This is a genomic window from Lentzea sp. NPDC102401, from assembly GCF_044765805.1.
GTDB lineage: Bacteria > Actinomycetota > Actinomycetes > Mycobacteriales > Pseudonocardiaceae > Lentzea > Lentzea sokolovensis.
Window position 1 is genome coordinate 152,260 of sequence record NZ_JBIWKS010000017.1, and the last position, 54,108, is coordinate 206,367.

The 54,108-nt window shown below is 69.2% G+C and carries 61 protein-coding genes and 1 pseudogene (2 of these 62 cut by a window edge); 28 read left to right on the top strand and 34 right to left on the bottom strand.

The window, feature by feature from the left end:
• Positions 1–191, top strand: partial view of a class I SAM-dependent methyltransferase gene (locus ACIRG5_RS41895; RefSeq protein WP_402915892.1) — the 3' portion only. 535 nt of this gene lie to the left of the window's left edge; only the last 191 of its 726 coding nucleotides appear in the window; the start codon falls outside the window, past its left edge; it ends in the stop codon at positions 189–191.
• On the opposite strand, the gene ACIRG5_RS41900 is transcribed toward ACIRG5_RS41895, so the two are convergent.
• Positions 188–1,144, bottom strand: a complete 957-nt coding sequence (locus tag ACIRG5_RS41900; RefSeq protein ID WP_402915894.1) for a DUF3068 domain-containing protein — start codon at positions 1,142–1,144, stop codon at positions 188–190. The genes ACIRG5_RS41895 and ACIRG5_RS41900 overlap by 4 nt on opposite strands.
• A 249-nt stretch (positions 1,145–1,393) precedes the next feature.
• Here ACIRG5_RS41900 and ACIRG5_RS41905 point away from each other — a divergent pair, with 249 nt between their 5' ends.
• Complete coding sequence (locus ACIRG5_RS41905; RefSeq protein ID WP_402915896.1) at positions 1,394–2,521, top strand: hypothetical protein; 1,128 nt, start codon at positions 1,394–1,396, stop codon at positions 2,519–2,521.
• Here the strand turns inward: ACIRG5_RS41905 and ACIRG5_RS41910 are convergent.
• Positions 2,506–3,621 (bottom strand): DUF3068 domain-containing protein, encoded by a 1,116-nt coding sequence (locus tag ACIRG5_RS41910; RefSeq protein ID WP_402915898.1) that lies wholly within the window; start codon positions 3,619–3,621, stop codon positions 2,506–2,508. The genes ACIRG5_RS41905 and ACIRG5_RS41910 overlap by 16 nt on opposite strands.
• A 260-nt stretch (positions 3,622–3,881) precedes the next feature.
• Between ACIRG5_RS41910 and ACIRG5_RS41915 the strand changes: the two genes are divergently transcribed.
• On the top strand, positions 3,882–5,018 hold the full coding sequence (locus ACIRG5_RS41915; protein WP_402915900.1) for a hypothetical protein: 1,137 nt from the start codon (positions 3,882–3,884) through the stop codon (positions 5,016–5,018).
• A gap of 46 nt (positions 5,019–5,064) precedes the next feature.
• Here the strand turns inward: ACIRG5_RS41915 and ACIRG5_RS41920 are convergent, their stop codons facing one another.
• Both ACIRG5_RS41920 and ACIRG5_RS41925 read right to left on the bottom strand, forming a co-directional pair.
• A complete protein-coding gene (locus ACIRG5_RS41920) occupies positions 5,065–7,011 on the bottom strand; it encodes an ABC transporter ATP-binding protein (RefSeq protein ID WP_402915902.1) in 1,947 nt (648 codons plus the stop codon).
• 20 nt (positions 7,012–7,031) lie between these two features.
• On the bottom strand, positions 7,032–7,616 hold the full coding sequence (locus ACIRG5_RS41925; protein WP_402915904.1) for a TetR/AcrR family transcriptional regulator: 585 nt from the start codon (positions 7,614–7,616) through the stop codon (positions 7,032–7,034).
• A gap of 229 nt (positions 7,617–7,845) precedes the next feature.
• Here ACIRG5_RS41925 and ACIRG5_RS41930 point away from each other — a divergent pair, with 229 nt between their 5' ends.
• Positions 7,846–8,319 carry a hypothetical protein gene (locus tag ACIRG5_RS41930; protein WP_402915906.1) on the top strand — a complete coding sequence of 158 codons (474 nt, stop codon included), beginning with the start codon at positions 7,846–7,848 and terminating at the stop codon, positions 8,317–8,319.
• A gap of 194 nt (positions 8,320–8,513) precedes the next feature.
• Here ACIRG5_RS41930 and ACIRG5_RS41935 read toward each other — a convergent pair whose 3' ends face one another.
• Together ACIRG5_RS41935 and ACIRG5_RS41940 are read right to left on the bottom strand one after the other, a co-directional pair.
• Positions 8,514–10,619: a tetratricopeptide repeat protein gene (locus tag ACIRG5_RS41935; RefSeq protein ID WP_402915908.1), complete on the bottom strand. Its 2,106-nt coding sequence runs from the start codon at positions 10,617–10,619 to the stop codon at positions 8,514–8,516.
• Between the two features lie 455 nt (positions 10,620–11,074).
• Positions 11,075–11,413 carry a YdeI/OmpD-associated family protein gene (locus ACIRG5_RS41940; RefSeq protein ID WP_402915910.1) on the bottom strand — a complete coding sequence of 113 codons (339 nt, stop codon included), beginning with the start codon at positions 11,411–11,413 and terminating at the stop codon, positions 11,075–11,077.
• 484 nt (positions 11,414–11,897) lie between these two features.
• On the opposite strand from ACIRG5_RS41940, the gene ACIRG5_RS41945 reads away from it, so the two are divergent.
• Positions 11,898–13,349, top strand: coding sequence for an amidase (locus tag ACIRG5_RS41945; RefSeq protein WP_402915912.1), 1,452 nt, complete (start codon positions 11,898–11,900; stop codon positions 13,347–13,349).
• 54 nt (positions 13,350–13,403) lie between these two features.
• On the opposite strand, the gene ACIRG5_RS41950 is transcribed toward ACIRG5_RS41945, so the two are convergent.
• Entirely contained in the window at positions 13,404–13,739 is a 336-nt protein-coding gene (locus ACIRG5_RS41950) for a peptidase inhibitor family I36 protein (RefSeq protein ID WP_402915914.1), read from the bottom strand.
• Between the two features lie 57 nt (positions 13,740–13,796).
• On the opposite strand from ACIRG5_RS41950, the gene ACIRG5_RS41955 reads away from it, so the two are divergent.
• On the top strand, positions 13,797–14,144 hold the full coding sequence (locus ACIRG5_RS41955; RefSeq protein ID WP_402915916.1) for a hypothetical protein: 348 nt from the start codon (positions 13,797–13,799) through the stop codon (positions 14,142–14,144).
• Between the two features lie 70 nt (positions 14,145–14,214).
• Positions 14,215–14,496 (top strand): DUF3040 domain-containing protein, encoded by a 282-nt coding sequence (locus tag ACIRG5_RS41960; protein ID WP_402915918.1) that lies wholly within the window; start codon positions 14,215–14,217, stop codon positions 14,494–14,496.
• Positions 14,497–14,545: 49 nt separating this feature from the next.
• Here the strand turns inward: ACIRG5_RS41960 and ACIRG5_RS41965 are convergent, their stop codons facing one another.
• From ACIRG5_RS41965 to ACIRG5_RS41975, 3 genes are read right to left on the bottom strand one after another with little or no spacing between them, the layout of a single operon-like run.
• Positions 14,546–15,715: an NAD(P)/FAD-dependent oxidoreductase gene (locus ACIRG5_RS41965; protein WP_402915920.1), complete on the bottom strand. Its 1,170-nt coding sequence runs from the start codon at positions 15,713–15,715 to the stop codon at positions 14,546–14,548.
• Positions 15,715–15,909 (bottom strand): ferredoxin, encoded by a 195-nt coding sequence (locus tag ACIRG5_RS41970; protein WP_402915922.1) that lies wholly within the window; start codon positions 15,907–15,909, stop codon positions 15,715–15,717. The genes ACIRG5_RS41965 and ACIRG5_RS41970 overlap by 1 nt, the downstream gene beginning before the upstream one ends.
• A complete protein-coding gene (locus ACIRG5_RS41975; protein WP_402915924.1) occupies positions 15,906–17,132 on the bottom strand; it encodes a cytochrome P450 in 1,227 nt (408 codons plus the stop codon). The genes ACIRG5_RS41970 and ACIRG5_RS41975 overlap by 4 nt, the downstream gene beginning before the upstream one ends.
• 108 nt (positions 17,133–17,240) lie before the next feature.
• Here ACIRG5_RS41975 and ACIRG5_RS41980 point away from each other — a divergent pair, with 108 nt between their 5' ends.
• Positions 17,241–17,843, top strand: coding sequence for a TetR/AcrR family transcriptional regulator (locus ACIRG5_RS41980; RefSeq protein ID WP_402915926.1), 603 nt, complete (start codon positions 17,241–17,243; stop codon positions 17,841–17,843).
• Here ACIRG5_RS41980 and rph read toward each other — a convergent pair.
• Positions 17,840–20,362: a rifamycin-inactivating phosphotransferase gene (gene rph, locus ACIRG5_RS41985; protein WP_402915928.1), complete on the bottom strand. Its 2,523-nt coding sequence runs from the start codon at positions 20,360–20,362 to the stop codon at positions 17,840–17,842. The two genes, ACIRG5_RS41980 and rph, sit on opposite strands and share 4 nt — an antisense overlap.
• 271 nt (positions 20,363–20,633) lie before the next feature.
• On the opposite strand from rph, the gene ACIRG5_RS41990 reads away from it, so the two are divergent.
• Positions 20,634–21,644 carry a lysyl oxidase family protein gene (locus tag ACIRG5_RS41990; protein WP_402915930.1) on the top strand — a complete coding sequence of 337 codons (1,011 nt, stop codon included), beginning with the start codon at positions 20,634–20,636 and terminating at the stop codon, positions 21,642–21,644.
• Positions 21,645–21,656: 12 nt separating this feature from the next.
• Here ACIRG5_RS41990 and ACIRG5_RS41995 read toward each other — a convergent pair whose 3' ends face one another.
• Positions 21,657–22,229, bottom strand: coding sequence for a TetR/AcrR family transcriptional regulator (locus ACIRG5_RS41995; RefSeq protein WP_402915932.1), 573 nt, complete (start codon positions 22,227–22,229; stop codon positions 21,657–21,659).
• Positions 22,230–22,287: 58 nt separating this feature from the next.
• On the opposite strand from ACIRG5_RS41995, the gene ACIRG5_RS42000 reads away from it, so the two are divergent.
• The 3 genes from ACIRG5_RS42000 to ACIRG5_RS42010 are packed head-to-tail and all read left to right on the top strand — an operon-like array spanning position 22,288 to position 24,718.
• On the top strand, positions 22,288–22,920 hold the full coding sequence (locus tag ACIRG5_RS42000; RefSeq protein ID WP_402915934.1) for an NAD(P)-dependent oxidoreductase: 633 nt from the start codon (positions 22,288–22,290) through the stop codon (positions 22,918–22,920).
• Complete coding sequence (locus ACIRG5_RS42005) at positions 22,917–23,831, top strand: SDR family NAD(P)-dependent oxidoreductase (RefSeq protein ID WP_402915936.1); 915 nt, start codon at positions 22,917–22,919, stop codon at positions 23,829–23,831. Before ACIRG5_RS42000 ends, ACIRG5_RS42005 begins: the two co-directional genes overlap by 4 nt.
• 53 nt (positions 23,832–23,884) lie before the next feature.
• A complete protein-coding gene (locus ACIRG5_RS42010) occupies positions 23,885–24,718 on the top strand; it encodes a DUF1963 domain-containing protein (RefSeq protein WP_402915938.1) in 834 nt (277 codons plus the stop codon).
• A gap of 68 nt (positions 24,719–24,786) precedes the next feature.
• Here the strand turns inward: ACIRG5_RS42010 and ACIRG5_RS42015 are convergent, their stop codons facing one another.
• Complete coding sequence (locus ACIRG5_RS42015) at positions 24,787–25,209, bottom strand: PLAT/LH2 domain-containing protein (RefSeq protein WP_402915940.1); 423 nt, start codon at positions 25,207–25,209, stop codon at positions 24,787–24,789.
• Between the two features lie 97 nt (positions 25,210–25,306).
• On the opposite strand from ACIRG5_RS42015, the gene ACIRG5_RS42020 reads away from it, so the two are divergent.
• Positions 25,307–26,203, top strand: coding sequence for an oxidoreductase (locus ACIRG5_RS42020; protein ID WP_402915942.1), 897 nt, complete (start codon positions 25,307–25,309; stop codon positions 26,201–26,203).
• A gap of 201 nt (positions 26,204–26,404) precedes the next feature.
• Here the strand turns inward: ACIRG5_RS42020 and ACIRG5_RS42025 are convergent, their stop codons facing one another.
• Both ACIRG5_RS42025 and ACIRG5_RS42030 read right to left on the bottom strand, forming a co-directional pair.
• Positions 26,405–26,662, bottom strand: a complete 258-nt coding sequence (locus ACIRG5_RS42025) for a hypothetical protein (RefSeq protein WP_402915944.1) — start codon at positions 26,660–26,662, stop codon at positions 26,405–26,407.
• Positions 26,663–26,674: 12 nt separating this feature from the next.
• Positions 26,675–27,112, bottom strand: coding sequence for an Hsp20/alpha crystallin family protein (locus ACIRG5_RS42030; protein ID WP_319979382.1), 438 nt, complete (start codon positions 27,110–27,112; stop codon positions 26,675–26,677).
• A 101-nt stretch (positions 27,113–27,213) separates the two neighbouring features.
• Here ACIRG5_RS42030 and ACIRG5_RS42035 point away from each other — a divergent pair, with 101 nt between their 5' ends.
• Positions 27,214–27,774: a hypothetical protein gene (locus tag ACIRG5_RS42035; protein WP_402915947.1), complete on the top strand. Its 561-nt coding sequence runs from the start codon at positions 27,214–27,216 to the stop codon at positions 27,772–27,774.
• Positions 27,775–27,782: 8 nt separating this feature from the next.
• Here ACIRG5_RS42035 and ACIRG5_RS42040 read toward each other — a convergent pair whose 3' ends face one another.
• The 3 genes from ACIRG5_RS42040 to ACIRG5_RS42050 all read right to left on the bottom strand — a co-directional run bounded on the left by ACIRG5_RS42040 (position 27,783) and on the right by ACIRG5_RS42050 (position 30,268).
• On the bottom strand, positions 27,783–29,066 hold the full coding sequence (locus ACIRG5_RS42040) for a cation:proton antiporter (RefSeq protein WP_402915949.1): 1,284 nt from the start codon (positions 29,064–29,066) through the stop codon (positions 27,783–27,785).
• Between the two features lie 107 nt (positions 29,067–29,173).
• Positions 29,174–29,836: an endonuclease gene (locus ACIRG5_RS42045; protein ID WP_402915951.1), complete on the bottom strand. Its 663-nt coding sequence runs from the start codon at positions 29,834–29,836 to the stop codon at positions 29,174–29,176.
• A gap of 69 nt (positions 29,837–29,905) precedes the next feature.
• Positions 29,906–30,268 (bottom strand): STAS domain-containing protein, encoded by a 363-nt coding sequence (locus ACIRG5_RS42050; protein WP_402915952.1) that lies wholly within the window; start codon positions 30,266–30,268, stop codon positions 29,906–29,908.
• Positions 30,269–30,564: 296 nt separating this feature from the next.
• Between ACIRG5_RS42050 and ACIRG5_RS42055 the strand changes: the two genes are divergently transcribed.
• The 4 genes from ACIRG5_RS42055 (at position 30,565) to ACIRG5_RS42070 (ending at position 33,761) form a co-directional block, all read left to right on the top strand.
• The gene (locus ACIRG5_RS42055; protein WP_402915953.1) at positions 30,565–31,392 is read left to right on the top strand and encodes an ANTAR domain-containing protein; all 828 of its coding nucleotides are present in this window, start codon (positions 30,565–30,567) and stop codon (positions 31,390–31,392) included.
• A 119-nt stretch (positions 31,393–31,511) separates the two neighbouring features.
• On the top strand, positions 31,512–32,180 hold the full coding sequence (locus tag ACIRG5_RS42060) for a GAF and ANTAR domain-containing protein (protein WP_402916011.1): 669 nt from the start codon (positions 31,512–31,514) through the stop codon (positions 32,178–32,180).
• A gap of 105 nt (positions 32,181–32,285) precedes the next feature.
• Positions 32,286–32,987, top strand: a complete 702-nt coding sequence (locus tag ACIRG5_RS42065; protein WP_402915954.1) for a GAF and ANTAR domain-containing protein — start codon at positions 32,286–32,288, stop codon at positions 32,985–32,987.
• 45 nt (positions 32,988–33,032) lie between these two features.
• The gene (locus ACIRG5_RS42070) at positions 33,033–33,761 is read left to right on the top strand and encodes a GAF domain-containing protein (protein ID WP_402915956.1); all 729 of its coding nucleotides are present in this window, start codon (positions 33,033–33,035) and stop codon (positions 33,759–33,761) included.
• On the opposite strand, the gene ACIRG5_RS42075 is transcribed toward ACIRG5_RS42070, so the two are convergent.
• From ACIRG5_RS42075 to ACIRG5_RS42095, 5 genes are all read right to left on the bottom strand, one after another.
• The gene (locus ACIRG5_RS42075) at positions 33,758–33,988 is read right to left on the bottom strand and encodes a hypothetical protein (RefSeq protein WP_402915957.1); all 231 of its coding nucleotides are present in this window, start codon (positions 33,986–33,988) and stop codon (positions 33,758–33,760) included. The two genes, ACIRG5_RS42070 and ACIRG5_RS42075, sit on opposite strands and share 4 nt — an antisense overlap.
• A gap of 61 nt (positions 33,989–34,049) precedes the next feature.
• Positions 34,050–34,247 (bottom strand): hypothetical protein, encoded by a 198-nt coding sequence (locus ACIRG5_RS42080; protein WP_402915958.1) that lies wholly within the window; start codon positions 34,245–34,247, stop codon positions 34,050–34,052.
• Positions 34,248–34,264: 17 nt separating this feature from the next.
• Positions 34,265–34,402, bottom strand: coding sequence for a hypothetical protein (locus ACIRG5_RS42085; RefSeq protein WP_402915959.1), 138 nt, complete (start codon positions 34,400–34,402; stop codon positions 34,265–34,267).
• A gap of 25 nt (positions 34,403–34,427) precedes the next feature.
• On the bottom strand, positions 34,428–35,885 hold the full coding sequence (locus ACIRG5_RS42090) for an aminotransferase class I/II-fold pyridoxal phosphate-dependent enzyme (protein WP_402915961.1): 1,458 nt from the start codon (positions 35,883–35,885) through the stop codon (positions 34,428–34,430).
• Positions 35,886–35,960: 75 nt separating this feature from the next.
• Positions 35,961–36,449 (bottom strand): DUF6328 family protein, encoded by a 489-nt coding sequence (locus ACIRG5_RS42095; RefSeq protein ID WP_402915963.1) that lies wholly within the window; start codon positions 36,447–36,449, stop codon positions 35,961–35,963.
• A gap of 89 nt (positions 36,450–36,538) precedes the next feature.
• Between ACIRG5_RS42095 and ACIRG5_RS42100 the strand changes: the two genes are divergently transcribed.
• Genes ACIRG5_RS42100 through ACIRG5_RS42115 form a run of 4 tightly spaced genes read left to right on the top strand, consistent with a single transcriptional unit; the run spans position 36,539 to position 38,871 of the window.
• Positions 36,539–36,991 (top strand): hypothetical protein, encoded by a 453-nt coding sequence (locus ACIRG5_RS42100; RefSeq protein WP_402915965.1) that lies wholly within the window; start codon positions 36,539–36,541, stop codon positions 36,989–36,991.
• Positions 36,988–38,217, top strand: coding sequence for an NRAMP family divalent metal transporter (locus ACIRG5_RS42105; protein WP_402915967.1), 1,230 nt, complete (start codon positions 36,988–36,990; stop codon positions 38,215–38,217). Before ACIRG5_RS42100 ends, ACIRG5_RS42105 begins: the two co-directional genes overlap by 4 nt.
• Positions 38,214–38,612: a hypothetical protein gene (locus ACIRG5_RS42110; protein WP_402915969.1), complete on the top strand. Its 399-nt coding sequence runs from the start codon at positions 38,214–38,216 to the stop codon at positions 38,610–38,612. The genes ACIRG5_RS42105 and ACIRG5_RS42110 overlap by 4 nt, the downstream gene beginning before the upstream one ends.
• Entirely contained in the window at positions 38,599–38,871 is a 273-nt protein-coding gene (locus ACIRG5_RS42115; protein ID WP_402915971.1) for a PRC-barrel domain-containing protein, read from the top strand. Before ACIRG5_RS42110 ends, ACIRG5_RS42115 begins: the two co-directional genes overlap by 14 nt.
• 37 nt (positions 38,872–38,908) lie before the next feature.
• Here the strand turns inward: ACIRG5_RS42115 and ACIRG5_RS42120 are convergent, their stop codons facing one another.
• Entirely contained in the window at positions 38,909–39,898 is a 990-nt protein-coding gene (locus ACIRG5_RS42120) for an NAD-dependent epimerase/dehydratase family protein (RefSeq protein WP_402915973.1), read from the bottom strand.
• Positions 39,895–41,034, bottom strand: a complete 1,140-nt coding sequence (locus ACIRG5_RS42125) for a zinc-dependent alcohol dehydrogenase (RefSeq protein ID WP_402915975.1) — start codon at positions 41,032–41,034, stop codon at positions 39,895–39,897. Before ACIRG5_RS42125 ends, ACIRG5_RS42120 begins: the two co-directional genes overlap by 4 nt.
• A 100-nt stretch (positions 41,035–41,134) precedes the next feature.
• On the opposite strand from ACIRG5_RS42125, the gene ACIRG5_RS42130 reads away from it, so the two are divergent.
• Positions 41,135–41,332, top strand: coding sequence for a CDGSH iron-sulfur domain-containing protein (locus tag ACIRG5_RS42130; RefSeq protein WP_402916013.1), 198 nt, complete (start codon positions 41,135–41,137; stop codon positions 41,330–41,332).
• Here ACIRG5_RS42130 and ACIRG5_RS42135 read toward each other — a convergent pair.
• Together ACIRG5_RS42135 and ACIRG5_RS42140 are read right to left on the bottom strand one after the other, a co-directional pair.
• A complete protein-coding gene (locus ACIRG5_RS42135) occupies positions 41,254–42,276 on the bottom strand; it encodes an iron-containing redox enzyme family protein (RefSeq protein WP_402915977.1) in 1,023 nt (340 codons plus the stop codon). The two genes, ACIRG5_RS42130 and ACIRG5_RS42135, sit on opposite strands and share 79 nt — an antisense overlap.
• Positions 42,251–43,231, bottom strand: coding sequence for a YbdK family carboxylate-amine ligase (locus tag ACIRG5_RS42140; protein ID WP_402915979.1), 981 nt, complete (start codon positions 43,229–43,231; stop codon positions 42,251–42,253). Before ACIRG5_RS42140 ends, ACIRG5_RS42135 begins: the two co-directional genes overlap by 26 nt.
• 96 nt (positions 43,232–43,327) lie before the next feature.
• Between ACIRG5_RS42140 and ACIRG5_RS42145 the strand changes: the two genes are divergently transcribed.
• The 3 genes from ACIRG5_RS42145 to ACIRG5_RS42155 all read left to right on the top strand — a co-directional run bounded on the left by ACIRG5_RS42145 (position 43,328) and on the right by ACIRG5_RS42155 (position 44,988).
• Positions 43,328–43,714, top strand: coding sequence for a hypothetical protein (locus ACIRG5_RS42145; protein WP_402915981.1), 387 nt, complete (start codon positions 43,328–43,330; stop codon positions 43,712–43,714).
• A 50-nt stretch (positions 43,715–43,764) separates the two neighbouring features.
• Complete coding sequence (locus tag ACIRG5_RS42150; protein WP_402915983.1) at positions 43,765–44,202, top strand: SRPBCC family protein; 438 nt, start codon at positions 43,765–43,767, stop codon at positions 44,200–44,202.
• 318 nt (positions 44,203–44,520) lie between these two features.
• Entirely contained in the window at positions 44,521–44,988 is a 468-nt protein-coding gene (locus ACIRG5_RS42155) for a YybH family protein (RefSeq protein ID WP_402915985.1), read from the top strand.
• A gap of 14 nt (positions 44,989–45,002) precedes the next feature.
• Here the strand turns inward: ACIRG5_RS42155 and ACIRG5_RS42160 are convergent, their stop codons facing one another.
• Positions 45,003–46,208: a PP2C family protein-serine/threonine phosphatase gene (locus ACIRG5_RS42160; RefSeq protein ID WP_402915987.1), complete on the bottom strand. Its 1,206-nt coding sequence runs from the start codon at positions 46,206–46,208 to the stop codon at positions 45,003–45,005.
• On the bottom strand, positions 46,205–48,916 hold the full coding sequence (locus tag ACIRG5_RS42165) for a SpoIIE family protein phosphatase (RefSeq protein ID WP_402915989.1): 2,712 nt from the start codon (positions 48,914–48,916) through the stop codon (positions 46,205–46,207). The genes ACIRG5_RS42160 and ACIRG5_RS42165 overlap by 4 nt, the downstream gene beginning before the upstream one ends.
• A gap of 236 nt (positions 48,917–49,152) precedes the next feature.
• Between ACIRG5_RS42165 and ACIRG5_RS42170 the strand changes: the two genes are divergently transcribed.
• Positions 49,153–49,620, top strand: a complete 468-nt coding sequence (locus tag ACIRG5_RS42170; RefSeq protein WP_402915991.1) for a DUF6098 family protein — start codon at positions 49,153–49,155, stop codon at positions 49,618–49,620.
• Here the strand turns inward: ACIRG5_RS42170 and ACIRG5_RS42175 are convergent.
• The 5 genes and pseudogenes from ACIRG5_RS42175 to ACIRG5_RS42195 form a co-directional block, all read right to left on the bottom strand.
• Positions 49,617–50,402: an ANTAR domain-containing protein gene (locus ACIRG5_RS42175; protein ID WP_402915993.1), complete on the bottom strand. Its 786-nt coding sequence runs from the start codon at positions 50,400–50,402 to the stop codon at positions 49,617–49,619. The genes ACIRG5_RS42170 and ACIRG5_RS42175 overlap by 4 nt on opposite strands.
• Before the next feature lie 330 nt (positions 50,403–50,732).
• On the bottom strand, positions 50,733–50,876 hold the full coding sequence (locus tag ACIRG5_RS42180; RefSeq protein WP_402915995.1) for a DUF4383 domain-containing protein: 144 nt from the start codon (positions 50,874–50,876) through the stop codon (positions 50,733–50,735).
• Positions 50,877–51,003: 127 nt separating this feature from the next.
• Positions 51,004–51,405 (bottom strand): ankyrin repeat domain-containing protein, encoded by a 402-nt coding sequence (locus ACIRG5_RS42185; RefSeq protein WP_402915997.1) that lies wholly within the window; start codon positions 51,403–51,405, stop codon positions 51,004–51,006.
• A 196-nt stretch (positions 51,406–51,601) separates the two neighbouring features.
• Positions 51,602–52,426, bottom strand: coding sequence for an SDR family NAD(P)-dependent oxidoreductase (locus ACIRG5_RS42190; protein ID WP_402915999.1), 825 nt, complete (start codon positions 52,424–52,426; stop codon positions 51,602–51,604).
• Positions 52,423–53,618, bottom strand: a pseudogene (locus ACIRG5_RS42195) (zinc-dependent alcohol dehydrogenase). The gene ACIRG5_RS42190 and the pseudogene ACIRG5_RS42195 overlap by 4 nt, the downstream one beginning before the upstream one ends.
• 150 nt (positions 53,619–53,768) lie before the next feature.
• On the opposite strand from ACIRG5_RS42195, the gene ACIRG5_RS42200 reads away from it, so the two are divergent.
• Positions 53,769–54,108, top strand: partial view of an SRPBCC family protein gene (locus tag ACIRG5_RS42200; protein WP_402916001.1) — the 5' portion only. 137 nt of this gene lie beyond the right edge of the window; the window shows 340 of its 477 coding nt (coding positions 1–340); it begins with the start codon at positions 53,769–53,771; its stop codon lies beyond the right edge, outside the window.

Consider the following 54,108-nt stretch of genomic DNA (forward strand, 5'->3'; position numbering starts at 1 on the left):
CGTTCGGCACTTCCCTGTTCCCGGTGAGCGTCGGGGCGGTCCGGCGGTGGGCTCACCGCCAGACCGTCGCCGACGTGATCGAGACGTTCCCCCGGTACCACCCGTGGTGGGCGAAGTGGGTCACCCGTGTCCCGGGGATCCGGGAGATCGCCTCGTGGAACTTCGTGATCGTGCTCAGGCGCCGGGCCTAGGCGACGTGCCTGGCCCGCCGTCCGAGCACGCCGAGAAGAATTCCGGCGAGCAGGAGGACCAGGCCGACGGAAAGCAGGACGATCGGTCCGGTGCTGCTGATCAGAGTCAATTTTCCGCGTGCCTCTGAGGCGCGGGAAACCGATTCGTCGACGGTTTTCTCGTTGAAGGTCAGGGTGGCGTCGAGCAGCACCGTTCCTTCTTTTCCGTCCGGCCCGAACAGCGCTTGCCGCTGGTGTTCCGAGCCCTTGACGATGATGCCGGTCACCGGTTCGACCCACATGGTGCGGGTGTTCTCGTAGCGGCGCTCCGCCTTGACCGATGCCGCGGTGCTGTTCACCAGCGTGCCCGGCACGTCCTGGTCGCGGAACTTGGTCGACGGGATCTTCTGCACGAACTTGTAGACCTCGAGCCCGCCGACCTCGTCCGTGCCCTCGTAGCGCGCGGTCGTCGCCTTGCGCAGGGTGGTGTCGAAGTACTCGTAGTCCTGGGGCTGGGTGTCGAACGGGAACTTGTAGTTGAGTCCCTCCTGGTGCACCGCCTTGTCGGCGGCGGTGGGGTCGCCCTCGGCGTCGGTCACGTACTGCTGGGTGCACTCCTGGAGGGCCATGTTCGTCCGCCGGTCGAGGCACACCCGGTGCTTCACCGCGGAGACGAGCTGGTTCTCGGAGTCGGTGACGACCAGACCCTGGTCCCACACCATCACGTCACCGTTGACCTTGGCCTCCGGCACGGTCAGGTTGCTCTCGACCTTGCGGGTGGCCGTCAGCCGCGCGTCCTTGACTACGAGTTCCTTGGGGTAGAAGACCTTCGCCGCGCCTTCGGCGACGGATTCCGTCTTCTGGTCGAGCGGCACGACTGCGAGCTCGGGGTACACGTAGAAGCGCAGGACTGCTCCGAGCGCCAGCGAGAAGATGCCCAGTCCTACCAGCACGAGGCTCGCAACACGTCGCACTCGTCCTCCTTCTGGGTGTGTTCGGGTTATGAGAGGGACGTCACAGTGGCGTGGAACCTACCCGACAGTAACCTCTGCGCAACCCCTCGACCGGGGTGACTCAGGTCATCTTGATCGGTCCGCGTGGAGAAAGAAGCTACTCGGCCGCCGAACCGCAGAGCCGTTCGGCGGAACCCCTGCTGGCCAACGGGTAGCGACTGAAGGAAGCAGCTCCTTACTCATCGGCGACGATGCCGGAGGAAGAGACACGTGGAAGAAACCCCTGTGTGCTATCCGGGAGCAGTTGAGCAGGCCCGGCTGCTCGCCCGCGGTGCGACGACCGCAGCAGAACTCCTTGCTATGACCGAACATCGGCTGAACTCGTCGCGGCACGTTTTCACAGATGTCGAATTGGCCACCGCGCGGCGCAGTGCGGAAGAGGCCGATCGGCGGTTGGCGGACGGCGCGAGCGGCGGGCTGCTCGGACTGCCCATGGCTGTCGAGGACTCTCTGCCACGTTCGGCTTTCGACGCACTGGTGGCGGCCGGAGCCGTGGTGATCGGGAGAACGTCGGGAGCCGAGCTTCATCGCAACCCGTCGGCGGGCGTCCCCGCCACGGCGCTCGATCCCAAGGTCTCGGGCACGGCCGTCGCCGTCGCCACCGGTGTGGTGGCCGCGGTGCTGGCACGCCGTGCGCCCGGTGCCGGAGGAGTGCCCGCGGGAGGCGCGGGCGTGGTGGGCTTCGAGACGTCCGGCGGACGCGGTGTGGTGGCGAGGACCGTGGCCGACGTGGCGCACGTCGTGCGGGCGATCGGCTGGGCGGCCGAACCCGCGAACCGTCCCCTGAGGGTCGGTGTGTCGTTGCGCGGTCTCGCGATGTCGTCCCGCACCCGTCCGCCCATGCGCCGGGCCGTCGAGGACGTCGCCGCGCTGTTGTCGTTGCACGTCGGCGAGGTGGTCGACCACGACCCGCACCTCGCCAGCGAGTCCAGGCTCCTGCTGGCGCCGCACCTGGCCGCCGGCCCTCGTGAGCTGGACCTGCTCGACCGTTTCGTGCCCCGGCCGTTCCGGGGCATCTGCCGGTCGATGCGCGCGGCGGAGCGGGTGATGGTGAACCACATGTTCGCGGGCGTCGACGTGCTGGTGACGCCGGGGCACACCGGCCCGGCCGAGACGATGTCGCTGCCCGGCGGGGTGCTGGTGCGCAACGGCGCCACCTCTCCGTTCTCCCCGCTCTGGAGGGTCAGTGGCTATCCGGCCGTGTCCGTGTGCGCGGACACGGACGCCGACGGGAACCCGTTGCCGGTGACCCTGATCGCGGTGCCGAGAGCAGAGGGTCAACTGCTCGGGGTCGCCGAGATCGTCGAGGAGGGACGTGCTGCTCATCGGAGGCCGTAGTCGACGTTCGAGGACGACACCACGTTCTTGAGGTCGAGCGAGTCGTCCGGGTCGCTGGCGTCGGTGACGCCGTAGGTGATCGCGCCGGCCAGGCACGCACCGATCACCAGCGCCAGCGCCCCGGCGACGAGACCGCGCCGCCACACGAGCAACAGGACCAGCCCGATCGCGACCAGCGCGGCACCGGCGACCCACAGGACGGTGGGAAGGACGGTGATGACGAACAGCTTCGGCAGGTTCTGCCGGACCTGGTCCACGTTGGAGGTGACCGAGGCGTTCGTCAGCCGCAGTTCTCCTGCGAACACAGGGGTTCCCTCGCCCTCGCGCTGAGTGTCGGTGCGCAACTCCTGACGGATGTCCTCCCGGACCGAGAGCACCGCGCCGGTCGTGGGCTCGACCAGCAACGTGCGGCTGACGCCGTAGTACTGGGTGACGTCCACGGACGGCTCAGGGCTGCCGACCAGTGAACCGGGTACCGCGAACCGGTCGAGCGCCGTCTGCGGGATCGTGTGCGTGAACCGGTACACGTCGAGTCCCTGCAACAGCTGCTCTCCGGCGAAGTGGATGTCGACCGGGCGCTTGAGAACCGTGTCGTACCAACGGTGATCACGTTGCTCGGTGTCGAACGGGAACACGAAGTTCAGGCCCGGCTGGAGCAGTTGCGGGCCTTCGGCGGTGACCCGCTTGCCCTGCTCGGTCTCGTAGAACTCCCCGTAACAGGGTGCGACCGCCTCGCCGGTGCGGCGGTCGAGGCAGATCTTGCGCACCTCGGCGCTGAGCACGAGCTTGTCCGAGTCCTCCTTGACGATCGTCGCCCGCTTCCACACGGTGACGTCGCCGTCCTCCTTGACCTCCGGCGCGGCGAGATCACCCTCGACGTGCGTTGTCGCCGTGAGACGGAGGTTGTGGCGTACTTCCGGCAAGCCGCCGCCGGGCGGGTACACGACGGCGGTGACTCCCTCTCCTTCGGAGACCGTGACCGAGTCGATGTCGTGCTGAAGCTTGGCGAGCAGGGGATAGGTGTGCAACTGCAACACCAATCCGGCCGCTACCGCGAAGGCACCGAGTCCGAGCAGGGCGACGACGACTGCGGTTCGCACAGGTCCTCACAAGGGATCGGGTGGCAGGGAGGGCGTTCCGTGAGGCGCGATTTCCGGTAACCGTGCGTTCTGTTCTACCTGGTCCGTGAGCTAGATCACAAGGGCATACCTGAATCCCATTCGGGTTACCTGGTCGCGGCGGGTGGGTCACGATCACCGCTCAACCTGGTCAAGGCGCCGCGAACCCGTGGTGCGCGGCCGGACGTCGTGAAAGATCGGCCGCGCACGGTCCTGTTCAGGTCCAAGAGCTTGGGGGACTTATGAGTGTTCGAAGATGGCTGACCGCCGCCCTGTCGGTCGTGGTCGTGGCCGGTGCCGCCGCTCCGGCGTCGGCCGCGGAGCCGGCGTGGCGACTGGCCTCGATCCCGCAGAGCACGGCGACCAGCAACCTCTGGGACGTCGCCGCCGTCGACGCCAGGAACGCCTGGGCGGTGGGTTTCGAGGGCTACCACCCGGATCAGCAGGGCACGTCCGGTGATCCGATGATGCTGCGGTGGAACGGGATCAGGTGGTCCCGCACGTCACTGCCGGTCGTGCAGGGCCGGGTGTCGTTCCAGCGAGTCGCGGCCTCGTCCGCCACGGACGTCTGGGTCACGGGCTCGCCGTGGTCTTCGGACGGCAACGTCACGCTGGTGTGGCGCTACAACGGCAGGACGTGGACCGAGGTGCCGTACCCGCCGGGTGCCACTCCCGGCACGCTGTCGATCCGTGATCTGTCCGTCGTGGACGGACATGCGTGGCTGGTCGGTCACCACGGCAACACCCCGGTGTTCCACGAGTGGACCGGAAGCTCCTGGCGGGAACACCAGCCCCCCGCCGAATGCGTGACGGGAGGCGGCTTCCTGAACTTCTGCACCATCAACGCCGTCAAGGCCTTCGCGCCCGACGACGTGTGGGCCGCGGGCAACGGCATGTGGAACGGCTACTCGGGGCCGGTGCTGTTCCACTGGAACGGCACGGACTGGCAGGTCGTCCACACAGGACTGAACCAGCAGCCGCTCACCCTGCAGTCGCTGGACGGCACGTCCTCCCGTGACATCTGGGTCGTGGGCGACGGCGGAGGCATGGGATCGGGCAACGTGGTCCTGCGCGGAGACGGCACCACCTGGCAGACCGTCAGCGGGCTGAACACCCCGGCCACCCAGAGCGTCGCGGTGGGGGCGAACGGCGTCCCGTGGGTCGTCGGCCGGTTCCCGCAGGCGTCCTTCAACTCCCACGGCCCGGCCGGCTGGACCACCACTCCGGCGCCCGCTCCGCCCGGTTCGTTCGGCACGACCTACAACGCCATCGCCGCCGTGCCCGGCACGAACCGGTTGATCGCCGTGGGTTACGCGGACCTGCCGGGCACGACCCCGCTGCTGCTGCAGGCGGTGATCGCCGAGTACGCGACCCGCTGAGTCCGGTGTGCGGCCGTCCGCTTCGCCGGGCGGCCGCACGATCGGCTCAGCCGGGCACCTCGTCCAGGTACGCCTGCGCCTGCAGCGTGAACAGCTCGGCGTACCCGGCCTTGGCCGCCATCAGCTCCTCGTGCGTCCCGTACTCGGCGACCTTCCCGTGCTCCAGCAACAGGATCCGCTCCGCCTGCCGCACGGTCGAGAACCGGTGCGAGATGTAGAGCGTCGTCCGGCCCTCCGACAGCTCCCGCAGTCGCGAGAACAGGTCGTGCTCGGCCCGTGCGTCCAGCGCCGACGTCGGCTCGTCGAGCACCAGGATCGGCGCCTCCCGCTGGAAGGCTCTGGCCAGCGCGATCTTCTGCCACTCGCCGCCCGAGAGGCTGACCCCCTGGTCGAACCAGCGGCCGAGCGGACTGTCGTAGCCCTGCGGCAGTCGTTCGATCCGCTCGTCCGCACCGGCACGGCGGGCCGAGTCCTCGATGTGCGGCCGGTCCTCCAGCCGCGTCAGGTCGCCGAGGCCGATGTTCTCCGCGGCCGTGCCCTGGTACGTCACGTAGTCCTGGAACATCGCGCTGATCCGCGTGCGCAGTGCGACGGGGTCGTACTCGCGGATGTCGACGCCGTCGAGCAGGATGCGGCCGCCGGTCGGGTCGTAGAGCCGGCAGAGCAGCTTGAACAACGTCGACTTGCCCGCGCCGTTGCGGCCCACCACCGCCACCGTCTCGCCGGGCCGGATCTCGAAGCTGACGGCGTCCAGCGCGGGATCCTCGGCGCCCGGATAGCTGAAGGTCACCGAGTCGAACTCGATATGACCCTCCACTGTGGACGGCATCGGTCGCGGCGACGGCGGCGCCGTGATCTCCGGTTTCGTGTCGAGGAACCGGTACAGCGTGTCGAGGTAGAGGTTGTTCTCGTACATTCCCGAAAGCGCGGTGAACAGTCCGGACACCGACGTCTGCACGGACGCCGCGGCAGCCGTGTACAGCGCCAGGTCTCCCAGAGTGAGCCGTCCGCCGACCGCCTCCAGCGCGATGTACAACGTGATCGCCGAACCCGCCAACGTGCTCAGCAGCCCCCAGGACGTCGAGCTGATGTTGCGGTTGACCGTCAGCTTCCGCTGCCGTTCGTAGGAGACGGTGCCGAGCCGGCGGAACCGGTCGACGAAGTACGGGCCGAGCCCGAACAGCTTCGTCTCCTTGGCGTAGGTGTCCGTTGTGACCAAAGAGGACAGGTAGTCCATCCGCCGCTTGATCGGCGACATCATGAAGGTCAGCCAGAACGCGCGCGAGCCGTACTTCGACTGCGAGATGAACGCGGGGATCGGCGCCAGCAGCGCGACCAGTGCCAGCAGCGGGCTGATCGAGACGAGCAGCGCGATCATGCTGCCGAACGTGATCAGCGTCCGCAGGAGTCCCAGCGCGGAGTTCATCATCGACAGCGGGCGCGTCGGCGCTTCTTGAGCGGCCTGACGCAGCATGTCGTACGACGTCGATCCCTCGAAGTACGCGAGGTGCAGGTCGCTGGCGTGCGCCATCACCCGGTGGCGGATGGTCAGCGTCATGCGTTCCTGCAGCAGCGCCTGCGCGATCGACGTCAGCGCGCTGCTGATCGCGGTCGCGCCGAGCACGGCGAACTGGAACAGCGCGACTCTCGCGATGTCACCCGTGGTGCCGGTGTGCTGGATCGCCGCGACGACGGAGTCCAGCAGCAGCTTCGCGATGTACGCGGTCACGGTCGGCAGAAGTCCCGACAGGAGCGTGATCAGCGCCAGCAGGACGGTCAGGGTCGGACTGGCCTGCCACGTCAGCTTCGCGACCTTCGGCAGGCCGCGCACGGTGCCCGCCACGGACGTCCTCGCGCGCTTCAGCCGGGAGCGCAGATCCTTCGGTTCGTCGTCCGGCTTCGGTTCCGGAATGTCGACGGGTCCGGTGAGCCCGCTCTCCGGCACCGTCGTGGCGCGCCGCCGACGGCCGCGCCGGCCCAGCATGAACTCCATGCCGCCCCCACCGCCCGGGATCATTCAGCCTCCACGGCGCCGCGCAGGAAGAAGTCGACCACCTGGCGCGTGGTGGGCGGGTCGACGTCCGCCGCCAGCCGGCGGCCACCGAACAACAGGGTCATGAAGAGCGAGGCGAGCTGCTCCGGCGGCAGCCTCAGCCGATCCTTCTCCGGCGTGAACAGCTCGACCATCGCCTCTCGGATGGCGGCCATCGACTCGCGGCGGCCGCCCTTGCGGGTGCCGTCCTTGAGACGCTGTTCGGGGTCGCGGTGCTTGATGCGGCCGGACGCGTGCAGCGCGCCCATCAGCGCGCCCATTCGTTCGAGGTGCGCGCCGAGCGCTTCGGCGGCTTCGACGAGCCGATCCTCCAACGGCTGGTCGACGGGGATCTCGGCGATCGCGTCGAGCACGTGGTCGGGCCTGAGCGCCTCGGCCGTGCAGGCGTCGAACAGCTCGTCCTTGTCCTTGAACGCGCGGAAGATGGTGCCCTCGCCGATGCCGGCGGCACGGGCGATCTGGCTGCTCGTCACGTTCGCGCCGTGCTCGATCAGGAGCGGCAGCACGGCGTGCACGATCATGGCGCGCCGGTCCTCCGCGCTCATGCTCGGCGCTCTTCGCCGGGTTTCGGATGCTGGTGTCATGCATCCATCATGCGGAGTGAGTGCTCACTCCGTCAAACGAGTACGGGCTCCCGCGAGGCCGGAGTGCGCGCTCGGCGGCCCGCGAGCGCGGTGCCCGGCGAGCCGAATTCGGTGGTTCGAAGTCGGACGATGCTGTTCGATATCACTGTCGAGATCGGTTGCCTCGACGACGGTCTGGATCGGAGGCGTAGTGGACGTCACGGTGCAGTGGGTGCACATCTCCTGGACCAAGCGGTCCCGCGGTGGCATCGCGGCTACGCGCCGCAACGCTGTCCCGATCGGCTTCGTCGTCCCCGATGCGTCGACACCGTTCGCGCACTTGGTCACCATGAGCGAACAGCACGACTTCCAACCCAGCGACACCATCACCGACGTGACGAGTGTCGACGTCAGCCTGCGCGAAGCCGGCGGTCGGCTGCGAGTCCTGCCCCGCATCAGCCCGCTGTTCGCCCAGCCGCCACGGCCACGACGTCCCCCTGCCGTGTGGCTTGCTCCTGGGCAGTGGGTCCGCTGGCACCTGAACTACCGGTTCAGCAGCGCGTCGGGAATGCAGGACTGGTCCTACTGGCTGGACACGTTCAACATCGCCTACGGCTCAGTCGAGGACGACGTGTTCGTGGGAGCACCAAGCCGCCTTGTTGATGAACGAGGCCCGGTGCGGTAGGCCCTGTGTTGGGAGGGCAACCCGGTGACGACGCGGCAGGGAGGATCGAACCTCTTCAGGCAGCGAACATCCGCCACTCGGCGCGAGCGCTTGAGCACGCGATCAGCGGCATGAGAGTTGTGTCCGTTTCCTGCTGGAATGATCGACAAAAAAATATAGGCCTTGTGTGAAGCAGGGTGCAACTCGCTGATCGATCACTCGGACATGTTTTCGGGCATTTGCTGCCATTGAGCGAGCTTCCGCCGGGTGTTCAGTGTATGGGGGTGCTCCGGCCCCAGCACTCGCAGTTGATCGGCAAGCAGTTCGATGAACATGGTCACTGCACCGGCGGGATCACCTGCTTTTCCTCGACAGCGAGCGTAGTGGTACCGCGTGTTCAGGGTCTGGGGGTGATCGGGTCCCAGTAATCGTAGATAGTCGGTGAGCAGTTCGTCGAACGCCGTCACCGCCCTGGCTGAATCGCCACCTTCCGCTTGCCAGCGAGCACAGTTGTGACGCGTGTTCAGGGTTAGGGGATGATCCGACCCCAGCACTCTCACATAGTCGGCGAGCAGCTCACCGAATTCCGCCACTGCGCCAGCTGCGTCACCAGCCTTACCTCGCCAATAGGCGAAGTTGTTGCGGGTAAGCAGTGTGTCGGGATGGCCGGGTCCCAGTGTTCGCAACCGATCGGTCAGCAGTTCCTCGAACGCGGCTGCCGCACCATTCAGATCGCCAGCCACACCACGGCTGTAGGCGAGGGCATGGCGAGTGTTCAACGTGTCGGGGTGATCAGCTCCCAGTACCCGCAACCGATCAGCGAGCAGTTCCTCGAACGCTGCGACCGCACCTGCGGGATCGCCAGCTTCCCCTTGCCAACGGACACGGTCGTGGCGGGTGGTCAGCGTGTCGGGATGGTCAGGCCCCAGTACCCGCAGCTGATCGATAAGCAGGTCGTCGAACGCCGCAACCGCACCTGCGGGATCACCTGCTTCGCCACGCCAGTAGGCAGAGGCGTGGCGGCTGGTCAGCGTGGCAGGGTGGTCAGAGCCCAGACGCTGTTCAGCACTGATGTGGAGCTTGTCGAAGTGGTCCCTGGCCTCGGCGACCAGGCCTGCCTCACCGAGGCTTCGCGCCGAACGGAGCAGCACCTCGTGAGCATCGAGTTCCCACAGGTGTTCACCGCCTGCCGCATTGAGCGCAAGGGTGTTGGCACGCAGTAGCTGCCCCAGCGAAGCATCGTGTTCGACGTCAGGCCAGATCTGCAACACAGCGGCGGCAGTCGTGCGTGTCACTTCTGCGGCTCGCTCGTCGGGCCAGGTGTCGCGGGTGGCGCGCTGCACCAGCGCGTGGACCCGGACTGTCCGCGACGAGGAACCCGTATCGAGGGTGATCAGGTTCAGTCGCTGTAGACACCCGAGACCATCCAACGCGTCATGCCGATCGATCTTCCGTCCGGTGGTCGCTGTGAGCAGCGCCAGCACAGCAGGTGCGGCGAACACTCCGGCCGGAGCTCCATTGGCGTGCAACACGCTTGCGACTTCGAGCAACGGACGTGCGACACCGGCCGGTGTCAACCGGTCGGCCTGCTCTACCGACAACGCCCAGGTGGCCGCCACCGTGACCCGGTGCTCATCGGGCAGTTCCTCCGGGCCGGGCAACATGTTCGCGAGACGTCGTTCGGCCAGCCGAGCTCGATACGCGGCACACGACAGATGCCGGTCCGCCATGTATGCCGCCGCCTGGGCCAACGCCAGTGGCAGGTACCCCAGGTCACTCGCCAGCGCGGCGGCGCCGTCGAGCATCTCTGCCTTGCTGTCCAGAGCATCCCTGAGATAGGCCCGCGCGTCGTCCGCGCTGAAAACCCCGATCTCGACCACCACGCGACGATATCCACGCAGCGCCGCGTCGCGGCGTCGAGTCGTGACCACCACTCGACCGGTCCTGGTCGTGGGCGGCCACAATCCCGCGATGTCGCGCGGAGCCTGCAAATCGTCCAGCACAATCAGCCACGGCACGGCTGTCGCGGCGAGCCATTCCAACAGCGAGAGTGCGCCCCGCTCGGGGTCGGGTTCCTCCACGCCGGCAAGCCGTGCGCTCGCGCGGGCATAACTGGACACGATCGCTTCCCGCGATTCCGCCGTGACCCAGACCAGCAACTCGACTTCGACCGCTTCCCACATCCGCTCGGCATAGGCGGCGGCCAGCTGAGTCTTGCCCACTCCGCCCAATCCCGACAACACGATGGTGTGCACAGCGTCGCCGGAAGGCAGCATCGTCTTATCTCCGCCATCCAGCCCTTGCGCCCCCAGAACGCTCACAACTCGGCGCTGGAACGCCGCTGCCTGCGGTGGCACGGCTCCAATCCGGCACGGTAACCGAACAGCAGGGCGGACCAGCTGATGTTGATGGACATGCAGCCCGCCTGCGAGCAATCCCGCCTGTACTACGACTCCGGGCACATCACCGCCTACGGTATTCGCCACGCCGTGGAACGGCATACCGGGATCATGAGGCATCAAGCCAGTATTCCTGAGTAACGCACGGCATCACCATCCAGAGTGACCACCGCACCCGGAATGGTCGAGTCAATACCTGTCAGAGCTGCACTCATTCTGTTGACCTATGACAATACGGCTATCTCGTAGGGCGCCCGCTCAGCGGCACGGTCGGACGTTCGTTCAGCGCGTGTCTAGCTTGGATTGGTGAGCCGGAAGCTGGTGCCGCAGCGGATGTTCGATCGCGGCCGGGGCGGTTGGCTAGGCCAGTGGACGGGTCAGGCCTTGGGGCGTTGCTGGATTCCGCCGGTCAGGAGGTCGACCATGGCGGCGATCCGTGCCGCGCGCAGTTCCGGGCGGCATGTGATGTCGTCGATCCAGCGCAGGTAGGCGCGGCGGGAGCACTGGGCGAGGGAGTCGAAGAACGCGTCGGCCGCCGGCGCGGCGTCGAGTGCGGCCGCGATGTCCTCGGCGAGGTCGGCGCGTTGCGGGCTTTCCGGGGATAGTGCGACCTCGACACGGTCGCCGGGCGCCACGTTCTTGTCGCGCAGCCAGGCGGAGGTGAGGACGATCCGGCTGCTGGCACAGGAAGTCTCGATGGCGCCGCGGACGCGCACCTGGTTGACGGTGCCGATGACGTGGTGCCGGGACTTGACGCCTCAGACCTGGTCGAGTTCGAACGGAACGGGCACGACCACGCGGCAACGCCCCTCCACGCAGACCGTGCCGGTGAAACGGCGCGCCGTTGTGGGCAGCGATCGTAGTGGGCGCTGAGGTCCGTCGGTCCTGCCCGATGACCACGTAAGTCTCGATGCGGTCCGATCCGCCTCGCGGCATGAGCGTGCTGGTACAACGCGATCAGCGGCATTAGCGGACGTGGAGCAATGAAATAGATTGCGAGCGAGAGCAGTGGCGGTCGAACAAGAATTGAGGGCTTCATCCTGTTGCGTGATGGAAAACTTCATGGCTTGTGCGGGGGAGTTGATCCACTTTTGGTGCTGTGAACTGCGGTGATCCGCCTTCTGTGCTGGAAGCTTCGGTGTCCCTGTTTCGCGAATCGGAATTTCGTGCCCTCCGAGTCACGTCGTTAGCTTCGAATTCATGGAATGGAGCTTTCAGACGGCCGAACAGCTCGTCGCCGCGTTGCGCGCCGGTGCGGTGACATCGGTGGAACTGACCGGGGAGGCGATCGCCCGCATCGAGCGCGACGACGAGGTGATCAACGCGATCTGCGTGCCAGACTTCGACCGGGCGCTGGCCACGGCACACCGCGCTGACCAGGCACGGGCGCGGGGTGAGGACCGGCCGCTGCTCGGCGTTCCGGTGACGGTCAAGGAGTGCTACGACGTGGCCGGGCTGCCCACGACCTGGGGCATGCCGCAGCACCGCGGCCACCTGCCGGCCGAGGACGCGGTGCAGGTGTCGCGGCTCAAGGCGGCGGGCGCGGTGGTGCTCGGCAAGACCAACGTGCCGTTGGGGCTGCAAGACATCCAGAGCTTCAACGGCATCTACGGCACCACCACCAACCCGTGGGATCACAGTCGCACGCCGGGCGGCTCCTCCGGCGGGTCGGCGGCGGCCCTGGCGTCCGGGTTCGGCGCGCTGTCCATCGGTTCCGACCTCGCCGGCTCGCTGCGCACCCCCGCGCACTTCTGTGGCGTCTACGCGCACAAGCCGACTGTTGGACTGGCGGCGACCCGTGGCATGGTCGCGCCGTCCGAGCCTGTCCTGCCGACCGACCTCGACCTCGCCGTCGTCGGCCCGATGGCGCGCTCCGCCCGTGACCTCACGCTCCTGCTCGACGTCATGGCAGGACCGGACCCGCTGACGCTTGGCAAGGCGCACCGGGTGGCACTGCCGCCCGCCCGGCACGAGCGGCTCCGCGACTTCCGGGTCCTGGTCCTCGACGACCATCCGCTCATCCCGACCGGGTCGGCGGTGCGGGCGGGGGTGCACCGGGTGGCCGCCGCGCTCGTCGACGGCGGCGCCCGCGTCGAACGGCACAGCCCGTTGCTGCCGGACCTGACCGAAGCCGCGACGCTCTACATGCGGTTGCTGATCTCGGGCTCCGTTGCGCGCTTTCCCATCGAGTCGTACGAACAGCTGCAGATCCGTGCCGCCGGACTGAGCGCGGACGACCAGAGTCTCGACGCCGTGCGGCAGCGCGCCCTGGTGTGCAGCCACCGCGACTGGATCGAGGCGACCAACCGCCGCGAGATGCATCGCCACGGCTGGCGGCAGCTGTTCGCCGAGTTCGACGCCATGGTGTGCCCGATCACGCCCACGCCGGCGTTCCCGCACGACCACGACCCCAACCCGCTGGAACGGCGCATCGACATCGACGGCGTCGAGCGCCCGTACTTCGACCAGCTCGTCTGGGCGGGACTGGCCACCATGCCCGGCCTGCCCGCCACCGCCGTACCCGCGGGCCGTTCCCCCGAAGGCCTGCCGGTCGGCGTGCAGCTCGTCGGCCCGATGTTCGAGGACCGCACCCCGCTGCGGCTGGCCGAACTGATCGAGCGGACGATCGGCGGTTTCCAGGCGCCGAGGTAGCCGGGCAGGGGGCCTGCCCCGCGCCGGGCAGGCCCCCTGCTCACCGCGTCGGGCCTAGCAGCCGCCGGGGCGGATCGAGCTGATCTTGTCGCTCATGTCGTACTGGGTGACGTTCCCGGTCCAGATGGCCGCGATGGGCAGGCACCGCCCCTTGAAGTTGGCCTCGGTGTAGACGGACCAGACCTTCCCGGTCCGGTTCCTGATCGACGAGGTGATGTTGTCGAAGTCCAGCGGCAACGTGCTCTTCTGGGACTTGTGGCCCGTCACCCTTCCCTGTCCGTCGATGTGCTCGAACAGGCAGAAGTTGCCGTCCCCGCACCGGTCGAACCCGGATGCCGCGGGCGCGGCGGTCGCGGTCCCGCTGATCGAGATCAGGCCCGCGGCGACCACTGCCGCCGCGGCGACGAATCGGTTGTTCTTCGCGAACTTCCCCCTCTGTTGACGTGCATGTCAGGTGCGGCACCAACGCTGCCGGGACCCGTCCTCACCTACGGTGTCGCCGGGACCCTGATCGGCGGCCTGGTGATCACGAACGTGCCCGGCGTGGCCCAGGCGGTGGCGGCCGGCGCCCTGTTCGGGCTGGCCGTGGGGCTCAGCGTCTGCCTGTCCCGCGCGTGGGGCGCGTTCGGCTGCACCCGGTTGTGGCTGGCCGCTCGCGGCCACGTTCCGTTGCGACTCATGGCTTTTCTCGACGACGCGCACCGCCGCGGCGTGCTGCGACAGGTCGGCGCGGTGTACCAGTTCAGGCACGTCCGGCTGCAGGAGCGGCTCTCCGGCCACGAGTCCGCGCGATGATCGGGGAACCTTGAGCCGTCTCGTGCGTTGGCGTAGGTGACGCCTTGACCAGCCAGCGGGAGGACCGGGAATGAGACTGCCGGACCGCGAGCAGCAGGAACTGGACGAGATCGAGCGCCGCCTCGCCGAGGATGACCCGAAGCTGGCCGCCAAGCTCACCCGTCCGGCACCCAGGGTGCCGCGCAGGACCCTGGTCGTGGCCGTGATGCTGCTGGCCTACGCGGCCGGGCTGATCGTCGTGATGACCGGAGTGACGCTGTCCTCGGTGGTGCTCGTCGTGCTCGGCGCCTGCGTGGCCTTCGGGGTGTTCGCCTGGTTCGTCGTGCGGGTCTGGCGCGGGCACCGCGAGTAGCGGGCGGTCCTGCCGGCAACGCGTGCGCTGGGTTCTCGGTGTCAGGCGTTCAGACAGAGGTTGCCGGGGAGATCAGCTGCCGGTCCTGGCGCAGCTGCCTGGCCATGTTCCAGCCGAGCACGCCCACGACCCGGCCGCCCGCGAGGTAGTGCGCCGCGAACTTGCGTTCGGCGAGCTGACCGTGGGCGACCACCATCTCCGCACCGGCCGGAAACACGCCGTACGCCTGGATCTTCGCGTCGAACTGGTCGGTCCAGAAGTACGGCACCGGCGCGAACGGGGTCTGCGCGCCGAGCAGGTTGCGGGCCGCCGCCATGCCCTGCTCGGTGGCGTTCATCCGGTGCTCGACCCGCATCAGAGCACCGAAGTGCGGGTTGAACCAACGGGCCACGTCGCCGGCGGCGTACACGCCGTCGACGGCGCGGCAGGTGGCGTCGCACACCACGCCGTCGTCCACCGGTACCCCGGAGCCGTCGAGCCAGGCGGTGGCGGGCGCCGCGCCGATCGCGACCAGCACGACGTCCGCCCGCAGCACGGTTCCGTCGGTCAGTTCGACTCCCGACACCGCGATGTCGCCGTGCAACGCGGCCACGCCGGTTCCGGTGCGCAGCCGCACCCCGTGTTCCTCGTGGAGTTCGGCGATCACCGAAGCGACCTGGTCGCCGAACTGGCGGACCAGGGGCAGTGGCAGCGGGTCGACCAGTGTCACGTCCAGGCCCAGCAGCCGGGCCGACGCCGCTGCCTCGGTGCCGAGGAAGCCCGCTCCGACGACCACGACGGAGGATGAGCGCAGCAGGTCGCCGCGCAACGCCAGCGCGTCGTCGATGGTCCGCAGCACGTGGACCCCGGCGAGGTCGTGGCCGAACGGGAGCGTTCGCGGGGTCGTTCCGGTGGCGATCACCAGGCCGTCGTAAGCGATCTCCTCGCCGTTCGACAGCGCGACCGTGCGAGGGGCGAGGTCCAGTCCGCTCGCGGCACTTCCGAGTTTCAGCTCGATGTCGTGGTCCACGTACGCGGAATCGGGCCGCAGCAGCGTCCTCTCCGGCTCCCACGTGCCCGCCAGGACCTGTTTGGACAGTGGCGGCCGGTCGTAGGGGAGCGCCTTCTCGTCGCCGACCAGGGTGAGCCTGCCGGTGTAGCCCTCGCGGCGCAGCGTCTCGGCGGTGGTGACGCCGGCCGCCGAAGCGCCGACGACGACCACCTGGTGAAGAGGTCCCACTACTTGTCCACCACGATCGCCAGCGCCGGGCACAGCAGGGCGGCGTGTTCGGTGGCCGCCTCCAGTTCCGCGGGTGGGCTCTCCAGCAGCAGGACCACCATGCCGTCCTCGTCGCGCTGGTCGAACACGTCCGGCGCCGCGAGCACGCACTGGCCCGCGCCCACGCAGGCGTCCACGTCGATCCGGACCTTCATCGGTTGTCCTCGCGGTCCCAGGTCACGGGCAGCGAGCGCACGCCGTAGACCAGCGCGTCGTTCTTGAACTCGACGTCCTCGAACGGAACCGCGAGTCGCAGCGTCGGGATGCGCTGGTGCAGCCGGGCGAACACCTCCTGCAGCTCGACCCTGGCCAGCTGCTGGCCGAGGCACTGGTGGATGCCGTAGCCGAACGCCAGGTGCGCGGTCGCTTCACGCTTCAGGTCGATGCGGTCGGGGTCGGGGAACACCGACTCGTCCCGGTTGCCTGCCGACAACGCGGCCACGAGCCATTCCCCGGCCTTGATCGTCTCGTCGCCGATCGTCACGTCGCCGGTGGCCTGGCGCAGCACCCCGAACTGCACGATCGACAGGTACCGCAGCATCTCGTCCACGGCGGTGCCCGCGAGTCCGGGGTCGGCCCGCAGCGCGGCCAGCTGATCGGGCTGGCGCAGCAGGGCCAGCGTGCTCAGGCCGATCATGTTGGCGGTGGTCTCGTGCCCGGCGATCAGCAGGGTGATGCCCAGGGTGACCAGTTCCTCGACTGACAGCTCCTGGCCGTTCTCCCGGGCCCTGACGATCAGCCTGCCCAGCAGGTCGTCGCTCGGCGCCGCCAGCTTGGTCAGCACCAGCTGGGTCATGAACCCGACGACCTCCAGGTTGGCCTGCTCCAGCGCGGCGGGGTCGCTGTTCGTGCCGATCAGCACCGCGGTCTGCTCCTGGAACCGGTCGCGGTCGTCGTAGTCCACGCCCAGCAGCTCGCAGATCACCAGTGACGGGATCGGCAGCGCGAAGTCCGCCACCAGGTCGACCGGCCCGGTCCGCGCCAGCAGCGCGTCGAGGTGGTCGTCGACCAGTCCCTGGATGTAGGGGCGCATGGCCTGGATCCGCTTGACGGTGAACTCCGGCGTCAGCAGGCGCCGCAACCGGGCGTGGCCGGGGCCGTCCATGTTCAGCAGGCTGCCGGGCGCCACCGGGCGGTCGAGCAGGCCGCCTGCCACGACGTGCGTGGACGGGGCGGCGTGCGAGCTGAGGTTGGGATCGCCCAGCATCGCGCGCACGTCGGCGTACCGGCTGACAACGCGGGCCTCGACGCCGACCGGACAAGCCAGCGAGACCGTGCCCTCCTGAGCGCGCAGTTCGGCGTACTCGGCGGGCGGATCGAACGGGCAGCCGGAGTCGCGTGCGGTCGGGAACCGAGAAAATATGGCAGTCGCTGTCATGTGACTGAGGCTGCCAGATGACATGACGTGCCGCAACCGTGTGTCATATGGCAGTGACTGCCAAGTGGCAGTGCTACCGTTCGCGGGAGACGGGCAGGGAGGTGCGCTGTGGGCTTGCGCGAGACGAAGATGGAACGCACCCGGAGGTTCATCGCCGAGTCGGCGTTCGACCTGTTCGTCGCGCAGGGGTACGACGACACCACCATCGAGCAGATCGCCGCCGCGGCCGAGGTCGGCACGCGAACGCTCTACCGCTACTACTCCACCAAAGAGGCGCTGGTCGTCAGCTTCGTGGAGAACGGCCTCGACGCGGCGATGGACGCCTTCCTCGCCCAGCCGGACGAGACGCCGCTGTCCGAAGCGCTCTACGCCGTCGTCGACAGCGTCGAGCAGACGATCGAGGCGAACTCGGCGCGCCTGCTCGCGCTGTACGACATCTTCGACAAGACCACGGGGTTGCGGGCCGGCCTGGCCGACCTGTGCTGGAGCTGGCGTCAGCGGCTGGCCCAGGAGATCCTCCGGCGGGAGAGCGGGACCGGGGACGTGTTGCACGCCGCGCTGACCGCCGCGAGCACCATGAACGTGATCGAGGTCGTCGTGCAGACGTGGACCGCGAGCGGTGGTCAGGTCGACGTCACGGACATCACCCGCGAGACGCTCAAGCTGTTGCACACCAAGGTGATCCCGTTCCCCAGCCCCGCGGCTCCCTAGGGCTCCGGAAGGATCTCGACGAACCCGTCGGTTCCGTTCACCCTGATCCGCTGACCGTCCTGGATCGTCCGGGTGGCCTGGTCGACGCCGACGACCGCGGGCAGCCCGTACTCCCGCGCGATCACCGCGCCGTGCGTCATCATGCCGCCGACTTCGGTCACCAGGCCCGAGATCGCCACGAACAGCGGTGACCAGCTCGGGTCGGTGTAGGCGGTGACGAGGATGTCGCCCGGCTCCAGGTCGGCGTCCGCCACGTTCAGGACGACCCGGGCCCGTCCTTCGACGGTCCCGCCGGAGACGGCCACGCCGGAGAGCGCACCTTCCGGAAGGTCGTCGCGCCGGTAGCTCCCGCTGATGGCCTCGCCGTCGGAGGTGAGCACGCGCGGGGGAGTGAGCACCTCGAACGACCTGAAGGCCTCCCTGCGCTCGCGGATGACCTCACCGTAGCCCTGGCCGGTGCGCGTCAGCTCGTGAAGTTCCTGCAGCGTGAGGAAGAAAGCGTCCTCTTCGGACTCCAGCAGGCCTGTGCCGGTGAGGCGTTCGGCCTCTTCCAGCAAGGCGACCTTGTAGACGAGGTAGCGGCTGATCATCCCGTACTTCGGGTACTCGCGATAGCCGATGAACGTCCGCACGCGGTCGATCATCCGCTTGGTGTCGGCGGCCTTCTGCTCGCCGTCGGGAAGGACGAGCAGGCGTTCCAGGACTTCCTGCTCCTTCTTCCACGCCTCCTGCCGGCCCTGCTCGAAGCGGTGCCCGGCGGCACCCTGCTCGAAGTTCCTGACGTTCGTGAGGATCATGGGCAGGAGTGCGGCGGGGTTCTCGCTCCACCGCGTCCTGGTGATGTCGATCTCGCCGACGCAGCGCATGCCGTACTTGCCGAGGTAGTCCTGGATCGCGTCGCGTGCCTCCGAACCGCCGGGGAGCCCGGGTAGTTCGTCGAGGAAGTCGTCGCCGGCGCTCTGCAGGAACGCGACGACCTCGGGGTGCGGGCGGATCACGTCCGCGACGTCGAGCAGCGCCAGTCCCATCTCGGACGTGACGTTGTGCGGAGCGGACAGCGTCAGCGTGTCGGCGGCGTTCTTCTCACCGAGCCACTCGCACAGGTTCTCGTTGAGCCACCACGTCGCCTGCATTCCGGCCATGATCACCTGGTTGCTGCGCGGGTCGAACAGGATCCGGCGCAGCTCCTCGAAGTCCTCGATGACGAACTCGAGCAGCTCCGGTCCGGACTTCCCCCGGATCTCGCGCTTCAGCACGGCGACGGACGCCTCGGCGTTCCCGATCAACTCGGTGACGAGGTCCGGATCGGTCTCGATCTCGGCCTGCGCGGTGCCGGGGAACGACGGTCCGGACCCGTCGCCCGGCGGGACGAAGCCGGTGCGGCCCAGGACGGTGCGCAGGGCGTCGCCCATCAGCGGATCGGACCTGTCCGCGACGTCCAGGAACGCGGCGCTGCTCCGGGGCGTGGCGAGGATCGGGGTGACGTCGACGAAGAGCCGCCCTGCCGCGACCGCCATCGGCCTGGGCGTCGTCGACTGCCACACGGAGAGGCCCAGCGGCTTCATGGCGTCGGTCATCATCTGCTGATGGCCGACCGAGACGTAGACGTGGTTGTCGTCGTCGCTGGTCTCGGGAATGGGGAACAGCGTCGTGATCGGCCTGCTCTGGACGATCTGGAACTCGTCGCCTGCCAGGCACCACTCGATGTCCTGGGGCCTGCCGAAGTGCTCCTCGATCCGCCGGCCGAGCCGGGTCAGGCGCACCACCTGCGCGTCCGTCAGCGTCGGCTGCTCGGTGGCGACCGTCCTCTCGATGATCTCGTCGTCGAGGACGCGGTACACTTCCGCGTTCACCAGACCGGACACAAAGGACTCGCCGAGCCCGGGAACGGCCTCCACACAGGAGATGCGGCGGCTGGACGTGACGGGGTCGGCGGTGAAGAGGACGCCGGCCGAGTCCGGGAAGACCATCTGCTGCACGACGACGGCCATCCGCACCTTGCGGTGGTCGAAGCCGTTGTGCAGCCGGTAGGTCACCGCGCGCTCGGTGAACAACGAGGCCCAGCACCGGCTGACGTGCCGCAGGACCTCCGCCGTCCCCACGACGTTCAGGTACGAGTCCTGCTGGCCCGCGAACGACGCCGTCGGCAGGTCCTCCGCAGTCGCGCTCGACCGGACCGCGCAGGAGGTTCGCTCGCCGAGCCGCTCCAGCGCGTCCGTGATCGCCGCCGTCACCTCGCCGGGCACGACGAGCCGCTCGATCTCCTGCCGCACCTCCGCACTCCGCGCGGCGATCTCCTCGCGGTCGTCCGCGGTGAGGAGTGCCAGCCGGTCCAGTCGCTCGCCGATCGACGGCGCCTGGCGCAGAACCCGGTCGAACGCGTCCGTCGTCACGCAGAAGCCGGGAGGCACCTGGACGCCCCCGATTCGGGTGACCTCTCCCAGGTGCGCTCCTTTGCCGCCGCAGAGCGAAATCCGCGTGTCGTCGACTTCGGCGAGACCGACCACATAGCCGCTCATCCGGTCATTTCCCCCGATTTCTCGTCTCGCGCACTGGCACGAGCTTGGCGTCAGGCGGGAGATTCTGCGCGACGAACGGGGTCTTGCCGCAAGCCCAGGGGTGCGCTATATGTTGAAGTGGGGAGAGGGGATCTCCCCATTCTTCGTCTCCGGCAATCGTTCACTCGGCCGGGTACACCTGGCGCCGTCGAGGGCTTGCCGGCGATGTCCGGCTCTAGCCTTGTCCGCCGTGGGTTCTGGTAGAAGGTGGAGCGCGGCAGGGTTGACGTTGGTGGTCGCTCTGGCCTTGACGCAACCGGCTCGGGCGGACGAACGGCCTCTGCTTCCCGACCTCCGCCAGGCACCGGTCGGGTGTGCGGGTGGCTACGGTGGCGATCCCTCGCTGTGCCGCGACTGGGACGTCTGCCTGGTCGCCGATGCCAAGGCGCCCAACGGGGAGTGCGTGACGTCCGGCGAGATCCGGGCCGTCCGGATCCGGTTCACCACCGCGATGGACAACGTGGGCGAAGGCCCGTTGATGCTGCACGGCCGCCGGTCCGACCGGAACTCGGACGAGATGTCGGTGCGTCAGGCGTTCCAGACTTCGCGCGGCGGGCCGATTCCCGGCTCGTACGACGAAGCCCGGCGCGCCACCACCACGTCGATGTACTACGAGCCGACGCCCACGCACCTGCACTGGCACCTCATGGGGTTCGCACGGATGCAGTTGCGCACGCCTGGTGGCAGAACGGTGGTCGCCGACCGCAAGAACGGCTACTGCCTGGGAGACCGGTACCGGACCGCCGACGCGGGCGGGCTGCCCGATCCAACGAGCCCGGAGGGGCAGCTCGCCGAACGTCTGAAGAAAAGCAACTGCGGCAGGAACGACCCCGGCGCCACGGAGATGTTCGAGGGCATCTCGGTCGGCAGCGGCGACGACTACCGCAAGGGCGTCGACTTCCAGTGGCTCGACCTCACCAACGTCACCTCCGGAACCTACGACCTGGTCAACACGGTCAACTCCGACCGCACCCTCGCGGAGTCCCGCTACGACAACAACTCCTCGTCGATCTCGATCTCGGTGCAGTGGCCGGGCGGGGCGAAGCGGCGGCCCGCGGTGATCACCGAGGCCCCCGCCGTCACGTTGCTGCGGAGCTGTCCGGGGCAGGAGCGGTGCTCGGGGCAGCTCCGGACGGACGACCTGCTCGCCCGCGCCCGCAGTGGTCCGATCCCCGAACCCGCGCCGGGCAGGCCGGAGTGCGGAACGGATGAGCCGGGCTGCTGCTGTTGCGCCTGCCGCTGACCCGGTACCGGCCTACCTCTCGATCGTCCAGGTCCCAATCGCGTCCAGCAGGTGATCGATCATCTCGTCGGTGACCGGGCGGCGCTCGAACATGCTCCGGAAGACCAGGGGGCCGATGAGGATCGCCGGAGCGTCGGGGAGGTCGGCCGACGGCTGAAGCTCGCCGGTCCGGGTCGCCGAGTCCAGGGCCGTGCCGAGCTGGCCGCTGATCGTGGCGATGAGTTGCTCGCGTCGCGCGGCCGCGTCGGGCTCGTCCAGTGGTCCGTGGAACAGCGCCGCGGTGACCGCCTGCACCTCGGGCAGGGCCAGTTCGCCGGCGAGTGTGCGCATCTGCCGCGCCAGCCACGGGCGGACGGGCGGGACGGGGTCTCGGAAGAACGGCATCCGGACGCCGGCCATCGTGTCGTCGAGCAGCATTCTCGGCTGCGGCCAATGGCGGTACACGGTCGCGCGCCCGACTCCCGCGCGTTTGGCGACGTTCTGGTGGGTGACCGCGGCCGGGCCCTCCTCGCGGAGGAGATCCCTCGCGGCGGAGAGGATCGCCTCGCGGCTGCGGGTGATGCGCGGGTCGGTGGAGTCGGCCATGGCGACATCTTATGAGACAACTTGACTCAGAAGCACGCAGGACGGCAGAGTGGAACTTATGAGACACAGTGACTCAGAAGTTTCCCGGTTGGTGGTCCTCGGTGCGAGCGGTGGCACCGGACGGGCTGTCGTCGACGTCGCGCTGCGAGCCGGGCACGCCGTCACGGCCGTCGTGCGCCGCGGCGACGCGATTCCGCCCGCACCCGGTCTGACCGTGGCGGTGCTACCGGTGCTGACCGATCTGGCCCACGTCGTCCGCGGCCAGGACGCGGTCATCAGCGCGCTCGGCACCAGTGACCGCGGCCCGTCCACGGTCTGTTCGGACGGCATCCGCGCCACGTTGCTCGCGATGAAGGAGACGGACGTGCGCCGCCTCGTCGCCGTCAGCGCACACGGCGCGGCGGAGAGCCGTGACCGGTCGCTGTACTCCCTGCTGCTCTGGGCGTCGGTCAAGCACAAGATGCGGGACAAGGAGGTGATGGAGGCGCTGATCCGGCAGTCCGATGTGGACTGGACGATCGTTCGGCCGCCCGCGCTGAAGGACACCCCGGCGACCGGCGACTACCGCACCGGCAACGATCTGCGCGTCACCGTGACGTCCTCGGTGTCGCGCGCCGACCTGGCCGACTTCCTCGTGCGCGAGGCCGTGCGACCGGCGTTCGTCCGCCAGACCCCGGGGATCGCCGCATGAACGTCCACAGTGGCCGGACCGACCTGAGCGGCCAGGTCGCGCTGGTGACCGGTGGCGCCGGCGGAATGGGCAGGGTCATCACCGCGGAACTGGTCCGCGCGGGCGCCCACGTCGTCATCACGAGCCGCGACAGGGATCGCGGGGAGGCCCTGCGGCGCGAGATCGGCGCCGACCGGGTGGAGGTGCTCACCGGCGACCTGGGCGTACGCCGCGACCTGCACCGGATCGCCGCCGAGTTCTCACGACGCCACGACAGGCTGCACCTGCTGGTCAACAATGCCGGGGCGCACTACCGCGACCGGCGGCTGACCGCCGACGGCGTGGAGGCGCACCTGGCCGTGAACCACCTGGCCGGGTTCACGCTCACGTACCTCCTGCACGACCGGCTCCGGGCCGCCGCGCCCAGCCGTGTCGTCAACGTCGTCTCGGCGACCATGTCCGACACCCGCTCGGTGCCGCTGCCCGGCAGGCCTCGGCCGGTCTCGCTCGACCTCAACGGCGTCACCGACCTGCGTGAGCTCAATCCCGCCGAGGGCTTCGCCCCGTTCACCGCCTACGCGAGGGCCAAGTTGCTGAGCACGATCTGCGGCTACGTCTTCGCCGACCGGTGGCACGACGAGGGCGTGACGGTGAACGCCGTGCACCCCGGGATCGTGAGCACGAGCATCGTCGACGACATCACGCCTGCCGCGCTCAGGCCGTTCCGGTCACTGATCCACAGTCGTCTGCTGACACCGGAAGCCGGTGCGGAGGCGGCACTGCGCTTGGCCACGGATCCCGGCCTCGCGACCGTGACGGGCCGCTACTACGTGCGGGACAAGGAGGAACGGTCGCCCCGCGTGTCCTACGACCCCGCCACGCGCGCCAAGGCCTGGCAGCTCAGTGCCGGCTGGGCAGCGCTCGGTGGCTGAGGCCGGTGCCGGGAACGATCAGAACTGTCGGTGCCCCGCGTTACGGTGCCGCCGTGAATCCCAGGAACGTGAAGATCCTCGACCAGATCCGCTCCGAGGCGCTCGCGCGGAGGATTCCGGAACCCGATGTGGAGCGGTGGATGGAGCTCGTCCGCCCCTCCACGCTCCTGACGCTGGACGGGGACGGGCCGGTCGTGGGCCGGTTCGGCGGTCCGATCATGCTGCCCGCCGATGTCGAAACCCAGGAGTACCCGCTGGTCGCCACCATCGACTGCGCCGCTCTTCCCCGGGAAGCGACGGATCTTCCGCTGCCGTCCGACGGCAGGCTGCTGTTCTTCGGCTATCCGGAGGAGCACGGCATGGGCGAGGTCGTGTACGTGCCGGAAGGCGCGGTCGTCGTGGAACGGGAGCTGGATCCTTCGTCCTATCCGGCCTGCGGTGATGATTTCGCGGAGAACCACGACGAGTTCCCCCAAGGCCACATCCACCTGACGGCAGACGTGTCCCTGCCCTTCGTCGGCACGGTCGCCGCGCCGTCACCCGTCTACCTCGTGCCGATGCCGGGGCATCCCCATTCCGAGGCGCTGGCTCGGGTGTGGGCGGACCAGTGGGGCGAAGCGACCCTGGTGCTGGGCGGATACGGCACGGACTGCAACGGCTGTGACGCGACCGAGATCGCCGTCCTCTGCGCGGCCGCCGACGAGAAGGCGGAACGATGGCCCGGCGCTGGCACGCCGTCGTCCGACGCCGGCGACTGGGTCCTGTTGCTGGAGTTCAACGTCTGCCGGTCAGGCGGTGGCGCCGCCATCTTCTGGGTGATCCAGCGAGAAGACCTGATCGCACAACGCTTCGACCGCACCCAGGTCCTCGTGGACTGGAATCCCTGAGACCGAGTTCGGCGGGCGCGAGCGCGAGTGAGAACGGCCTTCACTCGCGCTCGCGCCGGGTGCTCAGCTCACACGCAGGCGTAGAACCGCGTCAGGCTTTCCTGCGGGAACCACTCGTTGACCGCGCAGTGGTAGACCCTGCCGGTGGCTTCCTCGTGGATGTCGACGTACTCGGAGTACCAGGCGTCGGACTCCCGGCCGCCCTTGCCCAGGCTGATGTAGCCGATGGTGCCGAACGACGGATGCTTGTGCGGGCCGGACGTCCACGTCTCGCCGCGGCGGAAGTCCCTGTCGATCTGCATCGGGTCGGACTTGCCCTCGGTGCCGAACATCGTCACCCGGACGGCGTCCTCGGTGTCCGCGTTCGGCAGGTTGCCGGTGCGGAAGGTGAGGTAGTAGGTGCTGATGCCGTCGGCCGAGGCGGGCACGACCGTCGTGAGCGTGCCGAGGACGGCCAGTGCTGCGCAGAGCAGCACACTGCGGATCTTCATCTTCTCTCTTCCTGTCGACGAAAACCGTGACGCCGATACGGTCGCGGGGGACGGTGGTCGTTCAGTGGCCATCCGGCGGCCGCCTAAGCTGGCGATCATGACGAAGCGCCAGTGGACCGCCGACGACCTTCCCGACCTCACCGGTCGCACCGTCGTGGTGACCGGTGCGGGCAGTGGGGTGGGCCGTGGCACGGCGACCGCCTTCGCCGCGGCAGGGGCGCGCACGGTGCTCGCGGTGCGCGACGTCGCCGCGGGGGAACGGGCCGCGGCAGCGATGGCCGGCACCACCGAGGTTCGTGAACTGGACCTGGCGAACCTGGCGTCGGTGCGCGCGTTCGCCGAGGGCTGGCAGGGCTCGCTCGACGTGCTGGTCAACAACGCCGGGGTGGCGATGACCCCGTTCGGTCGCACGGCGGACGGGTTCGAGCTGCAGTTCGGCACCAACCACCTCGGCCACTTCGCGCTGACCAACCTGCTGCTGCCCTCGATCACCGGCCGTGTGGTGACCGTGGCCTCCGGCGCGCACAAGGCGGGCGTGCTCGATCTCGACGACCTGGACCTCGCCCGTTCCGGCTACACCCCGGTGAAGGGCTACGGCCGGTCGAAGCTGGCGAACCTGCTGTTCACCCTGGAACTGGAACGGCGCTGCCGCGAGGCCGGGTCGTCCGTGCGCGCGCTGTCCGCGCACCCCGGCTACTCGGCGACGAACCTGGGCACCAAGGGCCGCAACCGTCATCTGGTCAAGATCGTGCACCTGGCCGGGCGTTACCTCGCGCAGACCGAGGCGCAGGGCGCGTTGCCGTCGTTGTACGCGGCGACCCAGGACCTGCCGGGTGCCAGTTACGTCGGCCCGGACGGACGGTTCGAGCTGCACGGCCACCCCGCGCTGGTCGGCCGGTCGGCGGCGGCCAGTGACCCGGTGCTGGCGCGGCGGTTGTGGGAGGCGTCGGAGCGGCTCACCGGGGTGAGCTTCCCGCTGGCCGCGAAGTCCTGAGCCCGGCGTTCGGTCACCACTGTCCGATGAGGACAGAAAAGATGACCCCGCGCCGCGCTCTCGCGGTACGGGGCCACCTGGGTGGAGGAGTCCGTGCGGCTCGCTGTTCGTTGCGCCCGTGCGCTTGGTGGCGTCAGTCGAGCCCGCCACCGTGGGGTCGGCTTGACGGTGCGAGCGGTCGGCCGGACGTGCTCCTGCTGTTCACCGTTTCCACGCATCACCTGCCTTCCGCGACGGAGGGGAGCGCTGCCGAGCCGCTCTGCCGATCGGGACGCGGTCCTGTCCGTGTGGCCGGACCACGTTCCGGTGCGGCGTCGAAGGGATCGGCCGGCGTGGAGCCGGGGAAGGCGGTGGCTCTCCCCAGCTCGCTTCGATGATCGCGTCGAACTCGGCGCGCACCAGGTCCTCGTCCTCGCACACCAGCGCGAGGAACTCCTCGTCCAGCGTCCGCGCGACCACGACGACTCCCGGTCAGGCGTCGATCTGCTTGACGTCCTGCTCGGTGTTCGTGATCGCGATCTTGCGTGGCTTGGCCTTCTCCAGCACCGGAATGCGCAGGGTCAGCACACCCGCGTCGTAGGCGGCCTGGATGCGTTCGGTGTCGAGTGTGTCGCCGAGGAACAGCTGGCGGGAGAACACGCCCAGCGGTCGTTCCGCGACCTGCATCTCGGCGTTGTCGCCCGTGATGGTCGGCCTGCGCTCCGCCTTGACGGTCAGCACGTTGCGTTCGACGTCCAGCTCGATCGCGTCCGCGGACACGCCCGGCAGATCGAACGCCACCACGAACTCGTCGCCCGCGCGGTAGGCGTCCATCGGCATCGCCGTGGGCCGTGACCACGTGCCCGGCCCGGTGAACACCTGCTGCGCCAAGCGGTCCAGCTCCCGGAACGGGTCAGTGCGCATCAACATCCGGCACCTCCTCGATGTTTTCGACTGCTGTCAACGCGCACCACTGTTGTAGCATGTCATCGGAACGATGACAAGACGAATGTCGTCGAAAGGATGACAACATGGCGATCGGCGACTACGAGGCGCTCCGTGCGGCCACGAGCGAGGACGCGGACCTCAGCTCGACCCAGGTGCTGGCCGCGCTGGTCCTGCTGCGCGAACTGCGAGCCGAGCTGACGGACTGGGAACCCCAGCTGATCGCCGCCGCCAGAGAGCTCGGCACGAGCTGGGCGGAGCTGGCGCCCGCGCTCGGGGTGGCCAGCCGTCAGGCCGCGGAACGCCGCTACCTGCGCCTGCGACCGTCCGATCTCGACGGTGCGACGGGCGATGAGCGCGTGCAGGCCGAACGCGACCGCCGTGCTGGTGATCGCGCGATATCGCGGTGGGCCAGGGACAACTCCGGTTCGCTGCGCAGCCTCGCCGGACACGTCGGCGAGGTGGATCCGGCCGTTCGGGAGGCTCTGGCCGAGAACGACGCCGCGCGGTTGCTCGGCCCGCTGGCGGACGCCCACGACCAGGTCCGGACGACGGACCCCGCGCTGGCCGACCGGATCGCGGCGGTCGCCGCGCAGACCGACCAGGTGCGCCGCGACACCCAGAACCGCCGGTCAGGGCTCGGCTAGCTCTGGCTTCACACGTGGGTGTGAGATGGCTTGTCGTTGCGGCGCCGAGCTTTCTGCCGCCGTTTCCGGTCGAGCAGCCACATGACGGGCGACGCCGAGAGTCCGTGCACGAGGATCGAGCCGATCACGACGAGCGCGACGACCCGCCAGAGCGCGTCCTGTTCCGCGAACCGGCCTGCCTGCAGGGCGTAGACGAGGTAGAACAGCGATCCGACGCCGCGCACGCCGAAGAACGAGATGACGGCTCGTTCCCGAGGGCCGGACCTGCCTCCGAGCAGGCCGATCCAGCCCGTCAGCGGTCGCACCACCAGGAGGACCGCGGCGGCCACACCGATCTCCGCCCACGTGGTCCCGGACAGCAGACCGGTGGCCGCGGCGCCGCCCAGCAGGAAGACGATCACCACGGTCAGCATGCGCTCGGCCTGCTCGACGTACTGGTGCAGGACCTGGTGGTAGCCGTGACGGTGTTCGCCCGCACGGATCGCGCAGGCGCACACGAAGACGGCGACGAACCCGTAGCCGTTGATCAGCTCGGTGATGCCGTAGGCGAGGAAGGTCGCCGCGAGGGCGACGAACCCTTCCGCGTGCTCGGCCAGGCGGAACTTCTTCGACGGAGCCGAGAAGAACAGCTTGCCGAGCGCCCAGCCGATGAGCAGGCCGACGGCCAGCCCGGAGAGCAGCCGCCAGAGCACGTCCACCGCGAGCCAGCGGCCGAACCACTCCGAGGGCGCGGCTCCGGCGAGGCTGATCGCGATGGCGGCGTAGGTGAACGGGAAGGCCAGACCGTCGTTCAGGCCGGCCTCCGAGGTGAGCGCGAACCGTGCCTCGTCCTCGTCGGACTCCGGGTTCTCCGCCGGTTCGGCGACCTGGACCTCGCCCGCCAGCACGGGATCTGTCGGGGCGAGGGCAGCCGCGAGAAGGACGGAGGCCGCGACGCCGAGCCCGAGCGCGCCCCAGCCGAGCAGGCCGACGCCGAGCATCGACAACGGCATGGTGATGGCCAGCAGACGCCAGGTGCTCGCCCAGCCGCGCAGGCTCACCACGCGGTTGAGCGCGAGGCCTGCGCCCATCAGCGAGATGATCACGCAGATCTCGGTCAGGTGCAGCAGCAGGCCGCTGTGTTCGCCGGGGTCGGGTGCGGGCAGCGGCTCGACCACGGAGAACGTCAGCGCGCCCGCGCCGAGGAAGAGCATCGGCATGGAGATCGGTGCGCGGTCGAGCAACCGGGGTAGGAGAGCGGCGGCCAACGTCGCCAGGCCCGCGCCGGTGTACAACAGGGGGCCGGGATCCACTGTGTGCCTCTCGTTCGACCGTCGAAACGCACAGGTACCCGTTAGGTACAAGGCCGAACCTGAAAGCCACTCGCAGTGGTCGTCGTACTCCGGAGTTGTCTCTCCCGTCACCCCGAACCGGTGTGGCGGGCGCCGGAACGAACCGAGCTGGCGAGATCGTCGTCGAGGGTGACCCGCACCAGCGCGGCGGACAACCGCGCGAAATCGTTCTGCGGGACCAGTTCGGCCAGACCTTCCGCGGTGCCGGGTAGACCGAGCGTTCGAGCGCCCTTCACAGCCCGATCGTCGAAGTACGGGCCCAGTTCGGGCCACACCTGCTGTGCCTCGCGGCAGAAGATGTCCGCACCGACCGGGCCCAGCCGCGGTGTTTTCGTGATCAGGTCGCGAATCCCGGGCACACTGCCGCCGGCTTCCCGCCGCAACCGCCGAAGGTCGCCGCGGTACTCGTCGAGCAGCAGTTGTGCGCCCTCGCCGAGCGCGGTGGCGGTGCTCTCGTCGTACCGCACGTATCCGGCTCTGCCCAACGCGTCCACCCGCTGTTGCCACGTCGTCCTGCTGGCCCGGCTCGCCGTGGTGCAGCCCGCTTTCGCCAGCTCACGCGAGGCGGCCACGGCGATGTCCGCGCGGATCCGGGTGGAGAGCAGCACGCTGAGCACGAGCAACCGGTAGAGCGGCGCCGGTGTGTCGGCGAGGCGGATGCCTGCCTCACTCGCATACGTGCGGCCCGCCTGGTCCAGCAACCTTCGCAGTACTTTCCTGTTCTCGGTCACGCGACAGGGCTACCCGGTCGTGCGCGATGCCATGTCAGAAAGTCCCGTACTCCACTGTGGAAACAACAGTCATCTGGCCGGCCCTGTCAGCGCCTCCGCCAGCGTCGGATGGACTCGGAACACGCTTTCCATGCCGGAGTAGTGGAGAGTTCTGAGCACGGGCGCCCTGTCCGCCACCACCCGGAGATCCGCCGCCTGCCGGTGGGCCGCGAGCAGTGCGCCGATGCCGGAGGAGTCGAAGAACGTCACCTCGCGCAGGTCCACGACCAGCTTGACGGGTGACTGGGCCAGTTGCGTCGTGAGCTCCGCGCGGAGCAACGGCGCGGTGGCGATGTCCACCTCGCCTGTGACGGCGACGACCGGAACACCGTCCTGCCGCGAACCCCACACCGAGCAGACGGGCGTACGGGGCGTGAGCTCTGCCTCTATCACGGTGACTCCACTCTGTGGTGGTGGGACGTTCACCGAGCTGCTTGCTGAACCCGACAGGCGAACCGCTGGACCTTTCGTCCAAGGTAGGCGATCCCGGCACTGCCCACAACGCGGGGCGAAGGGTTTTGCGGCGTCTGGCAGAGTTGGGGCATCAGCAGCGCCGCATCGGCCGCCTGCGACCGGTGCCGGGATCGCCTACGGTGGGCCAGGGGTTCAGCAGTGCAGCGCCCGGTCAGCCCCAATCGCCGTCATCGGTGTTCCACCGGACGGGAAGGAGACGATCCGAGGTGCCGCAGATGCCCCCCACTGCCGAAGACTGGAATCTCGACCGGACCAGGTTCGTGGCCGACGCCGAGAAGGCGATCGCGTCCGGCCGGGCACCCACGCGGGATCACGGAGCGCCGCTCGGGCCGCTGGCCCAGCAGTTCGCGACCCTGACGTACTCCCTGCTCGACGCCACCACGGCAGGGGAGGTGCTGCAGCAGGTCGTCGATGCCGCGGTGAGGGTCGTGCCCGGCGCGGACCTGGTCAGCGTCACCCTGCGGTCCCGGAACGGGAAATTCCACACTCCGGTGGAGACCGACGAGGTCGCGATCGAGCTCGACCAGCTGCAGTACGACCTGCTGGAAGGTCCCTGCCTCGACGTCGCGGATCCGGCGGGCCCCGCCGTCGCGTCGGCGCCGGACCTGTCCGTCTCGTCGGCCTGGGCCCGGTTCGGCCCGGCGGCGGCCGAACGCGGCATGGGCGCGGTGTTGTCGACGGCGTTGCTGCCCGACGCCCAGGCACCGCGGCTGTCCGGTGCGCTGAACATCTACTCCCGTCAGCGGCACGGCCTCGACCAGACGGACCAGGCGGTCGCGTTGCTGCTGGCCACGCACGCGTCCCTGGCGCTGGCGCACACCGAGGCCGTCGACGCCTCCACCCTGCAGGCCGAGCAGCTGCGCCGGGCGATCAACTCCCGTGACGTCATCGGACAGGCCAAGGGCATTCTCATGGCCCGTCGCGGAATGAACGCCGACGAGGCGTTCGACCTGCTGCGCCACTCCTCCCAGCACCTCAACGTCAAGCTCGTCGAACTCGCCGAGACCATCGCGAGCCGCCACAACGAGCTGGATCTGCCCTGACCCGCTGACGCGGTGAAATGCGAAGACCGGGCGGGGTTCGTAGGCTGAGACCCGACCCATGACCGGCGGCCAGAGGAAAGCTGTTGGACGGGCAACGCAGAGACCGGCTCGTAGAGCAGGTGCTCAAGTGCACGACGGCATCGGGGCGTGCGGAACTGGGGCAGGCCCTCAGTTCTGTGTGCGTGCGTGTGCTGCCAGACGTCGACGGTGCTGCGCTGGCCTTCTACAGCGGCTCCCGTGTTCAGGAACTGGTCGGCGCCAGCGATCCGTGGGCCGCGGGCATCGAGGAAGCGCAGTACATGCTGGGTGAGGGGCCGGGCTTCGCGGCGGTCGCCGCACACGGGCCCGTGCTGGTTCCGGACCTGACCGTCAACGAGGTGCGGTGGCCCGTGTTCGCGGGGGCCGCGAGGGGTGAGGGGCTCGCGGCCGCGTTCTTCTTCCCGCTGCGGATCGGCGCGATGCTGCTCGGCACGCTCGGGCTGTACCGCCGCCGGCCCGGCGTGCTGCCCGCGGAGTTCGTCTTCGAGGCGGCGTTGCTGGCCGATCTGATCTCCCACAGGCTGCTCCTGCAGAACGACAGGATGTCAGTCGCGGAACGGTTCTGGATGGAGACGTCGTATCAGGACGTCAACATGGCGACCGGCATGCTGGCCGTCCTGCTGCGGATCAGCCTGGAGGACGCGTTCCTGCGGTTGCGGGCGCACGCCTTCGCCGCGGGCAGGTCGGTGCTGGACGTGGCCGCGGACGTGCTGGCCCGGCGCCTTCCCCTCGACCGGCTGACCGACTGACCCGCCGCCGACCCGTGGTGCGCGCCAGCCGCCGTCCGGTCTAGGTTCGTACCCTGATGCCGGATCGGGTTGGGCTGACCGCGCGACCGCTGGGTTTGAGGACGGGTGTTGGACGGGCAGCGTCGGGATCGGCTCGCGCGGGCGGTGGAGGAGTTCACGTCCGCGGTCTTCGGGCGCGCCGGGCTGGCGCGGGCGTTGTGCACCGCGTGCGTGCATGTTCTGTCCGGTGTGGACGCCGCGGCGCTGACCTTGCGCGCCAGCGCTCGCGCCGAGGAGATGGTCGGCGCCAGTGACGAGTGGGCGGCCCGGCTGGAGGAGATCCAGTACACCCTGGGGGAGGGGCCGGGCGTGTTGGCGTTCCGGGAGGCCGCGCCGGTGCTGGTGGCAGACCTGGGCGAGGATGGTGTGCGGTGGCCGGCTTTCAGTGCGGCGGCCTCGGCGGAGGGTCTCGCGGCGATGTTCGCGTTCCCGTTGCGGGTCGGTGGGATCAGGCTCGGCACGCTCGATCTGTACCGCCGCCGCGCCGGTGGCCTGACCGCGGTGGCGGACGCCGTGCTGCTGGCCGATCTGGCGACCCACGCCCTGCTCGAACAGAACGAGCAGGCCGCCGACGACCAGTTGCGGATGACGTTGTCGTATCAGGACGTGAACATGGCGACCGGGATGCTGGCGGCGCAGTTGCGGATCAGTTTGGAGGACGCGTTCGCGCGGTTGCGTGCGCACGCCTTCTCGTCTGGCCGTTCGGTGCTGGATGTGGCGCGTGATCTGCTGGAGCGGCGCATCCCGCTGGACCGGCTGGCGGACTGACCTGTGTCGCGAGCATCGGGCCGTGGTGGGTCGTATGCTGCGGTAGTGCCCCGCGCCCAGCATCAGATCGCCGTCACGTTGAGCGAGCTCACGGCGAGTGTGGTCGACGGTCATGACGCCGAGTCGGTCCTGCGCCTGGTCACCGCCGCGTGTGAGAGCGTGTTGTCCGCGTCCGCGACCGGGGTGTTGCTGGCGGATCCGCGTGGCGGGCTGAGCGTGGTTGCGGCGTCGGATGAGCGGGCGCGGTTTTTGGAGTTGCTACAGAGCCAAATCGCTGAAGGTCCGTGCGTGGACTGCGTGCGTCACGACGCGATGGTCGCCTGCGAGGACCTTGAGGGCGAACCCGATCGCTGGCCGGCGTTCACGCGTGCCGCTCTCGATGCCGGTTTCCGTGCGGTGCACGCGGTGCCGATGCGTCTGGCCGGCCGTGCGGTCGGCGGGCTCAACGTGTTCTACGCGGCCGTGACGCCGTGGGAGGTGTGGCAGGAACGGCTGGGTCGGGTGCTGGCGGATCTGGCGGTGCTGGGCCTGTCGCAGGACGATGATCCCGCGCGTGCGCAACGGCTGGCCGAGCAGACCCTGACGACACTGAACGACCGGGTGATGCTCGCGCACGCCATCGGCATGGTCGCGGGCGCCCTCGGCACCGGCACGGACGAAGCCCGCGGCCTCGTTCTCGGTTACGCGACGAGGAATCGCGGCCCGGTGCGTGACGTCGCCCGCAGACTCACCGGCGGAGACCTCGATCCGACGGCCCTGCTGCCGGTGTCCTAGTCGCCCCAGTCCGGATCCGCCCGTTGCTCGGCCGCGGCGTCCACGACCGCGTTCACCCGCGCGACCTCCGCCTCACATTCGGCACTGCTGCGCTGAGCGCCCAGGCGCTCCAGCACGTCGTCGCCACCCCACGCCTGCACCACACCCATGGCCTCGTGCAGCGCGGCGCGCCTCGCGATCGCGTCGACGAGGCGCTGCGCCGCGGCCGTGTCGTCGGGTGAGGTCATGCCCTCACCCTCCTCTTTCACGGAGTGGATGGCGAACTGCGAGCGGACGTCGTGCCCGGCGTCACGGCGGATCCATCCCACCGTCTCCGCCGCGGCCTTCCGGCTCGGATTCGTCTGGACCGCGGTGAGGGCCGCCGGTGTTCTCGTCGGCCACGGTGGGACGCGCGTGTTCGGTGCCGAAATCGGCGTCGTTCAGCTCGCTTTCGGCCGTCACCTCGTCGAGCTCGGGTTCTCCTTCGCGGTGCCGGGCGTCGGTCATCGGCGTTCCTCCGTTCGTCAGTGGCGGATCCAGCGCAGCACCAGCCAGACCACCATCAGCCCGGCGACGACCGCGAGGCCGGAGCGGGCCGCGACAGCCCGTTGCACGTCGCTTTGGGCGTTGAGGGCTTCCTCGTCGTGCCGTTGAGTGCTCATCGATCTCCTTGCCTGCGCGTTCCAGTCAGTGCGAGGTGACCACGCGCACCGTGTCCAAGCCGGAATCGGTGGGGTCGGGCAGGTACATGCCTGCCTCCTTGCCGCTGCGGAGGTAGTCCACCACCGGCTGGGTGATCACCTCGCCGGGCAGCGCGGCGGGCACACCCGGTGGATAGGGGCTGATCGTCTCCGCGCAGATCCGGCCGACCGCGTTCTCGATCGGCACGTGCTCGGCACTGGCGAAGAACGCGTCCCTGGGCGGCATGACCTGGTCCAGTTCGAGTTCGCCCGGATCGGGGATCTCGACCGGTTTCGTGGTGGGCAGGTCCGCGCCGAGCATGGCCTTGAGGGCGTCGACCAGCCGGCCGGTGGTCTCGGCGTCGTCGGCGACCGTGATCTGCGCGGCGATCCGCCGGTGGTCGGAGAGCCCGACGTCCACGTGGCACCGCGCGCGCAGCCACTCGGCAGCCGCGTAACCCGAGATGCCCAGGTCCCGCAGATCGATCACGATCTTCAACGGATCGTGCTCGTACGCCCTGCCGGCGCCGGTCACGTCCTCGGTGGACACGACGCGCAGGCCGAGGCGCTCCAGTCGCTGCCGCGTGTCCGCGCACAGTTCGAGTGCCCGGTCGAGTAGCTCCCTGCCGTGCTCCACCATCTGCCTGCGCCATCCGTCCAGACAGCCGTAGATCAGCGACGACGGGCTGGTGGTGTCGAGCAGGTCCGCCCGCATCGCCAGCACGCTCGGGTCGACGCGGTCGCCGCGCAGGTGGTAGACGGAGCTCTGTTCGAGCCCGGCTCCCATCTTGTGCACGGACGTGACGCAGAGGTCGGCTCCCGCGTCCATCGCCCACGCGGGCAGATCGGGGTGGAAGGGCAGGTGTGCGCCCCAGGCCTCGTCCACGACCAGCGTCTTGTCGTGCGCGTGGCAGACCTCGGCGACACCGCGGATGTCCGCGCACGTCCCGTAGTCGGTGGGCGAGATCAGCAGCATGGCCTTGGTGTCGGGCGCTTTGCGGCAGGCTTCCTCGACCTCGTCCGGTCCCGGCGGATACGCCCATTCCCACGTCGCGTCCCAGCGCGGGTGCACCCACACGGGGTGAACGCCGCTGATGATCAGCCCGGCGACGACGGACTTGTGCGCGTTGCGGGACACCAGAACGCGTTCACCCGGTGCGGCGACGGTGATGAGGCAGGTCTTCACCGACAACGAGCTGCCGCACGTGGAGAAGAACGCCCGGTCGGCGTCGACGGCGTCGGCCATCAGGTCTTCGGCGTTCGCGATGACGTTGCCGCTCATCTCCCGGTCGTCGAGCCCGTTGAGCTTGATGAGGTCGGCGCTGAAGACATCAGGCCCGAGCACCTGCAGAACTCTGGGATCCACCCCGCGGCCCTGTTTGTGGCCAGGCGGGATGAATCCGATGTGATTTTCGCGCCGGTAGCGTTCGATCGCGTCGAGCACCGGCGCCTTGCTGTGGTCCATGTCGCCCTCCGGTTCGGGTGCCCACCGGATACCCATGTCCGGTCCGAGACAGACCTGACTCAACGCAACGGACGCTCAGACGTCGGTGATGTCGTCGCCGAGCTTGGAGCTGGTGTCGCGGGTCAGCAGCGGCATGGCGAACCACAACGCGCCGTAGACCAGCAACGCGGCGACGCCGATCAGCACGGCCACCCAGCCGCCGACGATGACCTCGCTGATCAGCAGGACGGTGCCGGTCATCGCGACGGCGAGGAAACCCAGTCCGGCCAGCAGGAACGTGTTGCCCGCCGCGACGACGTCCTCGCGGCGGCCCTGGCGGAACAGGACTCGGTGCCAGGCGGCAGGCGCGGTCAGCAGGGCGACAGCCGCGGCCGCGCACAGGACGGTCACCAGATGCGTGCCGCGCACGAGCGTCGGTGCGGTGGCGTACTTGTCGGTGAACGTGATGGAGAGCAGGAAGCCGAACAGGATCTGCACGCCGGCCTGGGCCACGCGCAGCTCCTGGAGCAGTTCGTTGAGATTCCTGGCCAGGCGGCTGTGCTCAGACTCTTCAGCGTTGCTCACCAGAGATGTCTACCCGCGTGAGAGCACACGAAACGGTGTCTTGGTCCAGCCCATGTGTATTCGGGCGCGGAGTGGGTACACGTCTCGTCGTGCGAAGGCGTGGGTGGGCACTGCTGATCGGTGTGGGGACGGTTCTGCTCGCCGTGGTCCTGCTGGGAGTATGGCCGCAGACCGCGGGTGGATACCGATCCACTGTGGAGTCGAGCGTGCAGGACGCCGTCTCGTCCGTGGGCGTGGCGCGGATCGCTGGACAGACCTCGTTGAAGGGCAGGACGTTCTCCTCGTACGAGTCCATTGTGCTCGATGACGCGCGGACGAGCGTGACGAGTGCGTTCTCGGACATCAGCGAGCTGTCCACGCCCGATGCGGACAGTCAGCGCATACGGGACGAAGTGCTGCCGCTGCTGCAGGAGTCCGTTCGTCTCATCGACGACCTCGGCCTCGGACTCGGGGAGGACGACGAGGCGTCGGCGAGCCGGTCGGTGGACGCGCTCGGTTCGGTGGGGGAACGGCTCGCGGCGGTGCTGGAGGGGTTGCGGTGAAGCGGCTCCTGGCGATCACCCTCGGCATCCTCACCGCGATCGGCGGTTTCGTCGACATCGGTGACCTGGTCGCGAACTCGGAGACGGGTGCGCGGTTCGGGATGCGGCTCGCGTGGGTCGTGGTGGTTGGCGTGATCGGCATCTGCGTCTACGCCGAGATGGCCGGGCGGGTGGCCGCGGTGAGTGGGCGTCCGGTGTTCGATCTCATCAGGGAACGGCTCGGGCCCCGTGTGGCGCTGGCGAACCTGGCCGGGTCGTTCCTGGTCACGCTGCTGACGTTGAGCGCGGAGATCGGCGGCGTGGCGCTGTCGATCGAGCTGGCGACGAGCGTGCACTACCTGCTGTGGGTGCCGATCGCGGCTTTCGTGCTGTGGGTGGTGTTGTGGCGGGTGAAGTTCGAGCCGATGGAACGCGTCTTCGGCCTGGCCGGGCTTGCGCTCGTGGTGTTCGTGGTGGCGTTCTTCGCGCTCGACCCGCCGTGGGGACAGCTGGGAGAGCAGGTGACGAGCCTTTCCCCGCCTGCCACTGAGGATTGGGGCACGTACGGGTTCTTCGCGGTCGCGCTGTTCGCGGCGGCCATGACGCCGTACGAGGTGTTCTTCTTCTCCTCCGGTGGCGTGGAAGAGCGGTGGACTCGCAAGGATCTGGCTCTCGAACGCGTGAACGTCTTCGTCGGCTTCCCGCTCGGTGGCCTGTTGTCGCTGGCGATCATGGGCTGCGCGGCGATCGTCTACCAGCCCGCCGGGATCCAGGTCGACTCGCTCGGCCAGACCGCGCTGCCGGTGGCGATGGCGCTGGGCAAGCTGGGGCTGGCGGTGGTGATCCTCGGTTTCTTCGCCGCGACGTTCGGCGCCGCGCTCGAGACGGGCCTGTCCGCCGGGTACACCGTCGCGCAGTACTTCGGCTGGCAGTGGGGCAAACTGGTGCGTCCCAGGGAAGCGGCCCGGTTCCACACGGTCGTGCTCGTCAGCATCCTGCTCGGTGTCGCGATGCTGCTCACCACCGCGGATCCGATCGAGATCACCGAGTACTCGCTGGTGTTCAGCGCGGTCGCGCTACCGCTGACCTACCTGCCGATCCTGATCGTCGCCAACGACCGCGACTACCTGGGCGACCAGGTCAACGGGCGCTTCACCAACGTGCTGGGCGTGACCTACCTCGCGGTCATCCTGGTGGCCGCGGTCGCGGCCGTCCCGCTGATGATCCTGACGGGAATGGGCGGATGAACGCTGACCTACCTGATCCGTTGCGGATCGACTTCCACCTGCTGGACCGCCAGATCGTGGACCTGGACGGCCGCCTCGTGGGCAAGGCCGACGACCTCGAGTTCGGCGTCAGCGAGGACGGCCGACCGTTCGTGGCCGCGATCCTGGTCGGCCACCACGCGCTCGGCACGCGCATCGGCGGCGTCCTCGGCCGATGGATGGCGGCGGTGGCACGGCGCCTGCACACCACCGGCGACCCGCGGCCGCTGCGCATCCCGTTCGACCGCGTCGCCGAGGTCGGCAGCGCGATCCGGCTCGACGTCCGGCACGAGCTGCTCGACACCCCGGCGCTGGAACTGTGGTTGCGGGACAAGGTGATCGGGCGGATTCCCGGAGCGACCGATGCTGGCCAGTGATCTTCTCGGACGGACCGTGCGCGACCGCGACGGAAACGTGCTCGGCCGGGTGGCCGATCTGCTGGCCGAGACCGACGAGGCGGGCCGACAGCGGATCGTGCGCGTGCTCGTGGCGCCGAGGCGGCGGGGCCGGCTGCTCGGGTTCGAACGGCCGGGCTATCAGCCGCCCTGGGTGCTGGAAAAGCTCACCCGAGTGTTGCACCGTGGTACTCGTGAAGTGGCGTGGGAGGACGTCGACTGGTCATTCGCCACGAGCTGACAGCCTCCTGGGTGGACTCCTGTGCCGGGCCTCCGCGTCACAGCGCCGGGCTCGCGTCGACCCCGCCACCTCGCCCGATGCCGTGCACGATCTCCCGCAGCGCTTCCTCCGCACCGACCAGTGGTTTCCAGCCCAGTTCGTCGTGTGCCCGCGACGCGTCCAGCAGGGGAGACCTCAGGGCGAGGTCGACCCATCCGGACGGGGTGGGCTGCAGCCGCAGGTGCCACGTGACGTTCGCCAGGTGCCGCAGGACGCCCGGCGCGACGGGCACGTGCCGGGCGCCGAGCGCCTCGGCGAAGGCCCGTGGCGTGATGACGGGCTCGGACACGAGGTTCACCGCGCCGGGCAACCGCTTCTCGAGGATCAGCGCCAGCGCGTCGGCGACGTCGTCGGCGTGCACGAACTGCAGCACCATGTCCCGGGGCAACGGCAGCACCGGAATCCGGTGGCGGAACAGGCTTCGCGGTACCAGCCGGCCCAGGAAGTAGTCGCGGATCTCCGCTCCGGCATCGGCCTGCAGGATCAGCCCCGGCCGCGGCCTGCTGATGACGAACCGGTCCTCAAAAGTGTCCAGCATGTGTTCCACCGCGGCTTTGTGCCTGCTGTAGAACGAGGTGGACACCCCGTCGACCGGCCACGTCTCGTCCACCCGGCGGTCCTTGCCGCCCGGCGAGTACGCGCCGACCGACGACATGTGCACCAGATGCGGCACGCCCGCTGCCGCCACCGCTTCGAACACGCGCGCGGATCCCGCCACGTTCGTCGCGTACGTCAGGCGTTCGTTCCGGGCGGGCTGGATGAGCCAGGCGAGGTGCACGACAGCGTCCGCGCCCTCGAACGCCACGCGGAGGGGTTCCTCCGCTCCTGGTTTGCTGATGTCGATCGGGGTCCACTTGACGTCGTAGGGAGGTGCGGCCGCCGGTGGTCTGCGGGAGATGCCGTGCACCTCGATGTCGGACTCCTCGGCCAGCCGCCGGAGCAGGGCGGTGCCGACGTTGCCGGTCGCGCCGGTGATGACGACCTTCACGGGCGGCTCACGTTCAGCACCGTCTTCAGCCAGCCGTCCTCGCGCAGGTCGAAGGTCTGGTACGCCTCGATCGCGTTCGAGGGCTCCTCGTGCTGGGTGATGAACGCGGTCGGGTCGACCACGCCGGTCAGCACCAGGTCGAGCAGCCTCGGCAGGTACCGGCGGTGGTTGCAGTTGCCCATCCGCAGCGTGAGGTTCTTGTTCATCGCGGCACCGATCGGGAACTGCTCGAACCCCGGCGGGTACACGCCGATGATTCCGATCGAGCCGGCCTTGGCCACCAGCTCGACGGCCCAGTCGAGCGCGAGCTCGGGCGCGTCACCGGGCTTCCACTGCTCGCCTTCCGGCTTGCCGGGACTCTCGGCGTCGACGCCGACCGCCTCGATCACCCGGTCCGGCCCGATGCCGCCGGTCAGGTCCTTCACGACCTCGACGGGGTCCTCGGAGTTGAAGTCGACGGTCTCCGCGTTCTGCTCACGTGCCTTGTCCAGCCTCGACTTGATGCCGTCGACCACGATGACGCGGCCGGCGCCCTGCCGTTTCGCCGAGGCGATCGCGAACTGGCCGACCACACCCGCGCCCAGCACCAGTACGGTGTCTCCGGTGCCGACCTCGGCGAGCCGGGAACCGAACCACGCGGTCGGGAAGATGTCGGAGAGCAGGATCGCCTGGTCGTCGCTCACCGCGTCCGGCACGCGCACCATCGTGGTCGCGGCGTACGGGATCCGTGCGTACTCGGCCTGCAGCCCGTTGATCGGGCCGGTCGACTTGGGACCACCGAAGAAGCACGTGCCCGCCGCCGGACCGTTCGGGTTCGCGGTGTCGCACTGCGCGTAGTACCCGGCACGGCAGTAGGAACACGTGCCGCACCCGATCGTGGACGGGATCACCACGCGGTCGCCCGGCGAGAAGCCGCGCACCGCGTCACCCACCTCCTCGACGACACCGACGGCCTCGTGCCCGAGCACGGTGCCCTCCACCATGTCCGGCATCGTGCCCCGCACCATGTGCAGGTCCGTGCCGCAGATCGCGCTGCGGGTGATCCTGATGATCGCGTCCGTCGGTTCGAGGACCTTCGGGTCCTCCACGTCGTCGAGCCTGATGTCACCCTTGCCGTGCCACACGACTGCTTTCATGTCCGCCTCCCAAAGTTCCCTTCTGGTCTTCCCCTGATTCGGCGGAGTGAACCCCGGGTAGTCAGGAGCGGTGACCAGACAGAATCCGCGCCGCGTGACGATGGTGCCCAACGGCCCGATGCTCGTCGAAGGACCGGTTGAACTGGTCACCGACGACGGAGTGACGCACACCAGCGACCGGTTCGTGGTCGCGGTGTGCGCGTGCCGCCGCAGCAAGCGCTACCCGTTCTGCGACACCAGCCACCGCAAGCGGGTCCGCAGCGACGACTCGCCCGCGTCCCACGAGGACAAGAGGTGACCGGCGAGGCGTGACTCCAGCAGTTCCGTCGCCTGGATGCCGAACACCACGTCCCTTGTGAGCAACGGTTCCTGTTCCAGCAGAGAGCCGATCACGTCGTTGCGCATGATCTGTTCGTGCACGGCGTCGGCTTCGATGTGCTCGGTGAAGAACTCGACGCACCGGGGGTCGGCGCCGAGACGCGTCAACGCCTGCACCATCCGTTGCGCGCTCGGTCCCGTGGTGATCTCGGCGGCGGCGAAGTGGCCGACCAGCGCGCCGCGCAACGACCGATGCAGGCCGAACATCGACATCATGTTGACGATCGCGATGGCGGGTGCCGGCACGTCGTCGAAGTAGTGCAGGTACTCCGCCGACATTCCCGCGCCTTCGAGAAGATCGGCGTACAGGCGGGAGTGCATCCGGTCGGCCCGGCCGCCGCCGTACTCGTCGAACTCCACGGCGACCAGGGCGGCCTTCGCCTTGCCCCGCAGGCGTGGAATCACCCAGGCATGCGGGTCTGCTTCCTTGTGGTGGTAGACGGAACGGTGCGCGAAGTACTCGCACATCTGCTCCCACGTTCCGCCGTCACGCATGTGGTGGGAGACGCCGCTGCCCGGGACGTGCTCGACCAGCATCGCGCCGAGAGTCCCTTCGAGATCGTCTCCGCCGTCCACATCGGATCTGAGCCGGTCGAGGAAGACGCGTTCGGCCTGTGCGCGCAGCCGCAGCAGTTCGGGATCCCACTCCCAGGCCGGGTGCACGCCGTCGAAACCGTCGTAGTGCAGTTCGTACAACGTGTGCAGGGCGACGGCGAGGTCCTCGCCGTACGGATCGGCGGCCACGAACGCTATCTCGCGTCCGTTCGGTTCACCGTTCAGTGCGGCGACGACACGCTCGGACAAAGGGCCGCGAGGCGAAGGAAGTTGCACCCACAAGTCATACCCGCGCGGCGACGAGCCCATGCACGAGTGTGAGCTCTCCGCGTTCGTCCAAAGCGGACGTCACGTGTTTGAGCAGGTCGTCGAGCAGGGCCGTCGCGGGGACCCGGCACTCGCGCCACGGGTCGATCCCGGCGCCGTCGATGCCGTACCGGGAGGCCGTCCACACCGCGGCGGCGAGCACGTCGTCCCGCACCGCGGAGGGTTCCTTGCCGGCGAGGACGTCTTCGTGGGCGGTGTGCACGAGAGCACGGGACAGCGCCGCCTGCAGCACCGCGTCGTCCACCTCGGCGGCCGCGTCGGCCACGCGGAACTCGACGGTCGGCAGCGTCGTGGCCAGGCGCACCAGCCAGAACGACTGCGCGCGGTCCACGAGCGTCCCGCAGGCCACCATCCGGCCGACGTGGGCGTCGTAGTCCTCAGCGTCGACGAACAGCGGTGGCACGCCGGCGCCGGGGAACCTCGACTGCAGCACCGTCCGCCAGCTCGCGTAGCCGCGGTCGGGGGAGTTGGCGGACAGGGCGAGCAAGGTCGGCAGCCACGGCCGCACGTGGTTCAGCACGGCCACGGCGGTCTCGCGGTCCGGCACGCCGACGTGCACATGGCACCCGCACGCCTCGTAGTCGTCGACCACGCCTGCGTAGGTGTCGAGTACGCGGTGATACCGCGCACCGTCCGTGACCACCGAATGCGTCGAGTTCTTGACCGGCGTGCCACGCGAGACCAGCTCCAGACCCTCTGCCCGCGCGGCGCCCGCGACCATCGTGCGGGCGTGCGTGAGCACCTCGCCCAGCGCGGCCACGCTGGTGCACGGCCCACTCGCGGCCTCCACCTGCGTTCCGGCCAGCTCCGCGTGGAACTTGGTCAGTTCCGTGTCGCGCAATCGGGCGAGCACGGCGTTCGCGCGCATCACCGTGCGCCGGGAAAACGGATCGACGAGCAGGAACTCTTCTTCCACACCCACGGTGTCGGCGCACATGTCCGGCAAGTGACCGTCTCCGCTCTTCCTGGACGTTGTGAACTGCGGTTACCCGTGCGGGGTAGGCGCGAACCGCCACGGGGTATTCGGATCGGCATGGACGACAAGACGATCGAGGCGCTGGGCAAGCTCCGCAAGGCGCTGGAGACCACCGAACGTGCCCGCGGCCACCTGTACTCGTTCCACCAGCTCACCGGCACCGCCGACTTCGAGCTCGACGACGCGATCGCGGCACTGCGCGAGGCGGGCCATCCCGAACACGCGAAGCGCGTGCAACGGGACCTGCTGGGCCGCAACGTCCTGCCCGGCCGGTGGACGTTCCAGATCGTCGAGGAGTACGACGACATGTACTACGACGTGTTCCGGGACGTCGAGCGCGCCGCCCGCGACGATCTGGCCGGAGGACAGCGGCACGGCCTGGAGAAGCAACTCAAGCGCGATCGTCAACGCCTGAGCTCCACCGCGTACGCCGAGAACGACTGATCGGCCCCGCACCGGGTACCCGGACCTGTACCCGGCGAAAGGATCTGTTCATGACCACCGTGTCCCGCACGTTCACCGTCGACGCTCCACCTGGGACGGTCGTGCCGTACCTGGCCGACTTCGGCAACGCCGAGCAGTGGGACCCCGGCACCGAGAGCTGCACCCGCAACGACAGCGGCCCGGTCGCGGTCGGGGCGAACTGGCACAACACGTCGAAGATCGCGGGCATCACCACCGAACTCACCTACACGCTCGAGCAACTCGCTCAGGACCGCATCGTGCTGGTGGGCCGCAACGACACCGCCACCTCCACCGAGACCATCGAGATCACGCCCAGCGGCGCGGGCTCGACCATCACCTACACCAACGACCTGGAGTTCAAGGGCGCGGCGAAACTCGCGGCCCCGCTGGGCAAGGTCGTCTTCGAGAAGCTCGGCAACGACACCGAGAAGCAGATGACCGAGGTGCTCAACGGGCTGCCGCGCTAGTGCCTCGTGAGGTGGACTTCGCCGACCCGCGACGGGTGGCGAGCCTGTCCGCTGCCGTCGCAGGGGCGATCCAGGCGACCACCGCGGTGGTCGCTCTGCGACTCGCTCGTCCGGGACGGCGCCCGGCTCACGGCGGCCATGTCGTCCCCGGCCGGCTCGACGCTGCCCGCGCCAGGCTTGATGAGCTGTCTGCTGATGTGCGCGACCGGCCGGGCTGTCGCGACTACCAGAGGCGCGTCGCCTTCTTCCCCGGACTCCGAAGCGGGTGGGTGTGACGCACCCTGCCTGAAATCCTGGCGCGGTCCTAGCGTCGAATTCATGAACGACGAACAGTTGGTCGCTGAGTCGCACGGCCGGTGGGTGTTCGGCTGGGACCGTCGCGAAGGAGACGCGCCCTTCGACTTCCGGCGCGTCTTCGGCGAGTTCTACGACTTCACCTCACCGGACGTCCGCCTCTATGACGACTTCGATCCCGAACACCGCGTGGCGACGACCGCCGCCGGCTACGGCGCGATCTGGGAACCCGCCTTCCGCGAGATGGTGTCCGCGCATCACGCGATCGACGACGGACCGCACGTCGTCGCGGGAGGCGACCTGGCCGCCTCCACGCTGAGGTTCGTGGCCCGGATCGTCACTCCTGGTGGCGTCACGGACATCCGGACCACGACCTCGCTGGTCTGGCGGCGGACGCCGGACGGGTGGCGAATCGTCCGTGAGCACAACTCCACCGAGGTGCTGTCGCCGGGGGAGCTCGACGGACGTTTCGACGACGCCCGGGGTTCGTGAGACTCGGGCGCAGGTCAGGGAAGAACGCGGCGGGCCGCGCTCCTGCTCCACTCGAGCAGGAGCAGGGTGGCGTCGTCCTGCAGCTGCCCCTGCTGGTGGTCGAGCACCGCACGGGACACGCGGCGCAGGGTCTCGGGTGCGGGCAGGCCGGCCGCTTCGTGACGTTCGGTGAGATCCACCAGGCGCTCGACGCCGAACTGCTCGCCGCGCGGGTCGCGCGCCTCGGTGATGCCGTCGGTGTGGAGCAGGATCCGGTCGCCTGCCTGAAGCTGTTCCCGCCCGAGCCGCCGGGGCACCGTGGCGAGGTGGCCGAGACCGAGCGGCAGGGTGACCGGGTTGTTCAGGGCCTTGACCATCCTGCCGCCGCGCATCAGCAGGGCCGGAGGGTGTCCCGCGACGAGGTAGTGCAGCACGCCGGTCGCGAGATCGAGTTCGCCGAGCACCGCCGTCGCGAACGGGGCTCTGAGTCCCTCGGCTGCCTGCTGCAGCACGGCCTGGTCGGCCAGTTCGGCCGCTTCGAGCAGTCCGAGGCCGTTGCGGCGTGCGTTGCGGGTGGACGCCAGCGCCACCGCGGTGGTGAGGCCCGCGTGCATGTCGTGCCCCGTCGCGTCGAAGATCGAGACGTGTGCGCGGCCGTTGTCGACGGAGTAGTCGTAGCCGTCGCCGCCCACGGAGTGATACGGCTCCATCACCGCTGTCACCGTCAACTGGTCACAGGCGAAGGTTTGGGGCGGCAGCAGCTGCCAGAGCAGTTCGGACGCCACGGAGAATGGTGTGGTTCGGCGCCGGACGTGCAGGAAGTCGCTGTAGTGGAGCTTGCTCATGAAGAGATGGCCGACCAGTCCCGCGAGCTCCCAGCAGTACTCACGGGACTGGTCGTCGTGGTCCTCGTGCAGGGTCGCCTGGAGCACGCCGAGCCGCTCGGTGCCGTTCAGCACCGGCAGCCACAGGTGCGGCGGCGAGTCGCGCACCGTGATGATGTCGGTCCGCTGGAACGCGCGTCCGGCCACCGTGGAGTCCACTCGCAACGGTGGCAGCGGTTCAGGACGGGCCGAGCACAGCCACTGCTGTCCTATGTCGACGATGTAGAGCTGCACGGTGACACCGACCTGGGCGGTGGCCTCGTCCAGCAGTGCCGCCAGATCGCCGGCCGTGGACAGGTGGGCGCCGTTGATGATCTGGCGGAACGCCGAGTTCCAGGCCTCGGTACGGTCGGTCACGTGAACTCACCGAACCGGCTGTGGACGGCGAGGACGTCGTGCAGGCCCGACAACGTGAGGATGCGGTCCGGAGCGCTGCCACGCAGACAGGTCACGCTGATCGTCCGCCCGGCTCGCCGTGCGGCGTCCGCGGCCTCGAGGAGCAGCGCGACGCCGGAACTGCTCAGGTAGCCGAGGCCGGTGAGGTCGATCTCGACCGGGCCGCCGGGCCGGGCACTGATGTGGGCCAGCAGCGGTTCGCGCAGGCCGCCGGAGGTGTGCGTGTCGAGGTCGCCGGTGAGGCACAACACCTGCGCGCCGCCGAGAGCCTCCCGCGCGGCGAGCCCGATCACGTCGGACGGCTTGGCGGGAGGCGGCGATGCCGGCTCGGCGCCGGTCGGTGTGGTGGGGAACCGGAAGCTGACCGTCGTGCCCGTGGTGTCCGAGTCGAGCTCGACGTCCTCTGCCAGAGCGTGGATCATCTGCAGCCCGCGGCCGCGGTGGCCGGGGTCCTCCGGCGCCGGGCGCCACCTGCCGTGATCCCGGACGGTGACGCGCACGGCGCCGTCCCTGTGCACGATCTCGGTGTCGAAAGTGCCTGTGGTGTCGGGATAGGCGTGATCCACGACGTTGGCGGCGGCTTCTCCGTAGCCCAGGACGAGGTCGTACGCGAGGTCGTCGGAGAGCCCTGCGGCGGCCGCCCACTCGGACACGGCGCCGCGCAGTTCGGACAGCCGTCGTGACTCGGCGGGTGAGGTCACGTGCAGCGGTGCGGGCAGGTGGCGGGCGACGACGAGCGCGACGTCGTCGCTGAGGCCGTCGGCGAGCAGCGTGTCGACGATCGTGTCGGCCAGTTCGGCGGGCGCCCGGTGGTGTGCGTCCGCCACGACGGCGCGCAGCCGGTCGAGACCGTCGTCGACGACGACACCCCTGCGTTCGACCAGGCCGTCGGTGTAGAGCACGATCGATCCGCCGGGGCCGAGCGCCGTGCTGTGCTCCTCGTACGGTCCTCGTCCCGGAGTGCCCAGCACCGCGCCGGTGCGGTTCGTCAGCAACCGGGCTCCCCGCTCATCGGCCACCAGCGGCGGCAGGTGCCCCGCGCTGGACCAGCACAGCCTGCCGGTCGCCCAGTCGAAGGTGATGCACGCGCAGGTGCTGCCGGTGGTGCCGTTCACCCTGGACGCGAAGGCGTCGAGTCGTTCCAGTGCGGCGGCGGGGGAGTGCCCGTCGACCAGGAAACCGGCCAGGGCGCTGCGGAGCTGTCCCATCACGGCCGCGGCCGTCGGGCCGGAGCCGACGACGTCGCCGACCGACATCCCGACCACCGTGCCGCTGACCGGGAGCACCTCGTACCAGTCGCCGCCGACCTGCGCGTGACTCGACGCCGGCAGATAACGGGCGGAGATGGCGAGGCGCTCCAGCGCCGGAAGCTCGCGGGGCAGCAGGCTGCGCTGCAGCGCGGCGGCGATCTCGTGTTCGCGCTGGAGCAGCAGTTCGCGCTCGGCCTCGGTGCGCTGCCGTTCGGTCACGTCCCGCCCGATGGCCTGCAGCCCGCTCGGCGTGACCTGGACGCTGAGCTCCAGTGCGACGATCGTTCCGTTGGCGCAGCGCAGGTTCCAGACTCCGGTCTCCTGGGCCCGCGGCAGTTCCCTGCCGTCCTCGCCGAGCACGAACAGTTCCTCGGCGCGGCGGCCGATCAGCTCCTCGCGCCGGTAGCCCAGCAACGCGCAGGCCGCCGGGTTGATCTCGACGAACCGCCGCTCCCCGTCGAGGACCCAGATGCAGTCGGCCGCCCGATCGATCAACAGACGGAGGCGCCGCTCGTTGTCGCGCAACGCACGGTCGGAGTGCGCGCGCTGCATCGACTCCCAGCAGCGGTTGACCACGACGGACACGAGGTCGATCTCGTCCTGGGTCCACTGCCGCGGTTGCGCCTGGTGCACGGCCATGGCCGCGACGAACCGCCCGCCCCGCAGCAGCGGCAGGCAGATCACCGCGCGGATGCCCGTGATCGCGTAGGCGGCCAGGTCGTCCTCGTCGAGTCGCGGGTCGTCGCCGCAGTCCACGACCACCCACGGCTCTCCCGCCCGCATCGCGCGCAGCGCTCCCGCGCCGAACTCGCGCATGGCGAACCGTCCCGGCAACGGAGGCAGCCCGGTGGCGTGGTCGCCGCTCATGACGAAGTGGTTCTCGTCCTCCTCCGTCCTCGCGTACGCGCACCGGTCGACGGCGAGGTGCTCGCCGAGCAGCCGGGTCGCCAGCGCCATGAGGTCGTCGGCGTCGTCGAGCTTCTGCGACTCGCGGTCGAGCACGGCGAGGAACCGCTCGCGCTCGGCGGCGGCGCGCTGGCCGGTGACGTCGATGAGCACGCCCTGGAGGGCTCGCGGCGCGCCCGTCTCATCGCGCTCCACGTGGACTTTCTCGTGCAGCCACACGACTTCACCCCCCGAGGTGAGCGCGCGGTAGCCCAGGTCGTAGTCGTCGTGGTCCCCGGCGCGGTGCCACCGTTCCCGCCGGGTCCTGTCGCGGTCGTCGGGGTGCACGACCGAGTCCCAGAACTCCGGTTCCTCCCGCCAGCGCCGGGCGGGGTGGCCGAGCAGCTGTTCGACGTAGCTGGAGACGAAGGTCAACTCGCGGGTCCGGGCGTCGGCCGCCCAGAACACGACGCCGAGGTTGCGCACGAGCCCGTGCAGGCGGTCGGAGTCGATCTCATGTCCGGCGGTGCCCATGTCGGCAGCCCGTCACGCCGGTGACGGTGCGGAGAACCGCGCGCGTCCGAGGTTCGTGACGGCCAGGAGGTGCGCACGGGCGACCGACCACGACGAGCTCATGTGCGGGCCTTTCCTCTCGAACAGCTGTGACGGGGTTGCCACTGTGGAGTATCCGGCAAACGTGTTCTGGACAGCTGTCATGACTCGTTCGGGGATGAGGTGCACAAGCGGCTTCGCGTGGGAATGTCAGTGGCATGGACGACGAACGTGAGCTGCCGACGATCGACGACCTGGCGGAGCTGGCCGCCGCGCTCGACGCGGCCCACCCCGTCGAGCTGTACGTGCGCTGGTCGAAAGGTCCCGCGGCGGACCTCGCGCACGGGCGAGCGCAGTCCAGCCGTGACGACCTCACCGGCGTGCGACTGCCCGGCCTGTCGGCCAATCCGCTGCGCGTCGAGCAGTGGTGGCGCGACCGGCCGATCGAGGTGTGGCTGGCCCGCAGGCTGTACGACTACCAGCATCTGAGCGATCAGCGCGGGCCCGCCGTCCGCCCGTGGGTGCTGCTCGGGGAGGAGCACGGCAGGGGGCCGGACAACGAACCGCTCGTGCGGTGTCTCCGCGCGGTGGCGTGGATCTCCGACGATCTGCTGAAGGAGGCTCAGACCATCGTGGAAGCGCAGAACTCCGACATGTGGGGGCCGCTGGACCGGCGTCGTGGTTAGCGCGGGGCGACACTGTCGAGCAGGCCCTGCGCGACGTCACGCAGCTTGAGGTTCTGGTTCTGGGACTGCTGCACGAGCATGGCGAAAGCCTCGTCCGCGGTGCACGAGTGCACCGCGATGAGCACGCCCTTCGCCTGGTCGATGACCGCACGGGAGATGAGCGCGGTCTCGAGCTGCGTGATCTTCTCGCGGGAGCGTTGCCACCGGTGGGCATTGGCGATCGCGGCGCTGGCGGCGGTGGTGAACAGCCGCATCAGTCCTTCGTCGAACGGGTCGAACGCCGTGCCGGTGTAGCTGTAGATGTTGAGCGACCCCACGTGCCGGGCGTCGCTGTGGTCCGCGTCCGGTAGCAGGATCGGCACGGACAGGTAGGCGCGCACGCCGTGCTGGTCGGCGGCCGCGTCGAACTCGGGCCAGTCGGTCCTGTTGTCCCCGACCACGGCGCGCACGGCCCGGCGTGTGCGCGCGGCCTCCAGACACGGACCGCGGTTGGCGCTGTACTGCTTCTCGTCGATGTCGACGAGTGAGGCGTCGCTCGCGGCCGCGGTTCTCGGCTGCTCGGGGTTCACGGTGATGGTCACCGCGTCGGCGTCCTGGATCGCTCTCGTGGCGGTCTCGGAGAGGCGTTGAAGTACCTCGTCGAGCGGCTCTTCACCGGAGAAACCGTCCCGCAGCGACATCAGCGCGGAGGTGGCCTCGTCGAGTCGCTCCACCGGATCCTGCCGATCGGCTCCGGTGGCATGCCCGCCGTTCTGGCCCGGTGGAACCGCGAAATCGTTCATACCGCCGAGCCCTTCGCCGGGATGGAGGTTGCGGCGCTGGTCGCCCAACGCTCTCGCAGGGAATGCTAGTAGACCGTCGCAGCTATCTGTTGGGATGATGACGCTGGCGGGTGATCGAGATTCGATCATGACGATCGCGCTCTCATGGCTACCACCCGCACGGTTGGCGGTAGTTGAGGTGATCAGCAAACGATTGTGCCGGCAGTTTTCTACTGCCAACTTGGCGGCGACATGCGTGAGAGCGCGACCATCGGGTTTTCGGTAACGAGCGACCACACCGCCCGGCCCTCTGTCCGACTCAACGGAGCACAACCAAGCCGCGACGCTCTACTAGAGGCTGCCGAACATCAGCGTGTCGTAGTTCGTGGTGAGGCCGGGAACGAAACCGGCGATGCCGACCAGCGCGAAGACCGCGCTCACCGCCAGCGCGATTTTCTGGACAGCCGTGCGCACGGCTGCCTCGGTTCGGGACATGACGACTCCAGTCGAAGGGGAGAGGCTCTTCGGTCGCGAGTGGCTACCCGCGCCGTGCCGGAACAAACGGTCGAGAAGGCGGATCCGTTGGGCGCCTTGCGGAGGACGCGTCGACTGCTCGCGAGGACTACCGGTCGTCCCGGGAAGTCAGCAGAGCCAGCATGTCCGGCAGGTCGAAGAACCGGGCCACGTCCAGAGCGGACCGGGGCCCGAGGGCGGGATCGGCTCCCGCGTCCAGCAGGAGTTCGACCGTGCGCCCGGAGCGGCGGAAGACCGCCGCCCCGAGCGCTGTCTGTCCCCGGTCGTTGACGCGCCCGGTGTCGGCGCCTCGCTCCAGCAACGCCTCGACGGTGCCGGGATGGTCGTGATACGCGGCCAGCACGAGCAAGGAGTCGCCCGCGCCGTTGGTGAGGTTCACCGGGATGCCCGCGTCGATCGCCTCGGCCAGCCGATCCGTGTCGCCGGTGCGGGCCAGGTCGAACATCGACCGCAGGACGGCGAGTTCCTGCTCGGTGAGCGCGTTGGTCACGGCCGGACTCCTCAGGCGATCGTCGCGGGGAAGCGTTCTCACACCCGGTGGGATTCGAGGAGGATCGTCATCGCCTTGAGGACGTCCGACGGGTCGTCGCCGATCACGATCCCCGGCTCGGTGGAGTACCCGGCCGCCTCGACGGCAGCGCCGCAATCGGCTTCAGCGGCGAGGGAAGAAGCCGCTGATCACACGGCTACGTGCTCGGTGGCCAGCGTCCGTGAAGTCCTTCTTGTGCGGGCGTCGGTTCGTGCACGTTGCCTGACGTCGGGGAAACCGCTGTCCTCGTCAGCGCGGCGAGCCGGAACAGCGGGCCCGCGAGCCGATCGTAGAGGCGTGGCAGGAGCCGGAACGCGGTGGTGATGAACGGGTTCGTGATGCCGACCGGCATCGAGACGTGCCGCCGTGGCCGGTCGGCCAGGCGAGTGATCGCAGCGGCCAGGTAGTAGATCGGCGTGTTGACGCTCCCTGGGCTCACGATGCACACGTGCACCCCGGGCTCGTCACGCGTTTCCTGTTGCAGGGTGCGTAGAACAGCGCGCTGCCCCCACTTCGCCGCCGAGTAGGAGCCCATCTGGGGAACGGCGACCGAGCCGAGCAGTGAGTTCACCCCGATCAGCACGCCCGCGTGCTGGCGGCGCAGAACCGGCAGGACCGCCTGCGCCAGGTGGACCGTGCTGTGGATCGAGATGTCGACGACGGAGGTGAACACCTCCGCGGGCATCTCCTCGACGCTGCCGTAGCCCATGACGGTGGCGCTGTACACGACCACGTCGATGCGACCGTGCCGCTCCAGGGTCTTCTCGACGATCCGGCCCGCGCAGCCGGGGTCGCCGACGTCGTCGACGACGACGTCGACCACCGCGGCCCCGGCGGAGCGGCAGGCCTTCTCCGCCGCGTCGAGCGCGCGGCCGCTGCGCGAGACCAGCACCAGGTCGTCCGCGCCACGGGCGAAGGCGACCGCGGTGGCCAGGCCGATGCCACTGCTGGCACCCACCACGATCACCACACGACCGGTCACGGCGTGAGGACGACCTTGACGCAGCCGTCGCTCTTCGCGCGGAACATCTCGTACCCCGCGCAGCATCGGCGAGCGGGAGGCGGTGCGTGGTGAGATCCAGCGCGCCCAGTGGATCGGCCGGATCGAGCAGCAGTGGCAGGATCTCGCCGGTCCACCGGCGCACGTGCGCCTGGCCCATCCTCAGCTGGATACCGCGGTCGAACATCTCCATCATCGGCATCGCGTCCTGCTCGCCCCCGTACACGCCGGACACCGACACCGTGCCGCCACGGCGCACTCCCTTCAGCGCCGCGTGCAGGGCGTCGAGCCGGTCGACGGCCAGCTTGTCGGTCACCTTCCGGGCGAGCGCGTCGGGGAGCAGGCCGGTGGCCTTCTGCGCGGCGGCGACGAGCCGCCCGCCGTGGGCCTCCATGCCGACGGCGTCGATCGTGGCGTCCGGCCCGCGGCCGTCCACCATGTCGATCAGCGTGGCCGCCACGCCCTCGGCGCCGTCGAACTCGTCGAGGTTCACCGGTTCGGCGCCGTACCGCTCAGCCAGCGCGAGCCGTTCGGGCACCCGGTCCACGCCGATGACCCGGCCGGCGCCCAGCCGCCTGGCGATCCGGACGGCGAACTGCCCGACCGGACCGAGCCCGAGCACGGCGACGGTGCCGCCGGGGGGCACGTCGGCGTAGCGGACGGCCTGCCACGCGGTGGGCAGGATGTCGGACAGGAACAGGAACTGCTCGTCCGGTGTGCCGTCCGGAACGACGACAGGCCCGAACTGGGCCTGCGGAACGCGGAGGTACTCGGCCTGGCCGCCGGGCACGGAACCGTAGAGCGAGGTGTACCCGAACAGGCTCGCGCCCTTGCCTTCGCTTCGGACCTGCGTCGTCTCGCACTGCGCGAACAGGTCGCGTTCGCACATCCAGCAGTGCCCGCAGGAGATGTTGAACGGCACGACGACCCGGTCGCCGACCTTGAGGTGACCGCTCGCTTCGGCACCCACCTCCTCGACGACGCCCATCGACTCGTGGCCGAGCACGTCGCCCGGTTTCAGATAGGGGCCGAGCACCCCGTACAGGTGAAGGTCCGAACCGCAGATGGCGGTCGACGTGACCCTGATGATCGCGTCGGTCGGCGCTTCGATGCGCGGGTCAGGCACGTCGACCACCTGAACCTTCTCGTTGCCTTGCCAGGTCAGTGCTTTGATGACGCCTCCTCGGCGGCCGTACGGGTTCTTCGAGGCGAGTAGCCCGAACGTGACGTCTCAAACACACGGCGTGGCACGCGTGCCGCATGAACACGCCGAATTCAGGGAAGAGAGAACCCAGAGCCGCTACACGGATCACGGGAGAAAGCCATGATGAAGACCGTTCACGTCGTGGGCACGAGCCCGGACAACGTCTTCGCCGTACTGGCCGACGGCTGGTCCTACGCGGGCTGGGTCGTCGGGAACTCCCACATCCGGGACGTGGACGAGGGCTGGCCGTCCGTCGGCACCCGCATCCACCACAGCGCGGGAGCGTGGCCCACCCAGATCGAGGACACCACCACGGTCCTCGCCGTCGAACCAGGACGGCTGCTCGAACTGGAAGCACACCTGTGGGTGCTGGGCACCGCCAAGGTGCGCATCAGCCTGTCGCCGCTGCACAACGGCACCGGCACACAGGTGACCATGGAGGAGGAGGTCGTGGGAGGGC

Excerpts from the sequence above, each read along its gene's own strand:
- ACIRG5_RS41915 (WP_402915900.1), top strand. The coding sequence starts at position 3,882 with ATGAGTGTTCGAAGATGGCTGACCGCCGCCCTGTCGGTCGTGGTCGTG.
- ACIRG5_RS41920 (WP_402915902.1), bottom strand. The coding sequence starts at position 7,011 with ATGGAGTTCATGCTGGGCCGGCGCGGCCGTCGGCGGCGCGCCACGACG.
- ACIRG5_RS41925 (WP_402915904.1), bottom strand. The coding sequence starts at position 7,616 with ATGAGCGCGGAGGACCGGCGCGCCATGATCGTGCACGCCGTGCTGCCG.
- ACIRG5_RS41945 (WP_402915912.1), top strand. The coding sequence starts at position 11,898 with ATGGAATGGAGCTTTCAGACGGCCGAACAGCTCGTCGCCGCGTTGCGC.
- ACIRG5_RS41955 (WP_402915916.1), top strand. The coding sequence starts at position 13,797 with ATGTCAGGTGCGGCACCAACGCTGCCGGGACCCGTCCTCACCTACGGT.
- ACIRG5_RS41960 (WP_402915918.1), top strand. The coding sequence starts at position 14,215 with ATGAGACTGCCGGACCGCGAGCAGCAGGAACTGGACGAGATCGAGCGC.
- ACIRG5_RS41970 (WP_402915922.1), bottom strand. The coding sequence starts at position 15,909 with ATGAAGGTCCGGATCGACGTGGACGCCTGCGTGGGCGCGGGCCAGTGC.
- ACIRG5_RS41975 (WP_402915924.1), bottom strand. The coding sequence starts at position 17,132 with ATGACAGCGACTGCCATATTTTCTCGGTTCCCGACCGCACGCGACTCC.
- rph (WP_402915928.1), bottom strand. The coding sequence starts at position 20,362 with ATGAGCGGCTATGTGGTCGGTCTCGCCGAAGTCGACGACACGCGGATT.
- ACIRG5_RS41995 (WP_402915932.1), bottom strand. The coding sequence starts at position 22,229 with ATGGCCGACTCCACCGACCCGCGCATCACCCGCAGCCGCGAGGCGATC.
- ACIRG5_RS42000 (WP_402915934.1), top strand. The coding sequence starts at position 22,288 with ATGAGACACAGTGACTCAGAAGTTTCCCGGTTGGTGGTCCTCGGTGCG.
- ACIRG5_RS42005 (WP_402915936.1), top strand. The coding sequence starts at position 22,917 with ATGAACGTCCACAGTGGCCGGACCGACCTGAGCGGCCAGGTCGCGCTG.
- ACIRG5_RS42015 (WP_402915940.1), bottom strand. The coding sequence starts at position 25,209 with ATGAAGATCCGCAGTGTGCTGCTCTGCGCAGCACTGGCCGTCCTCGGC.
- ACIRG5_RS42020 (WP_402915942.1), top strand. The coding sequence starts at position 25,307 with ATGACGAAGCGCCAGTGGACCGCCGACGACCTTCCCGACCTCACCGGT.
- ACIRG5_RS42030 (WP_319979382.1), bottom strand. The coding sequence starts at position 27,112 with ATGTTGATGCGCACTGACCCGTTCCGGGAGCTGGACCGCTTGGCGCAG.
- ACIRG5_RS42035 (WP_402915947.1), top strand. The coding sequence starts at position 27,214 with ATGGCGATCGGCGACTACGAGGCGCTCCGTGCGGCCACGAGCGAGGAC.
- ACIRG5_RS42055 (WP_402915953.1), top strand. The coding sequence starts at position 30,565 with ATGCCCCCCACTGCCGAAGACTGGAATCTCGACCGGACCAGGTTCGTG.
- ACIRG5_RS42075 (WP_402915957.1), bottom strand. The coding sequence starts at position 33,988 with ATGACCTCACCCGACGACACGGCCGCGGCGCAGCGCCTCGTCGACGCG.
- ACIRG5_RS42080 (WP_402915958.1), bottom strand. The coding sequence starts at position 34,247 with ATGACCGACGCCCGGCACCGCGAAGGAGAACCCGAGCTCGACGAGGTG.
- ACIRG5_RS42085 (WP_402915959.1), bottom strand. The coding sequence starts at position 34,402 with ATGAGCACTCAACGGCACGACGAGGAAGCCCTCAACGCCCAAAGCGAC.
- ACIRG5_RS42090 (WP_402915961.1), bottom strand. The coding sequence starts at position 35,885 with ATGGACCACAGCAAGGCGCCGGTGCTCGACGCGATCGAACGCTACCGG.
- ACIRG5_RS42110 (WP_402915969.1), top strand. The coding sequence starts at position 38,214 with ATGAACGCTGACCTACCTGATCCGTTGCGGATCGACTTCCACCTGCTG.
- ACIRG5_RS42115 (WP_402915971.1), top strand. The coding sequence starts at position 38,599 with ATGCTGGCCAGTGATCTTCTCGGACGGACCGTGCGCGACCGCGACGGA.
- ACIRG5_RS42125 (WP_402915975.1), bottom strand. The coding sequence starts at position 41,034 with ATGAAAGCAGTCGTGTGGCACGGCAAGGGTGACATCAGGCTCGACGAC.
- ACIRG5_RS42130 (WP_402916013.1), top strand. The coding sequence starts at position 41,135 with ATGGTGCCCAACGGCCCGATGCTCGTCGAAGGACCGGTTGAACTGGTC.
- ACIRG5_RS42135 (WP_402915977.1), bottom strand. The coding sequence starts at position 42,276 with ATGGGCTCGTCGCCGCGCGGGTATGACTTGTGGGTGCAACTTCCTTCG.
- ACIRG5_RS42140 (WP_402915979.1), bottom strand. The coding sequence starts at position 43,231 with ATGTGCGCCGACACCGTGGGTGTGGAAGAAGAGTTCCTGCTCGTCGAT.
- ACIRG5_RS42145 (WP_402915981.1), top strand. The coding sequence starts at position 43,328 with ATGGACGACAAGACGATCGAGGCGCTGGGCAAGCTCCGCAAGGCGCTG.
- ACIRG5_RS42150 (WP_402915983.1), top strand. The coding sequence starts at position 43,765 with ATGACCACCGTGTCCCGCACGTTCACCGTCGACGCTCCACCTGGGACG.
- ACIRG5_RS42155 (WP_402915985.1), top strand. The coding sequence starts at position 44,521 with ATGAACGACGAACAGTTGGTCGCTGAGTCGCACGGCCGGTGGGTGTTC.
- ACIRG5_RS42165 (WP_402915989.1), bottom strand. The coding sequence starts at position 48,916 with ATGGGCACCGCCGGACATGAGATCGACTCCGACCGCCTGCACGGGCTC.
- ACIRG5_RS42170 (WP_402915991.1), top strand. The coding sequence starts at position 49,153 with ATGGACGACGAACGTGAGCTGCCGACGATCGACGACCTGGCGGAGCTG.
- ACIRG5_RS42175 (WP_402915993.1), bottom strand. The coding sequence starts at position 50,402 with ATGAACGATTTCGCGGTTCCACCGGGCCAGAACGGCGGGCATGCCACC.
- ACIRG5_RS42180 (WP_402915995.1), bottom strand. The coding sequence starts at position 50,876 with ATGTCCCGAACCGAGGCAGCCGTGCGCACGGCTGTCCAGAAAATCGCG.